General features: G+C 56.2%; 45 protein-coding genes (1 of these 45 only partly in view). 23 read left to right on the top strand and 22 right to left on the bottom strand.

Features of this window, described 5'->3' with window-relative positions; all coding sequences use genetic code 11:
* Together H573_RS0114320 and H573_RS18445 are read left to right on the top strand one after the other, a co-directional pair.
* A partial coding sequence (locus tag H573_RS0114320) for an IS3 family transposase (RefSeq protein ID WP_027874861.1) occupies positions 1–297 on the top strand: 297 nt, incomplete at its 5' end.
* Between the two features lie 145 nt (positions 298–442).
* Positions 443–1,225, top strand: coding sequence for an alpha/beta hydrolase family protein (locus H573_RS18445; RefSeq protein WP_205618946.1), 783 nt, complete (start codon positions 443–445; stop codon positions 1,223–1,225).
* Between the two features lie 175 nt (positions 1,226–1,400).
* Here the strand turns inward: H573_RS18445 and H573_RS19395 are convergent, their stop codons facing one another.
* Positions 1,401–1,532 (bottom strand): type II toxin-antitoxin system YoeB family toxin, encoded by a 132-nt coding sequence (locus tag H573_RS19395; protein WP_084498100.1) that lies wholly within the window; start codon positions 1,530–1,532, stop codon positions 1,401–1,403.
* Between the two features lie 111 nt (positions 1,533–1,643).
* A complete protein-coding gene (gene pyk, locus H573_RS0114310) occupies positions 1,644–3,077 on the bottom strand; it encodes a pyruvate kinase (RefSeq protein WP_027874860.1) in 1,434 nt (477 codons plus the stop codon).
* A 256-nt stretch (positions 3,078–3,333) separates the two neighbouring features.
* Between pyk and H573_RS0114305 the strand changes: the two genes are divergently transcribed.
* The 7 genes from H573_RS0114305 to H573_RS0114275 all read left to right on the top strand — a co-directional run bounded on the left by H573_RS0114305 (position 3,334) and on the right by H573_RS0114275 (position 11,758).
* Entirely contained in the window at positions 3,334–4,080 is a 747-nt protein-coding gene (locus tag H573_RS0114305; RefSeq protein ID WP_027874859.1) for a FadR/GntR family transcriptional regulator, read from the top strand.
* An 11-nt stretch (positions 4,081–4,091) separates the two neighbouring features.
* Positions 4,092–4,784 (top strand): sterol desaturase family protein, encoded by a 693-nt coding sequence (locus H573_RS0114300; RefSeq protein ID WP_051171338.1) that lies wholly within the window; start codon positions 4,092–4,094, stop codon positions 4,782–4,784.
* Positions 4,785–4,844: 60 nt separating this feature from the next.
* Positions 4,845–7,409: a TonB-dependent receptor gene (locus tag H573_RS0114295; protein WP_027874857.1), complete on the top strand. Its 2,565-nt coding sequence runs from the start codon at positions 4,845–4,847 to the stop codon at positions 7,407–7,409.
* Positions 7,381–8,142: an START domain-containing protein gene (locus H573_RS0114290; protein ID WP_084498097.1), complete on the top strand. Its 762-nt coding sequence runs from the start codon at positions 7,381–7,383 to the stop codon at positions 8,140–8,142. The genes H573_RS0114295 and H573_RS0114290 overlap by 29 nt, the downstream gene beginning before the upstream one ends.
* The gene (locus H573_RS18440; protein WP_051171337.1) at positions 8,142–8,741 is read left to right on the top strand and encodes a YqaA family protein; all 600 of its coding nucleotides are present in this window, start codon (positions 8,142–8,144) and stop codon (positions 8,739–8,741) included. Before H573_RS0114290 ends, H573_RS18440 begins: the two co-directional genes overlap by 1 nt.
* Before the next feature lie 196 nt (positions 8,742–8,937).
* Positions 8,938–9,471 (top strand): (2Fe-2S)-binding protein, encoded by a 534-nt coding sequence (locus H573_RS0114280; protein WP_027874855.1) that lies wholly within the window; start codon positions 8,938–8,940, stop codon positions 9,469–9,471.
* A 1-nt stretch (position 9,472) separates the two neighbouring features.
* Positions 9,473–11,758, top strand: coding sequence for a xanthine dehydrogenase family protein molybdopterin-binding subunit (locus H573_RS0114275; RefSeq protein ID WP_027874854.1), 2,286 nt, complete (start codon positions 9,473–9,475; stop codon positions 11,756–11,758).
* A gap of 84 nt (positions 11,759–11,842) precedes the next feature.
* Here H573_RS0114275 and H573_RS0114270 read toward each other — a convergent pair whose 3' ends face one another.
* A complete protein-coding gene (locus tag H573_RS0114270; RefSeq protein ID WP_036256911.1) occupies positions 11,843–12,088 on the bottom strand; it encodes a DUF5062 family protein in 246 nt (81 codons plus the stop codon).
* Between the two features lie 190 nt (positions 12,089–12,278).
* Here H573_RS0114270 and H573_RS0114265 point away from each other — a divergent pair, with 190 nt between their 5' ends.
* Positions 12,279–13,286: a 2-hydroxyacid dehydrogenase gene (locus H573_RS0114265; protein WP_027874852.1), complete on the top strand. Its 1,008-nt coding sequence runs from the start codon at positions 12,279–12,281 to the stop codon at positions 13,284–13,286.
* 20 nt (positions 13,287–13,306) lie between these two features.
* Here H573_RS0114265 and H573_RS18435 read toward each other — a convergent pair whose 3' ends face one another.
* The 5 genes from H573_RS18435 to H573_RS0114240 form a co-directional block, all read right to left on the bottom strand.
* Complete coding sequence (locus H573_RS18435; protein ID WP_036256955.1) at positions 13,307–15,064, bottom strand: SulP family inorganic anion transporter; 1,758 nt, start codon at positions 15,062–15,064, stop codon at positions 13,307–13,309.
* A gap of 81 nt (positions 15,065–15,145) precedes the next feature.
* Positions 15,146–16,837, bottom strand: coding sequence for a bifunctional protein tyrosine phosphatase family protein/NAD(P)/FAD-dependent oxidoreductase (locus H573_RS0114255; RefSeq protein ID WP_027874851.1), 1,692 nt, complete (start codon positions 16,835–16,837; stop codon positions 15,146–15,148).
* 14 nt (positions 16,838–16,851) lie between these two features.
* The gene (locus H573_RS0114250) at positions 16,852–17,742 is read right to left on the bottom strand and encodes an MBL fold metallo-hydrolase (RefSeq protein WP_051171335.1); all 891 of its coding nucleotides are present in this window, start codon (positions 17,740–17,742) and stop codon (positions 16,852–16,854) included.
* A gap of 401 nt (positions 17,743–18,143) precedes the next feature.
* Entirely contained in the window at positions 18,144–19,136 is a 993-nt protein-coding gene (locus tag H573_RS0114245; RefSeq protein WP_027874849.1) for a cytochrome d ubiquinol oxidase subunit II, read from the bottom strand.
* Entirely contained in the window at positions 19,136–20,509 is a 1,374-nt protein-coding gene (locus H573_RS0114240) for a cytochrome ubiquinol oxidase subunit I (protein WP_027874848.1), read from the bottom strand. Before H573_RS0114240 ends, H573_RS0114245 begins: the two co-directional genes overlap by 1 nt.
* Before the next feature lie 146 nt (positions 20,510–20,655).
* On the opposite strand from H573_RS0114240, the gene H573_RS0114235 reads away from it, so the two are divergent.
* Positions 20,656–22,038, top strand: a complete 1,383-nt coding sequence (locus H573_RS0114235; RefSeq protein WP_234701877.1) for a sigma-54 interaction domain-containing protein — start codon at positions 20,656–20,658, stop codon at positions 22,036–22,038.
* Positions 22,039–22,059: 21 nt separating this feature from the next.
* Here the strand turns inward: H573_RS0114235 and H573_RS0114230 are convergent, their stop codons facing one another.
* The 4 genes from H573_RS0114230 to H573_RS0114215 all read right to left on the bottom strand — a co-directional run bounded on the left by H573_RS0114230 (position 22,060) and on the right by H573_RS0114215 (position 26,767).
* Positions 22,060–23,235, bottom strand: coding sequence for a hydroxymethylglutaryl-CoA reductase (locus H573_RS0114230; protein ID WP_027874846.1), 1,176 nt, complete (start codon positions 23,233–23,235; stop codon positions 22,060–22,062).
* A complete protein-coding gene (locus tag H573_RS0114225; RefSeq protein WP_027874845.1) occupies positions 23,232–24,518 on the bottom strand; it encodes a dicarboxylate/amino acid:cation symporter in 1,287 nt (428 codons plus the stop codon). Before H573_RS0114225 ends, H573_RS0114230 begins: the two co-directional genes overlap by 4 nt.
* A gap of 80 nt (positions 24,519–24,598) precedes the next feature.
* Positions 24,599–25,228 carry a class I SAM-dependent methyltransferase gene (locus H573_RS0114220; protein ID WP_027874844.1) on the bottom strand — a complete coding sequence of 210 codons (630 nt, stop codon included), beginning with the start codon at positions 25,226–25,228 and terminating at the stop codon, positions 24,599–24,601.
* Positions 25,229–25,393: 165 nt separating this feature from the next.
* The gene (locus H573_RS0114215) at positions 25,394–26,767 is read right to left on the bottom strand and encodes an FAD-dependent oxidoreductase (RefSeq protein ID WP_027874843.1); all 1,374 of its coding nucleotides are present in this window, start codon (positions 26,765–26,767) and stop codon (positions 25,394–25,396) included.
* Between the two features lie 187 nt (positions 26,768–26,954).
* On the opposite strand from H573_RS0114215, the gene H573_RS18430 reads away from it, so the two are divergent.
* The 3 genes from H573_RS18430 to H573_RS0114200 all read left to right on the top strand — a co-directional run bounded on the left by H573_RS18430 (position 26,955) and on the right by H573_RS0114200 (position 29,662).
* Positions 26,955–27,518, top strand: coding sequence for a chorismate--pyruvate lyase family protein (locus H573_RS18430; protein ID WP_161624277.1), 564 nt, complete (start codon positions 26,955–26,957; stop codon positions 27,516–27,518).
* A 63-nt stretch (positions 27,519–27,581) separates the two neighbouring features.
* The gene (ubiA, locus tag H573_RS0114205) at positions 27,582–28,463 is read left to right on the top strand and encodes a 4-hydroxybenzoate octaprenyltransferase (RefSeq protein WP_027874842.1); all 882 of its coding nucleotides are present in this window, start codon (positions 27,582–27,584) and stop codon (positions 28,461–28,463) included.
* Between the two features lie 56 nt (positions 28,464–28,519).
* Positions 28,520–29,662 carry a GNAT family N-acetyltransferase gene (locus H573_RS0114200; RefSeq protein WP_036256909.1) on the top strand — a complete coding sequence of 381 codons (1,143 nt, stop codon included), beginning with the start codon at positions 28,520–28,522 and terminating at the stop codon, positions 29,660–29,662.
* A gap of 6 nt (positions 29,663–29,668) precedes the next feature.
* Here the strand turns inward: H573_RS0114200 and H573_RS0114195 are convergent, their stop codons facing one another.
* On the bottom strand, positions 29,669–30,052 hold the full coding sequence (locus H573_RS0114195; protein WP_027874840.1) for a hypothetical protein: 384 nt from the start codon (positions 30,050–30,052) through the stop codon (positions 29,669–29,671).
* A 38-nt stretch (positions 30,053–30,090) separates the two neighbouring features.
* The gene (gene trhP / locus H573_RS0114190; RefSeq protein WP_027874839.1) at positions 30,091–31,404 is read right to left on the bottom strand and encodes a prephenate-dependent tRNA uridine(34) hydroxylase TrhP; all 1,314 of its coding nucleotides are present in this window, start codon (positions 31,402–31,404) and stop codon (positions 30,091–30,093) included.
* A gap of 217 nt (positions 31,405–31,621) precedes the next feature.
* Between trhP and H573_RS19675 the strand changes: the two genes are divergently transcribed.
* Complete coding sequence (locus H573_RS19675) at positions 31,622–33,097, top strand: OmpA family protein (protein WP_051171332.1); 1,476 nt, start codon at positions 31,622–31,624, stop codon at positions 33,095–33,097.
* A 72-nt stretch (positions 33,098–33,169) separates the two neighbouring features.
* On the opposite strand, the gene H573_RS0114180 is transcribed toward H573_RS19675, so the two are convergent.
* Positions 33,170–33,760 carry a DUF938 domain-containing protein gene (locus tag H573_RS0114180; protein ID WP_027874838.1) on the bottom strand — a complete coding sequence of 197 codons (591 nt, stop codon included), beginning with the start codon at positions 33,758–33,760 and terminating at the stop codon, positions 33,170–33,172.
* A 99-nt stretch (positions 33,761–33,859) separates the two neighbouring features.
* Between H573_RS0114180 and H573_RS0114175 the strand changes: the two genes are divergently transcribed.
* Positions 33,860–34,318 carry an EVE domain-containing protein gene (locus H573_RS0114175; protein WP_027874837.1) on the top strand — a complete coding sequence of 153 codons (459 nt, stop codon included), beginning with the start codon at positions 33,860–33,862 and terminating at the stop codon, positions 34,316–34,318.
* A 3-nt stretch (positions 34,319–34,321) separates the two neighbouring features.
* On the opposite strand, the gene yaaA is transcribed toward H573_RS0114175, so the two are convergent.
* Both yaaA and H573_RS0114165 read right to left on the bottom strand, forming a co-directional pair.
* Positions 34,322–35,095, bottom strand: a complete 774-nt coding sequence (gene yaaA / locus H573_RS0114170) for a peroxide stress protein YaaA (protein ID WP_027874836.1) — start codon at positions 35,093–35,095, stop codon at positions 34,322–34,324.
* Positions 35,096–35,113: 18 nt separating this feature from the next.
* Positions 35,114–35,611, bottom strand: a complete 498-nt coding sequence (locus H573_RS0114165) for a DUF4265 domain-containing protein (protein ID WP_027874835.1) — start codon at positions 35,609–35,611, stop codon at positions 35,114–35,116.
* Between the two features lie 125 nt (positions 35,612–35,736).
* Here H573_RS0114165 and H573_RS0114160 point away from each other — a divergent pair, with 125 nt between their 5' ends.
* The 4 genes from H573_RS0114160 to H573_RS0114145 all read left to right on the top strand — a co-directional run bounded on the left by H573_RS0114160 (position 35,737) and on the right by H573_RS0114145 (position 38,991).
* Entirely contained in the window at positions 35,737–36,261 is a 525-nt protein-coding gene (locus tag H573_RS0114160; RefSeq protein WP_051171331.1) for a TRAP transporter small permease subunit, read from the top strand.
* Positions 36,254–37,621 carry a TRAP transporter large permease gene (locus tag H573_RS0114155; protein WP_027874833.1) on the top strand — a complete coding sequence of 456 codons (1,368 nt, stop codon included), beginning with the start codon at positions 36,254–36,256 and terminating at the stop codon, positions 37,619–37,621. The genes H573_RS0114160 and H573_RS0114155 overlap by 8 nt, the downstream gene beginning before the upstream one ends.
* 78 nt (positions 37,622–37,699) lie before the next feature.
* A complete protein-coding gene (locus tag H573_RS0114150) occupies positions 37,700–38,089 on the top strand; it encodes an acyl-CoA thioesterase (RefSeq protein ID WP_027874832.1) in 390 nt (129 codons plus the stop codon).
* Positions 38,090–38,130: 41 nt separating this feature from the next.
* Positions 38,131–38,991, top strand: coding sequence for an SDR family oxidoreductase (locus H573_RS0114145; protein WP_027874831.1), 861 nt, complete (start codon positions 38,131–38,133; stop codon positions 38,989–38,991).
* Positions 38,992–39,007: 16 nt separating this feature from the next.
* Here H573_RS0114145 and H573_RS18420 read toward each other — a convergent pair whose 3' ends face one another.
* The 4 genes from H573_RS18420 to H573_RS18415 are packed head-to-tail and all read right to left on the bottom strand — an operon-like array spanning position 39,008 to position 42,647.
* Complete coding sequence (locus H573_RS18420; protein ID WP_036256906.1) at positions 39,008–39,913, bottom strand: hydroxymethylglutaryl-CoA lyase; 906 nt, start codon at positions 39,911–39,913, stop codon at positions 39,008–39,010.
* Positions 39,914–39,927: 14 nt separating this feature from the next.
* The gene (locus H573_RS0114135) at positions 39,928–41,127 is read right to left on the bottom strand and encodes a CaiB/BaiF CoA transferase family protein (protein WP_027874830.1); all 1,200 of its coding nucleotides are present in this window, start codon (positions 41,125–41,127) and stop codon (positions 39,928–39,930) included.
* Positions 41,128–41,157: 30 nt separating this feature from the next.
* On the bottom strand, positions 41,158–41,919 hold the full coding sequence (locus H573_RS0114130) for an SDR family oxidoreductase (protein WP_027874829.1): 762 nt from the start codon (positions 41,917–41,919) through the stop codon (positions 41,158–41,160).
* Positions 41,916–42,647 carry a glutathione S-transferase family protein gene (locus H573_RS18415; protein WP_084498096.1) on the bottom strand — a complete coding sequence of 244 codons (732 nt, stop codon included), beginning with the start codon at positions 42,645–42,647 and terminating at the stop codon, positions 41,916–41,918. Before H573_RS18415 ends, H573_RS0114130 begins: the two co-directional genes overlap by 4 nt.
* 221 nt (positions 42,648–42,868) lie before the next feature.
* Here H573_RS18415 and H573_RS18410 point away from each other — a divergent pair, with 221 nt between their 5' ends.
* Together H573_RS18410 and H573_RS0114115 are read left to right on the top strand one after the other, a co-directional pair.
* The gene (locus H573_RS18410; RefSeq protein WP_084498095.1) at positions 42,869–45,256 is read left to right on the top strand and encodes a TonB-dependent receptor; all 2,388 of its coding nucleotides are present in this window, start codon (positions 42,869–42,871) and stop codon (positions 45,254–45,256) included.
* Positions 45,257–45,337: 81 nt separating this feature from the next.
* Positions 45,338–46,477, top strand: coding sequence for a zinc-binding dehydrogenase (locus H573_RS0114115; protein ID WP_027874828.1), 1,140 nt, complete (start codon positions 45,338–45,340; stop codon positions 46,475–46,477).
* Positions 46,478–46,528: 51 nt separating this feature from the next.
* On the opposite strand, the gene H573_RS0114110 is transcribed toward H573_RS0114115, so the two are convergent.
* Positions 46,529–47,701 (bottom strand): alpha/beta fold hydrolase, encoded by a 1,173-nt coding sequence (locus H573_RS0114110; RefSeq protein ID WP_027874827.1) that lies wholly within the window; start codon positions 47,699–47,701, stop codon positions 46,529–46,531.
* A 145-nt stretch (positions 47,702–47,846) separates the two neighbouring features.
* On the opposite strand from H573_RS0114110, the gene H573_RS0114105 reads away from it, so the two are divergent.
* On the top strand, positions 47,847–48,251 hold the 5' portion of the coding sequence (locus H573_RS0114105; RefSeq protein WP_051171329.1) for a MarR family winged helix-turn-helix transcriptional regulator. The gene runs 54 nt beyond the window's last position; 405 of the gene's 459 nt are visible here — the first part of the coding sequence; the start codon lies at positions 47,847–47,849; its stop codon lies beyond the right edge, outside the window.

Here is a 48,251-nt window from a genome sequence, read left to right as displayed (position 1 = left end):
CAATACACAAGCCATGACTGGAGCGAGTTTCTCAGAGAGCATGGCTTGGAGGGGAGCATGAGCCGCCGAGGCAACTGCCACGACAACGCGGTTGCGGAAAGCTTCTTCCAGTTACTAAAGCGAGAACGAATAAAGCGCAAAATATACGCGACACGAGATGCAGCAAGGAGCGATATATTTGATTACATCGAGATGTTCTACAACACAAAACGACAGCATGGTTCCAACAGTGGGCTGTCGCCTGTAGATTATGAGCGTCAGTATTTAAAAGAGGCTGAAAAGCGTCTAGTGAACTAGTGGCGATTCAAAGTTGTGAAAGTCCTCAGGCTCTGGAGCCACTACGAATAACGCATGGGTCTCCGTTTTTGCTGCACTATTTCTATACCGCTTCGCGGATAAACAAATGCGGAAATACGCCGTGTTGCTCAAAGTGATGTAAAAGATGACGTTTCGATTTATCTGTGCAGTGTTAGTGTTTCTGACTCATGCCGCGTATGCAGAAAGCATTCGCGACTATGTAATGGGTCGAGAAGATGGTTCGACCATCCATTATTACATTCTGCAACCTTCCACCGCGTCAGCGAGCGATACCTTATTGCTGATCCTCCAAGGTTCTGATTGCAACAGTGTTCTGCAGGTGGAGGCAATATTTTCCGACTACCGAAACGTATGGCCGGAAGCGGATGTTCTGCTGATTGAAAAATACGGTATTGATAAGACGCTGAATTTTAGCGCGGATGTGGAGCGTAGCGATTGCCCTTCCCAGCATTTGAAAAATGATAGCCCGCAACAGCGCGTGGCTGACATTGAGGCGGTTCTCGCTACCGTAAGGCAGCGTGGTCGATACCCGAACCTGATTGTGCTCGGTGGTAGCGAGGGTGCTGCGGTCGCAAACATGGTGGCGGCAAAGGTTGATGAGGTAAGTGCTACGGTGGCGTTCAACGGTGGCGGGCGCTGGTTTATTGATGATGTGATTCACAGCATCGCGGCAAGTGCGGAAGATAGCGCCGATGTCGAAGAGGCGATTAACAGCTTTAGAGGGTTTTCGCGTCATATCCTGAATAGTCCGCCATCTGACCTTGTGGTGAGTGGCCATGGTTACAAGTGGTGGAACGAGATGCTGTCTCTGGATCAGCTGACGCTTCTCGATGAGGTCGATACCCCTTTGCTGATCGTTCAGGGGGGAGGGATTTATCGGTATCGCCTAAGAAGGTGGATGAGTTAGTGGCTGCTCTCAGCAAGGTTGGAAAAAATAATATTGAATATCGAAAGTACGAGGAGCTGGATCATCGCCTCGGCGATCCTCACGGAGTCAGTCAGCGAGGTGCTGTGGTGCAGGATATCCATCACTGGTTACGGTCTAACTTTCGGGAGAAAGGCCACAGAGATTAACTGCTGAGTTAATAGTGGTAGCGGAGCTGGGTAATTACGGGCGAGCCCTGTTGAATTTTATAAACTATTCGGTGCTCATCGTTATTCCTTCGAGAGCAATATCCTGATAAAGCATGTTCGAGCGCCTTGGGCTTTCCTATGCCTTCCCTGCAAAAATTAAGCTCACTACATCAATTCCTTTTCCTGCCTTTTGTCATCCTTTAGTTCGGCAGCCGCCTCAGTCAGCCGCCGGGTATTTTGGGGCCTTCTAATTACGCATGATCAATTTCATAGCGCGCTACCAAATCGCCGAGCTGACGGATTTGAATGGCCTCGATGCCGTGGCTGGAAAGGGCATCTGAGATCACCACCACTTTATCGGTTTCGCTGAATTCGTCGCGGCTCATCATTATGTGGGCGGCGTTGGCGAGTGTTTTCTCTGGGTCGGAGCTGAAGTTGATGCGGTAGCTAAGCACGTTGCGGTTTAACACCAGCTTGCGTCGGGTGCGACTGTCGTTAGTAAACGCGCAGATGATGGAGCTTTGGGGGTGGCAGTTGGTGACCAGGCTGGCCATCAGCCCGCGCCGTGTCGGCACAACAATCGCCTTGGCTTGAATGGACTCAGCCAGCTTCACCGCGGCGGCGGCAATTTCCTGCTTGTCGTTGTCCATGATCAGTTCATCGCTAAAGCGAAGACCGCGATTCTTCTCAATGGAGCGGGCAATGCGGTCCAACACTTCCACGCATTTCACCGGGTATTTGCCCACGGTGGTTTCCCCCGACAGCATAATGGCGTCGGCCTCTTCGTACACGGCGTTGGCGACATCGGTGACTTCGGCGCGGGTGGGCATGGGGTTTTCGATCATCGACTCCAGCATGTGAGTGGCAACAATCACGCGGCGGCCGTATTTCGCGCACTGGGAAATAATTTGCCGCTGCACAATGGGCAGTTCCTCAAAGGGAATTTCCACACCCAGGTCGCCTCGGGCGACCATCACACCGGCGGCTTCTTGAATAATGGCGTCGAGGTTTTTAACGCCTTCCTGGTCTTCGATTTTGGCGATAATTTTTATCTTATCGACCTTGTCGCCCAGCAGGGTTTTCAACTCCCGTATGTCGTCGGCGCTGCGCACGAATGACAGGGCGATGAAGTCCACCTCTTGCTCCATGGCAAACAAAATGTCGCGGCGGTCTTTCTCGGTAATGGCGGGCAGGTTAACGCGAATACCGGGCAGGTTAACGTGGCGCTTGCTCTTTAATACGCCGCCGTCGATCACCCGGCACTGCATGGTGCGCTGTTCCTTGCTGAGCACTTCCAGGTTGATCAGGCCGTTGTCGACGGTGATTTTGTCGCCAATATTCACGTCGTTGATCAGGTCTTCGTAATTGATCTGGATCGAGCTGGCCTCGACATCGGCCTCGCCCCGCGCGACCACCGAAATCACATCGCCGGTTTTCAGGCTGAGTTCGTTATTGATATCGCCGGTGCGAATCTCCGGCCCCTGTGTGTCGATCAGCACCGCGACCGGGTGGTGGAGTTTGCGGTTGAGGGTCTTGATGGACTTAATAATTTGCGCGCAGCTGTCGTGTTCACCGTGGGACATATTCAGGCGCACGATATTCATCCCGGCGTCGGCCAGTTTGTGCAGTGACTCGTAGTCGCTGGTTGCTGGCCCAATGGTGCAGATGATCTTCGTTTTGCGCATAGCTTGCCTGCTGTTTGATTGTCTATGCAGTGATTATGGCAAAAAACGCCGTGGGCGAAAGGCTACTTTAGGCGTGTTTATTGATGGATGTGTCGGTTTTCTCGAATCGCGATCAGTGCCTGAACCGTGTCGGGGTGGTGGCGAGTGTCTTGATCGTAAGGTAGCAGCTCGGGTTTGCACTTTTGCGCATAAATGGCAATTTGCGCAATAACAGGTCCACTGGTAGGATAAGTTACCTCAAGGGAGAGCGGCAGCTATGTTCAAGGCTATTCAGAAGCGGTCTGTATCGGATGAAGTGTTCGACCAATTGCGTAATCGCATCGTTTATCAGGAGCTGAAAGCCGGTGAGGAATTGCCCTCGGAGCGGCTGCTGTCTGAAATGCTGGGGGTGAGCCGCAATGCCGTTCGCGAAGCGATCAAGCGCCTGCAACAGGCCCGCTTGGTTGAGGTGAAGCACGGCGGCATGACAACGGTGCTGGACTACCGCAGGGAGGCCAGTGCCGACTTGCTCCCCAGTTTGTTGTTTGACCAGGACGGGCAAATTCAGGTCGATGCGGCGCGCAGCATTGTGCGGATGCGCCAGGTCCTGTCTCCGGCGATTGCCGCCGATGCAGCAGTGAATGGCGGCGCAGCCACCGCTGATCGTTTGGATGCCTTGGTCGATGACATGGTGGCGGCAGTGGCTCCCGTCGACTTGCAGCGCCTCGCCTTTGAATTTTGGGAGGTGCTGGTTGATGGCAGCGGCAATATCGCCTACCGCCTGGCCTTCAACTCGCTGCGCAAAACCTACGAGCCGCTATGGGAGCTATTGACCCAGATGCTGGATCGAGACCTTCGCAAATTGGAGTCATTCCGTACTCTCGCGATGCTGGTGCGTGAGGGGAAGCGTGACGAGGCGGCAGAGTGCGCACGAGACTATATCGATGGCAGCAGTGACGCCATTAACCAGTTTCTAAATCTGTACGAGCAACACACGCAAAATCAATTAAATAATAATGCGTAGAGGACAGTCCCATGACGAGCAGCGTTCAATCATCTGGCGGCGTGACCCAACCGGCTAACCCGGCAACGGCCAGCGACTTTTTTAAAGCCTTTTATGGCCATATGAGCCCGATAATTCTAACGACTCTGGCGCTGGGCTTTACCGGCTTTCGGGTTTACCTCGGCAACTGGAGCTATGCGGACCTAATCGCACCGCTGTGCATTCTCGCTTTCTGGCCGATACAGGAATGGCTGATTCACGCTTACATTCTGCATTCCAAGCCGCGTAAAATTTTTGGCAAAACGATCGACCTCAGCGTGGGCCGCTCCCACCGTGCCCACCATGTGAATCCCTCGGACCTCAGTGATATCACCATCAATAAAGAGGTGTTCCCCACCGTGGTGCCGGTGCTGATTGCGCTTGCCTATCTGTTGTTGCCGAGCACCGAACTGGCAACCGGTGCCCTGGCCATGTTTTTTACTTTGGCGCTGCACTATGAGTTTTGTCACTTCATGGGCCATACCACTTGGTGCATGCCAGTGAATTACTACCGTCGCCGCCAGCGCATGCACCGCCTGCATCACTACCGCGACGAAAAGTTATGGTGGGGTGTTTCAACCGGGCTGGGCGATTGGCTGTTGGGGACGGCGCCTGATCTGAAAGCCGTAGATAAGTCGCCAACGGTACACAATGTTCACGGGCTGCTCTCGGACGAACAGCGCTGAACACGATTGTTTCGAGCGTCAAAAGTATAAGTACAATAATAAGCAGTAGGGGAAGCGTAAATGTTAGTCGACACGCAAGGGTGTTTCAGCGCGCTCAATCACTTTCTATTCAAACGGAGCAGACCCTGCGTACAACCGCTGCTTCTGGCGAGCGCGCTGGCGGTTCCTGCTTTGGGTTTGGCTGCGCCGACCGCTAACGCTGAGGTTGGCGCCGAGGAGCAACCGGCTAAGCGACAGCGCAATGCCCTTGAAGAAGTTGTCGTTACGGCGCAGAAGCGAGAGGAAGACATCCAGTCTGTACCGCTATCTGTTACCGCGATTAGTGGCGATGATATTGTCGACAAAAACATGGCCGATATGAATGAAGTGGCCGTGTACGTGCCCAACCTGGATGTACTGGCAACACCCTCATTTCCCAGTATTTATATGCGCGGTTTGGGGTCGAGCTATAACCGGGGTTTTGAACAATCTGTAGCATTGCTGATCGACGATGTTTACTACGGTCGCGCTTCATATATTAATCAGGCCACCATGGACCTGGCGGCGATTGAAGTGCTGCGCGGCCCGCAGGGCACACTGTTTGGTAAAAACGCCTCGGCCGGCGCGATACATTTTCGCACGGCTATGCCCGAGCCTGAATTTGGTTTTAAGGGCGATGTGCTACTGGGCGACCTGGACCAGCAGCGCGTTCGATTGATGGCCACAGGGCCTGTAACGGATTCGCTCAGGTGGCGAGTCGCGCTGATGAGCCAGCTCCGCGATGGCAGTGTTTACAACACCACGGCAGAGATCGATGAAGAGAATATCGATACCCAAAATGCGCGCTTGCGCGTTGTATGGGATGCCTCCGAGGACTTGACCATTGGCCTGACGCTGAACGCGGCACTTATTCGCCAGCACGGTGAGGGCAGTCAGCTTATTCGCGCGCGCGACCGCCATCTGGCAGCCATGCAGGTGTTTGACCCGGAGACCTCAGCAGACCCCTTCGACGAGCGAACAGCGAAAGATACGCAGGGTCGTGTAGTGCGCGATGCCTATGATGTCACGCTGAAAGCCGACAGGAGTTTCGGCAATGACTATCTGCTTACCAGTATTACCAACTACACCTGGCTGGATGAAGAGGTGAGGTTGGATGCCGACTTTTCGCCGATTCCTTTTCTGATCCTCGATAACAACGAAGTGCTGGAGCAGTACAGTCAGGAATTTCGCATCACCTCACCACCGGGCGAGGTTGAATTTGTCGGTGGAGTGTTTTTCATGAAGTCGGACTTACAGGCCGACTACAACATCCAACAATTTCTGCTGCTGAACGAGTTGCTGCAGGTTACCGGGGAAGGCGAGCGCATGGCATGCTTGCAATCGCCTGACCCGGAAGCTTGCCAGGATCAGGTGCTCAATGATGCCAACAGTGGCCAGTTGGCAGGTCAATTGATCCAGGCGCGACAAACATTGGCCGGTGGCCCGTCACCTATCGAAACGGCGTTAACGCGCTTCGATCAGGTCACTGACAGCGCGGCTTTGTTCGGGCAGGTCACCTGGCATTTCACCGAGCGCTGGTCGGCCACCTTTGGTGGGCGTTTAAATTATGAAAACAAAACCCTCGATACCCGCCACCGGCTGGTTAATAACGTCACCGGCGGTGAGGGGAATGCCGTTATTTCTGGCGCGGCGTGCAACCAGCTGCTGCCCGTGGATTTGCCTGGGCTTGGCGGCATCCCGTCGCCAGCGGGTTATTGCCTCGGCCCGAACCCTCAAGGGGCGACTATCTTCCCAGTGATTATTGCGGGGGATACACAGTTTGAAGCCGAGCGTGAACGCGAAACCTTTAACTTCATTCCCAAATTCTCTGTGAAGTATGACTTCGCTGATGCGGCAATGGCGTATTTCACGGCTGCCAAGGGGTATAAGTCTGGTGGCTTCACCGGTCAGCCAAGCAACGACATAAACCTGGAGTTTGACGACGAAACCGCGCTGACCTACGAGCTGGGCGCTAAAACCGAATGGTTGGGCGGCGCGGCGCGTTTGAATGCGTCGCTGTTTTATACCGACTTTCGCGACCTTCAGGTCTCGACCTTCAACGGCGTGGCCTATGTGGTGGAAAACGCGGCATCAGCAACGATCTACGGTTTGGAATACGAGGGCATGTTGATGACGCCCTACGGCATCCTGCTCGGCCTGAATGGCGCCTTCACGGAGTCGGAATATTCTGAATTTAGTCAGGCCGCCTGCACGGCTGAAAATACCAACCCACCGCCGTGTGACCTCACCGGCCGACGCCTGCGGTTGGTGCCGGAAATCAAGTCCACCCTTACGGCGGGCTGGCAGGGGCAGCCCTTCAACTGGCCCTTCCTGACGCTGGCAGGCATTACCGCGAGCTACTCATCCGAGGTGGCCTTGGCCACTGACCTCGACCCCATTGATACGCGAATATCTGGTACCACCTACGGTGTGCGGCTTGGCCTCAAGTCGATGAACGACACTTGGCATATTAGCTTTTTCGGCGACAACGTTACCGGCCGTGAATCGCTGGCGGCCGCTCAGGACACACCGGGTTTCCGGGGCACTCACTTTGGTGGGGCATATGTAGATACAACCTATGAAGTTGAACTTGGCTACCGTTTCTAAACGCCGCGTGCAGTCCTGCGGAGCGGCTCGTCAGCTGCTTCGTTGCGCCGCAATAGTGACTTTCTTCGTCCCGCTCAGTTTGTGGGGTGGGGAAACCATGACGGTGTGGCGGGTTGATAAGTACGAGGACGGTATCAAAGTCTCCAGTCGCGAGATTCACGGCTCGGCAACGCGAGAGGTAAAAGCCGAAGTTGAAATTAATGCGCCCTTCGACAAAGCCTTCGCCCTGTTACTTGACGCCAGTCAGCGGCCGCGCTGGGATAAGGTGTGCGCCGAGGCATCGGTATATAAAAAACTGTCGGAAAGCGAAGACATTATCTATGTGGTTAATGACTTGCCCTGGCCGGTTAGCGACAGAGACATGCTGCTGCGCCGACAGTGGTCGGTTGCCCCCGATGGTTCACAGGCGCGCATTCGTTCGCTCTCAGATAACACCATACGTTTAAAAGTTGATGGCCGCGTGCGCGTGGAAAAAGCCGAGGGAACATGGACCTTGGTACGCACAGGTTCTTCCAGCGTTAGCCTAAGCACGGTCATCCACGCCGAACCGGGTGGGCCGATCCCAGGCTGGCTTATAAATGCACTTTCGGTAAATGGGCCCTACAACGCCTTGCACAGTCTTCGCCAAATTCTTGAGTCTGAAAATCAGGCATTGGCGGCAAGTAGCGATCATTATAAAAATCGAAAATCGCAGCATAGTTATCATGTTGGCCGGCCAGAAGAGGCGGAGTGATGAGGGGCACACAAAAGCCATTTCCGCTCGATCAGCGCGGTGAACTTTATACTCTGATTACTGTGAATGTGCTGAAAGCCTTGATGGTGATGGCGGTACTCGTTGGGCTGCTTTGGTTAGTAAGGCCGTATCTCGCGGTATGTCAGGAAGGCCTGTGGATTTTTATTGAACAGCGCTTGCCGCCGGCCTATGTCTTCCCGCTGTTTTATGTTTCTGAATCCATTCTGGGTATGTTGCCGCCCGATCTGTTTATGCTGTGGGCAAAGTCCCGCTTTCCGGAAATACCCTACCTAATGGTGAGCATACTCGCGGCTATCTCTTACCTGGGTGGTATTACGGCGTACGGCATTGGCAGTCGCCTTGAACATATTCCCTCTGTGCACCGCTACTTGTTTGACCGCCATGCTGAGCACGTCGAGTTTATGAAAAAATGGGGCGGTGTCTTCATCGTCATCGCTGCGCTATTGCCTATTCCGTTTGCTCTAGCGAGCACCATTGCCGGGATGATCGAGTACCCCTTCCGAACTTTCCTATTGATCAGCTTAACCCGCTTTTTGCGTTTCTACGCCTACGCCCTGGTGCTGTTCAACATCCTTTAAGCGCTGAGTTCGCATCGCCCTTTTGCAGACGTGGCGAACCTGCCACCACCGAGAGTCTATTCGCCCCGCAATGGGGTGGCACGCAATGGCTGAGCCTGTGGTATCCCGAGAATGAGTCCGTCTGTGCTGAGTTGGGTAGATCTGTCAGATGTAGCTACACTGGGAGGCAGGTTTTGCTACGACACGGGTGAAATGGATGACGACTTTTACATTGAACGGCAAGAAGATGTCCTCAGATGCGCCGGGAGATACTCCCTTACTTTGGGTTATTCGCGACGAGTTTGGGCTAAAAGGGACCAAGTTTGGTTGTGGTATCGCGATGTGTGGCGCCTGCACGGTGCACATGAACGGCAACCCTATGCGTTCGTGCTCGCTGCCGCTAAGTGCGGTAAACAATGCAGATATTCGTACCATTGAGGGCTTGGAGGGTAGCCACCCCTTGCAGCAGGCTTGGGTGGAAGAGCAGGTGCCGCAATGTGGTTACTGCCAGTCTGGTCAGATCATGCAGGCGGCGGCGCTATTAGCGAACAAGGCGAACCCCTCAGACGAGGAGATTGTGCAGCATATGTCGGGCAATCTCTGTCGGTGCATGTCATATGTGCGCATTAAGCGGGCGATAAAAAAGGTTGCCCAGAGCAGTGATAGCACTATTCAAATTTACGACCCTAAGCGCAACACCGTGGTGGGCAGCGCGGCGGCTCAAGCGTCTGAAAAGCAGGGGGTAAGTTGAGATGTCACGAATAAAAAATGCCAAAAGCGCGGGTGTGAATCGCCGTCAGTTTCTCATTGGATCGGCGGGGGCGGGTGTAATGCTGGCCTTTGCGCCACTCTTGCCCGCGTGCAGTGCGGATTCGGCGTCCGAGCGCCTGAATAAAAAGCGTTTTAACCCCACTATCTGGTTTGAGATCGACCAAAGTGGCGCCATTTTAGTGAATGTAACCCGTGCGGAGATGGGGCAGCACGTGGGCACAGCGCTGGCGCGTATCGTGGCCGATGAACTGGGCGCCGATTGGAATAGGGTGAGCTTTAATCACGTGGATACCGACCCCAAGTGGGGGTATATGGTGACGGGCGGCTCCTGGTCGGTATTTCAGTCGTATGTGCCGATGTCGCAAGCCGGTGCTGCGGGTAGAGAGGCGCTGATTGAAGCGGCTGCCGAGCTGCTTGGCGTGGCAGCGAAAGACTGCCGCACGGAAAACAGCCAAGTGATTTGTGGCAGCCAGCGTTTGGATTTTGCCGATATTGTGAAGCGCGGCAAGATTGATAAAACCTACAGCGAAGACCAGCTCGCCAAATTCTCTCCGAAAAAACCTGACAACCGCCAGTTAATTGCCAAGCCGAGTCGGGCCTTGGATATCCCGGTGAAAACGACCGGTGAGGCGCAGTATGGTATCGACGTTGAGTTGGAAGGAATGATCTACGCGCGCCCCCTCATTCCGCCAACCCGCTACGGTTCGACGGTGTTGAATGTTGATGACAGCGGCGCGAAAGCCGTGAAGGGGTATTTGGGCTACGAGGTGCTCAGTGATCCCAGTGATATTTTGCAGGGCTGGGTCTCTGTGTTGGCCGACAGCTACTACGGCGCGGTTAAAGCTGCCGATGCGATCAAAGTGGAATACCGCGCGGGGGAAACGGCCAATGTCAGCGAAGAGGATCTTATCGCTGAAGGTGAGAAGTTAGTCGCCGATAAAACAGCGGGTGGCTTGTTTGTCGATCATGGAGATATCGACGCGGCGGCGCAGCGCTCGGAAAAATCCATTGAAGGCAGCTATCGAACCGCATCGGCACTGCATTTTGCATTAGAGCCCGTCAATGCTGCGGTGGACTTTAAAGATGGCGTTTGCCACGTGTATACGGGCAACCAATGGCAGTCATTGTTCTTGCCGGTGGTGGCTAAGGCAGTCGGCCTCGGCGAAGACAACGTGGTGATCCATCAGCACTATCTCGGTGGTGGTTTTGGCCGGAGGTTAGCGGGCGATTATATGGTGCCTGCCGCGCTTACTGCTAAGGCGACCGGTAAGCCGGTTAAGTTAGTATTTACCCGTGAGGATGACTCTCGCTTTGACTGCATTCGCTCACCGTCTGTGCAGCACTTTACGGCCTATTGGGGTGGCGAGGGTGATCTGCTGGGCATCGAGCACGCCGCCGCGGCAGGCTGGCCAACACTCACCATGGCGCCCGGGTTCATGCCCGATAGCGTCGATAAGAAAACCAAAGTCGATAGTTTTTCTATCAGCGGCGCCGATCATTGGTACAGTCTCGACCATCACCGCGTGCGGGCCATCAATAACCCCTTGGCACAAAAGACCTTTGTACCGGGATGGCTGCGTGCCGTGGGGCCGGGCTGGATAGGCTGGGGGGTTGAGTCTTTTATGGATGAGGTCGCCCACGCCCAGGGCGAAGATCCCGCTGAATTCCGGCTGAGCTTGCTCGACGCTAAGGGCAAGAATGCCGGCAACGCGCCGGAGGCGGTCGGTGGCGCTAAGCGGCTGGCCAATGTCTTGCGCGAAACTACTCGCAAGGCGGGCTGGGGTCGGAAGCTACCGGCCAACGAGGGCCTGGGTGTGGCCGTTGCCGCCGGGCAGGAGCGCACCATGCCCACATGGAGCGCCTGCGTGGCCCACGTTAAAGTGGACCCCGAATCGGGGCAGGTTACGGTGCTTAAGCTCACCAGTGTTATGGACTGCGGAACCGTGGTGCACCCCGACGGCGCCCTGGCGCAAACTGAAGGTGCCATGTTGTGGGGCCTGAGTTTGGCCTTGCATGAGGGCACGGCAATTAAAGATGGCCAGGTCGCTGACAACAACCTCAATAGCTATCAACCCTTGCGTATGAAGGATGTTCCAGACATGGATATCAGCTTTGTACAAAACACGGAGTTTCCCACTGGGCTCGGCGAGCCGGGTTTGATTGCGGTGGCTCCGGCAATTGGCAATGCCATTTTTAACGCGGTGGGTGCGCGCTTGCGGAACTTGCCAATTCGTCCCGCGGATGTCAAAGCGGCGATGCAGGCATAGCTGGCTGCGCGGCGGGACAGTCTGGCCGCCGCGCGCCCGTTTTGTAACGGTATTTGTCGCCATGGCGGGCAAATCGCATCCGGCTCAGGCCTTTTTATCCAGCGATTTTGCCCACAGTGCCAAGCGGTGGCGAATGCTTTGCTGGGATACTTGTAGCTCGGGCATGGGTTGGATGAGTTTGTCGCGCACTAACAGGCGGTAGATAAATTCCAGTCGTTCGTTGCTAGAGTCGCCGTCTTCAAACTGGGCGGCGCCGCGCTTCTCTGCGTAGGCGCTGCCAATATTGATGGCCTTTCTTACCCACTCTTTCTCGTTATCGATTTTTTTCATTGGTCGTTTCCCCGCGCGCAAAGTGAAAGCGCTGCACTCAAGGTACAGCAGAAACGCCAGGCATTGCGACAGGAATACAGAAATAAGGCACCACTCATTCGCCACAAGGGGTTTTCCCCATCCGCCGAGCCGCTTGCTACACTCAATGGGGTGGGGAGACGTTGACTTAAGGCCGCGCTGAGGAGATGAAATGCGAGTCGCGATATTTGGTGCTAAGGATTACGACCGCGAGTTTCTCGGTCAGGCCAATGCACCCCACGGGCATACACTGGCGTTTTTCGATGCCCACCTGGGTGCGGCAACAGCGAGTTTGGCCAAGGGCTTTGATGCGGTCTGCGCCTTTGTAAACGATGAGTTGGGCGATGACTGTTTGGCGGAGCTGGCTGCGCTGGGCATTCATACGGTGGCGCTGCGTTGCGCGGGCTTTAACAATGTCGATCTCGATGCCGCAGCGGCCCACGGCATTACCGTAGTCCGTGTGCCCAGGTACTCGCCGGAAGGTGTAGCGGAGCACGCGGTGGCCTTAATTCTGGCGCTTAACCGTAAAATTTATCGTTCATACAACCGCGTTCGCGAGGGTAATTTTTCATTGGAAGGGTTGCTGGGCTTTAACCTGCACGGTAAGACGGTGGGGGTGATTGGTACCGGCAATATTGGCGAAGCCTTTTGCACGATTATGCGCGGCTTTGGTTGTACGGTGATTGCCGCCGACCCTTTTCCCAATGAGCGCTGTATTCGCCTTGGCGTGGAATACACCGAGCTGGACGAGCTGCTAACGCGCGCGGATATTATCAGCCTCCACTGCCCGCTCACCCCTGACACTCATCACCTGATAGATGAAAACGCGATTGCCAAAATGAAACCGGGTGTGATGCTGGTTAATACCAGCCGCGGCGCACTGGTGGATACCGTTGCGGTGATCGCCGCGCTCAAGACGATGAAAATCGGCTATCTGGGACTGGATGTGTACGAAGAAGAGGGCGATATGTTTTTCGAGGATCTGTCGGGCAAGATTATTACCGACGATGTGTTCTCGCGCCTGCTGACCTTCCCCAATGTACTCATTACCGGCCATCAGGGCTTTTTTAGTGCCGAGGCGCTGGCGAGCATTGCCGCCACCACACTGCAAAACCTCAGCGATGTGGAGCAGGGAAAGGCCTGCAACAATGAAATTTCAGCCGCGCAGCTACGGGGCTGAATTACCTTTTCCCTGAGGACTTAGATATCCCAGTTTTCGGTGTTATCGGCCTTGTGTTGGTTCATTTCTTCAACAATGCCGGTAACGGCCAGGTGCTGCGACAACCACACTTTGCCGGTAAGTTGCTTGAGGAAGTGGGTCTTACACAGCACATCCATCACCGGCCCTTTCAGCTCAGATAAGTGCAGAGCAATATTGCGCTCGCCCAAACGCTCGTTGATCGCTTCCAGTGCCTCCAGTGCGCTGAGGTCTACCTCGTTCACGGCGGTGCACATCAGCACCACGTGGCGGGTGTGTGGGTAGTCCTCCAGCAGGGCGTAGATGCGATCTTCAATAAAGCTGGCATTGGCAAAATACAGGCTTTCGTCAATGCGCAGCGACAGGATCTCGTCGTGGGTAATCACCGAGTGGCGGTTGATGTTGCGGTAGTGCTCGGTGCCCGGCACCTCACCGACCACGGCCATATGGGGCTTGGAGGTTTTGTATAGGTGCAGGGCTAACGAGGCGAATACCCCGCAGGCAACGCCGCTTTCAACACCGGCCACTAAGGTGACGAACAGGGTGCTGGCAACGGCGATAAAGTCGGAATAGCCGTAGTCCCAGGTCTTTTTCAAAATCGATAAATCGACCAGTGACAGAACGGCAACGATGATGGTTGCCGCCAGCGTCGCCTTGGGAAGGTAAGCCAGATACGGCGTGAAGAAGATTGCCGCCAGCCCGATGCCGATGGCGGTAAACATACCCGCTGCGGGGGTTTCTGCGCCGGCATCGAAATTCACCACCGAGCGTGCAAAGCCGCCGGTAACGGGGTAGCCGCCCGATACCGACGAAGCGATATTGGCAGCGCCGAGGCCGATGAGTTCTTGGTTGGGGCTGATCTTCTGGCGCTTTTTCGCAGCCAGGGTGTGGCCCACCGACACTGACTCCACAAAGCCAATGACCGAGATGAAAATCGCCGAGATCAGCAGTTCCTGCCAGGCCTCGTGGTGCAGTGGTGGCAGGCGCAGGGCGGGTAGGCCGCTGGGCACATCGCCGACCAGTGCCACGTTCTTTGCGCCGAGGTCGAAGGCGACAGCGGCAACACTGGTCATCACCACGCCAACTACGGGGCCTGCTTTACTGACCATGGCGGCGGCAAAGGGCGACAGACCGGCTTTTTCCAGCAGTGGTTGCAGGCCTTTGCGCACCCAGAATAAAAAGATCAGCACCGGCAAACCGACCGCTAAGGTGTAGAGGTTGGTATGGCTGGCGTGCTCGGCAAGACTGAGCAAAATTTCATAGAGGTTGTGGCCGTGGGCGTGCACACCCAGCAGGTGGCGAAGCTGACTGACGGCGATAATAATGCCCGAGGCAGTAATAAAACCGGCGATCACTGGGTGGGACAGAAAGTTGGCGAGAAAACCCATTCGCAGCACACCCATCAGCAGCAGGAACGCCCCGGAGAACAGCGCCAGCAGTACGGCAGCATCGAGGTAGCCCATGCTGCCGACCTCGGCAATGCGGCCGACGGCGCTGGCCGTCATCAGCGATACCACGGCCACCGGGCCCACCGACAAACTGCGGCTGCTGCCTAACAAGCCGTAGGCGATGAGCGGCAGCATACTGGCGTAGAGACCAACCTCGGGAGGCAAGCCAGCGAGCAGGGCGTAAGCCAGTGACTGCGGGATAAGCATGATCGTCACGATGACGGCCGCCAGCAGGTCGGAGGCGAGCTGCCCGCGGTTGTATTGCTTTCCCCATTCCAGGATGGGTAAGTATTGGCTGAGTACGCCTTTCAAAATGCTGTCCTCTCCAGTTGCCGCTGCGGTGTTGCACATAAACGAAAAAACAGCGCCGCATTTGCGGCGCGAAAGGGTGGGTTATTTTTTCGCTGGTGCGTCTTCACCAATGGTGGGCTTAACCAGCCATTCGTGTCCCTTGAGCATGCCCTGCCAGTATATGGGCGGCAGAATTTTCTCTTTCAGCAACCACGCCAGACGAGATGGCTTGGTGCCGTCGAGCATCATTTTGGGGAAGCTGGGCAGCAGCTTGCCGCCGTAGCCAAATTCCGCCAGTACGATCTTGCCGCGCTCTACGGTAAGCGGGCAGGAGCCGTAGCCATTGTAGTGGGCAATGTCGCTGCTGCGACCGCTGATATCGGCCGCGATGTTATTGGCGACAATGGGTGCCTGCATGCGCGCCGCCGCTGCGGTTTTAGCGTTAGGGGCGTTCATTACATCGCCCAGTGCCCAGATATTGGCGTACTTCTTGTGCTGTAGGGTGGCCTGATCGACGTCGACCCAACCAGCGCCATCGACCAGCGGGCTGTTGCGGATGAAATCGGGGGCGACTTGCGGCGGTACCACGTGGATCATGTCGAATTCTCGGCTGACCTCCACGTCGTTACCCTGTTCGTCTTTGGTGGCGAACCAGGCAGTTTTTGCCGGGCCGTCAATGCGGGTTAGGGTGTGGCCAAAGTTGAGTTTGGCCTGGTATTTGTCGACGTATTTCATCAGTGCCGGCACGTAGTCGGCAACGCCGAACAGCACGGCACCAGCGTTGTAGAACTCCACGTCGATATTGTTTAACCGCCCCTGACGGTGCCAGTGGTCGCAGGACAAATACATGGCTTTTTGCGGAGCGCCTGCGCACTTAATCGGCATCGGCGGTTGGGTAAATATTGCACGGCCGCTGCGAACCTTGTTTACCAGCTCCCAGGTGTAAGGCGCCAGGTCATAGCGGTAGTTTGAGGTGACGCCGTTTTTGCCCAGGGTCTCGCTCAGGCCGGGAATGGCGTCCCAATTCAATTTGATACCGGCGGCAACCACCAGGCGCTGATAGTTCAGTAAGCGGCAGCCTTCAAGGACCACGGTGTTGTTGTCGGGGTCGAAGGCGGCGACGGCGGCCTTGATCCATTCGACCCCCTTGGGAATGAGTGAGGCCATGCTGCGCCGGGTTTGCTCCGGGGTGAATACCCCGCCGCCGACCAGGGTCCAGCCGGGTTGGTAGTAGTGGTTTTCTGCGGGGTCGATAATGGCAACGGAGATCCCTTTGCAGCGTTTGACCAAACTGGCGGCCGTGGAGATACCGGCGGCACCGCCACCGACAATCAGCACATCGTAGCTGGCAATGCCCTCGGCGGTATTGTCGCCATTGCGGGCGGCGGCGATACGGGCGGCCACGCCGCTCATGTCGTAACCGGCCTTGGCGGCAGCATCGACGATGTCTGTCAGGCTCATCTCTTCACCGCGGCTTAGCGCCCACAGGGTGGTGGAGCGCATGCCACTGCGGCAATAGGCATGGACCGGCGCGCTTTGGCCGCTGAGCAACTCGCCAAAGCTGGCAGCATCTTCGTCGCTGACTTTGCCACTGACTACCGGCAGGTAGTGACAGCTCATGCCCAGCTCGCTGGCTTTGGCTTCGATCTCTTTAAAGCCGGGTTGATCGCCGCCCTCGCCGTCGGGGCGGTTGCAGATCAGCGTTTTCACACCTTTTTCCGCCAGTGCCGGCAGGTCGTTAACAGTGAGCTGGCCGGATACCGTCAGCCCTGAATCTATTTGCTTGTATTCCATGCCTTGCCCAACCCTTAAAGTACGTTCAATGGTAATTTCAGATACACCGTGCCGTTGTCGTCAGCGCCGGGTAGGTGGCCTGCCCGCATGTTGACCTGCAGCGAAGGTAGAATTAGCCGAGGCATTCCCAGCGTGGCATCCCTTGCTTCGCGCATGGCAACAAATTGAGCCTCGCTAGTGCCGACATGGACATGGATGTTGGACTGCTTCTCCGCGCCGACGGTGGTTTCGTATTCGACTTCGCGGCCGCCGGGCATATAGTCGTGGCACATAAACAGGCGGGTTTCATCGGGCAGCGACAGCACGCGCTGGATCGATTGATACAACACAGCGGCATCACCACCGGGGAAGTCAGCGCGGGCGGTGCCGCCGTCAGGCATAAACAGGGTGTCACCAACAAATGCCGCGTCGCCCATTATGTGGGTCATGCAGGCCGGGGTATGGCCGGGGGTGTGAATAGCGCGGCACAGCATATTGCCCACATGGTATTCGTCGCCGTCGTTAAATAGCTTGTCGAACTGCGAGCCGTCGCGGGCGAACTCTGTACCGGCGTTAAAGATTTTGCCGAAGGTTTCCTGCACCACGGTAATGTTGGCGCCGATGCCGATCTGACCGCCGAGGGCTTCTTGAATATAGGGCGCAGCTGACAGGTGGTCGGCGTGTACGTGGGTTTCGATAATCCATTCGAGGCTCAGTTTGTTGTCGCGAATATACTGAATGATTTTGTCGGCACCCACCAATGACAGGCGGCCGGCGGCGTAGTCGATCTCCATTACCGAGTCCACGACCGCGCAGGCGTTGCTGCTGGGGTCTTTCACCACATAGGAAAAGGTGTTGGTGGGTTCGTCGAAGAAGGCGATAACTTCGGGTTTGTGGTCGAAATCGATGGAGATATTGTCGAGCATGATGCAATCCTCTTACTGTTGTCGCGAGCGGTATCGGTCCCTGATGCGTACAGCGATAACGCGGCCTCGGTTATGCGTAATTGGAATAACTATATTCCGTATGATTGTAGTAACAGGATTCGTGCCAAAACACGGTAAAAACGAATATTTAGCGTAAGCTGTTGTAATTGCTGGAAATTAAATTTCATTCGCGTTTGCTTGGACTGCCTTAGCAAATAAAACCTCTTTGCTTTTGCCAGATCTGGCAGAAACTTCGCCACATTTGGCAGAGTCGTGTTCTGTGGCGCCGGGAGGTGGGCAGCAGAAGCGGGTGACAGACGACGCCGGTGTAAAAAGCACTGGGCATAAAAAAGGCGGGCCCGCTTGCGCGCGGCCCGCCAATGAGCAGTGGCTGTTGCTGCTCAGTCGTAGGAGAGGTGGGTCGCCTTACCATGGAAGATGCGGTAGACGAAAATGGTGTAGCCAATAATGATTGGCAGAGTAATGGCGACCCCGACCAGGGTGAATTTCAAGGAGCTAAGCGAGGCGGCAGCGTCCCAGATCGTCATTTGGCCAATGATAATATTGGGGAATAGGCTGTAGCCGAGCCCAAGGCTGGCGAATACACAGATGGCCACGGTGCTGGCATAGAGCTTCCAGCCGTGGCCGCGGTAGATGCTGTTGTCGCTGTTAAGCAGGGCAACAATCGCGGCAAACGCAGCGAGAGACAGCACCGGGATGGGCGCCAGAATCAGGAAGTTGGGCCAGCTGAACCACTTCTCCGCAATTGCGTCGCTGACCAGCGGTGTGGCAATAGACACCAACAACAGGCCCAGGCCCATTGGCCATACTGACTTGCGCGCCCAGCCAATGGCTTTGGTGAGCAGCTCGCCTTCGGTTTTCATCAGCAGCCAGCCACAGCCCAGTGTCAGGTAGAGCGCGGGCAGGGTTAGCGCGATGAGGGCCGAGAACAACAGGCTGGTGGTATTGGATTGCAGGCCGGTGACGTAGGCGCCGAGCATCCAGCCCTGAGCCATCGACGCGACCAGCGAGCCCAGGAAGAAGGCGCGGTTCCACAGTGCCTTGCGGTGGTCACCCGCTTTGACGCGCAGGTCAAAGGCCACGCCGCGCAGGATTAAGCCCATCAGCATGATCGTTACCGGCAGATACAGCTCGGTGAGCACGATGCCGTGGGCCATGGGGAAGGCGATCAGTAGAATCCCCACGCCGAGTACTATCCAGGTCTCGTTGGCGTCCCAGAAGGGGCCAATGGAGGCGACCATAATGTCTTTTTCGGCGTCGTTGGCCAGCGGCATAAGCATGCCAACACCGAGGTCGTAGCCGTCGAGAATAACGTAGATCAGCAGGGACAAGCCCATTGCCGCCATATAAATAATCGGTAGCCAGTATTCCATTACGATTCTCCCCCTTTCGCGGTGTTATCGCCGGTGTTGGCTGACGCCGTGCCAGCCGGGTTTAAGATCAACGAGGCAGCGGGCTTGGCCGACAAATTGCGCAGCGCGCCGATGTAAGAAGCCAGTAAGAACAGGTATAGAAGGATATAGCCGAACAAGGTGCCGCTAACGGTGGCAGCGCTGTGGTCGGCGACAACGTCCTGGACTTTTAGTACGCCGTCGACGATCCAGGGCTGGCGGCCAATCTCGGTAACGTACCAGCCGGCCAGCACCGCGACCCAACCGGAGAAGGTCATCGCTGAGAGCGCCGCGAGTACGGGTTTACTGGCCTGCCGGCCGCTTCGCAGTGCCCAGGCGGCCCACCACGCGACCAGTACCATTAGTCCGCCGATGGCGAGCATCACACGGAAAGACCAGAACACGATCGCAACCGGTGGGTGCTCGCCAACAAACTCATTCAGGCCCTTAACTTCGCCCTTGAGTTCGTGGGTAAGTACCAGGCTTGCGGCGTAGGGAATTTCCAGCGCGAATTTATTGCTGCGGCTCTCTTCGTCGGGAAGGGCGACAACAGTGAAGGGGGCGCCTTCCTCAGTTTCCCAAATGGCTTCCATGGCGGCGACTTTTGCCGGCTGGTGTTCAAGGGTGTTGAGGCCGTGCAGATCGCCGATGAAAATTTGCAGCGGGGCCAGCACCGCGGCAACCATCACGCCGGTGCGCATAATCTTCCAGGTGGCGGGGCCGTCGACATTCTTCAGCGCCCGCCAGGCGCTGACGCCAGCAACGAGGAAGGCGCTGGTCAGTACAGAGGCGATTACCATATGGAAGAAGCGGTAGGGGAAAGAGGGGTTGAAGATCACTTCCCACCAGCTTTCCACCATCACCACGCCGTCTTCCAGGTAGTAGCCGGTGGGGGTTTGCATCCACGAGTTCAGGCTGAGAATCCAGAACGCCGAGAGCGTCGTGCCGAACGCCACCAGAAAGGTACTGATCAGGTGCATGCGATTGGATACGCGGTCTTTACCGAACAGCATAATGCCCAGGAATGACGCCTCCAGAAAAAAGGCGCTCAGTACCTCATAGCCCAGCAGAGGCCCGGCGACATTGCCGGCTTTTTCCATGAAACCGGGCCAGTTGGTGCCGAATTGGAAGCTCATGGTAATGCCCGAGACCACGCCCATGGCGAAGGTCAGGGCAAAGATCTTCACCCAGAAGTAATAGGCATATTCCCAGGCCTTGTCGCCGGTTTGGGTATAGCGCACCCGGAAAAACAGCAGCAACCAGCCCAAGCCAATGGAAATGGCGGGAAACAGGATATGAAAGCTGATATTGGTGGCGAACTGTATGCGCGCCAGCACAAGGGGGTCGATATCCATAAGCTCCTCTCTATATAGCTAAACGGAATTCCAATATTCCGGTTTGTACTACGATGCACAGCAATGTGTGTGCCAGTGCGTTTAAATCTATTAAGGCATTGATTTAATTGAATAAAAATTAAGGTTGGCGGATTGCGGCGGGTAGTGTGAATCGCAGCGCGCTAGGTTTTGTGCCAGTATTGGCAGACTACCTGTCATTTCTGGCAAAGACGATGCGACAAATTGGCACAGACCTCGACCTCGATTTTCGGTCCCTGCTCGATGGCTTAGAGCACCCGGCCATTCTATTGACGCCCGATTACCAGATTGTGGCGAGCAACCAGCGTTATCAAGACAGTTTTGGTGATGTGCCGGCAGGTGATCATTGTTTTCGGGTGTCTCACGGCTACGACAAACCCTGCGACCAAGCGGGCGAGAGCTGCCCCCTTCAGGCCTGCACTCAAAGTGGTGAGCGCGAGCGTGTGCTGCATATCCACAATACCCCCCGTGGTCGCGAGCATATCGATGTCGAGATGCTACCCATTAAAGGCCGTAATGGAGAGTTGCGCTACTTTATTGAAATGCTCAAGCCGGTGCGCAGCGCCAGTGCGGAGATCAGCAGCGATCATATGGTGGGTCGCAGCGCAGCGTTTAACACCATGTTGGAGCTGATTAATCTGGTTGCGCCTCACGACACCTCGGTGTTGTTGCTCGGTGAATCTGGCACGGGCAAGGAGCTGGCCGCTCAAGCGATCCACAGCACCGGTGGGCGCTGCGACAAGGCGATGGTCGCCGTTGAATGTGCGGGCCTGACCGATACCCTGTTTGAAAGTGAGCTGTTTGGTCATGTGAAGGGCGCGTTTACCGGCGCGGTCAGCAATAAACCGGGCCTGCTTGAGTCCGCCCGTGGCGGCACCCTGTTTCTGGACGAAATCGGCGATGTACCGCTGGGTATGCAGGTAAAATTGCTGCGCCTGCTGGAAACCGGCAGTTATCGCGCGGTGGGCAGCCCCCAGCCTCAGCTGGCCGACTTCCGCTTGATCTGTGCCACCAACAAAGACCTGCCAGCGATGATCGCCGGGGGACAGTTCCGCGAAGACCTCTACTACCGGATTAATACTTTTCCCATCCACCTGCCACCGCTGCGCGAGCGCCGCGCCGACCTTGCGTTGATCTCCCGCTCGATCTTGAAAAAGCTCAGCCCAAATGGCGGTTATCGCCTCACTGATTCTGCGGTAAAGCGACTGCAGGACTACGATTTTCCGGGCAATATCCGCGAGTTGAAAAACATTCTGGAGCGCGCCACCATCTTCGCCCATTCCAGTATTATCGATCTCGCAGTGCTGGAGCGTTGCTTTGGGCAAGAGGGGCGCCAGGCAGAGCCCGCGCCAAGTCCCGCTGCGCCTCACAACGGCCCCTGGCTGGACTTAAAGGCGCAAGAGCAACGGTATCTCAAGTCGCTGCTGCAGCACTGCAATGGCGACAAGGAAAAAGCCGCCGATATTGCCGGTATTAGCCTGCGGTCGCTGTATCGGCGGCTGGAGGAGTAGTCGGCTCGCTGTGGGTCAGTATTAAGGGCGATTTCGACCGAGCTGATCGTGGCTGGATACCCATTCATCGGAAACCACGGCAGCTGCCAGCGATAGGTCTCCGGCAAGGACCGTTGCCGCGATAATTTCCGCGAGCTTGTGGGCTTTGCCCTCACCGTAACAGCCCATCATTTCCAGGCACTCGCGCTGGGTTGCCAAGCCTGTGCCGCCGCCATAGCTGGCGCAGATAATCGAGGGTAGGGTCACGGAATAATACAGGTCGCCATCGTCGGTAAGATCCATAAAGGCGATACCGGCGTGGGACTCAACGACATTGGCTTCGTCTTGTCCGGTGGCGATAAACATCGCGGCAATACCGTTTGCTGAGTGGGGTCCGTTGTAGGCTGAGCCCGCCAATAAGCTTCCAACAATGGTGCGTTGGCGCAGGCGCACCATGCGTTCGGGTTCGGCGCGCATCAGGCTCTGCAACAGTTCTTTTTTGATGACGGCTTCAGCGACGACCTTTTTTCCACGGCTGTGCAGTAAGTTCATGTGAGAATGTTTTTTATCGGTTTCTATGCCGCCCGATAGCGAGAAATTCTGGATGCCTGCGAAGTTCGCAAGTATCCATTGGCAGGCTTTATGTGTCGCTTTGCCCGTCATATTTTGGCCAGCGGCATCACCGGTAAGGAAGTTAAAACGGGTAAACAGTTTATTGGCGATTACCCAGCTTTGAATATTTTCCAGTGTGCCAACGCGTGTTGTGCTTTCCGCCTCAGCTTTAATGTCCTCAAAATTGGCCTCGAGCCACTGCGCCAGTGCCCGTGCCTCTCGGGCAGATGTCAGTTCAAATAATGGTGCCCGCTGCATAGCTTCGTCGACGACAGTGACGGTGCACCCACCCGATTCAGTGACCAGCCTCATGCCCCGGCTATAGGAGGCGATCAGGGTGCCCTCGGTGGTGGCCATGGGGATGTAAAAGTCGCCCTGAGCGTGCTCACCGTTGATGCGATAGGGACCAGCGACGCCCAGTGGCATTTGTACAACGCCGATAAAGTTCTCGGCATTTCCCTCAAGGCTTGCTGGGTCGAGAGAGTAATGACGGGTGTTCGTCAGTGACGCGCCAGTTTGTTCTTCAATGAAGCTGCGGCGTTGTTGCGCGGCCTGTTCCGAGTAGTCATTCCCTTTAAGGCGCGGGATGCGCTTGCGTTGGTTCATCGGCGGCTGCTCGGATCAATGGCGATGGCTGTTTGTTCGCCTTCGCTACGGGCGATTACCACGGCGGCGCAGGAGTCGCTAAATACATTCACAGCGGTGCGCATCATGTCCAGAATCCGGTCGGTTACCAGCAGTAGGCCGATGCCCTCCAGTGGCAGGCCAATGGTGCCAAGGATGACGGAGATGGCCACCAGGCTGGCGGCGGGAATGCCGGCCACGCCGATCGAGGTTAGCAGGGCGACCATTACCACGGTGAACTGCTGGGCGAAGCTCAAGTCCAGGCCGTAGACCTGGGCGATAAACATGGCGGCTACGCACTCATACAAGGCGGTACCATCCATATTTACGGTTGCGCCTAACGGCAACACGAAGCCGCTGGTGCGTTTGGATACGCCGGATTTGTCCTGCACGCACTCCATCGTAAGCGGCAAGGTCGCGGAGCTGGAGGCCGTGGAAAAGGCGGTGAGCATTGCCGGTGCCATGGCCTGGTAGTGTTTGACTGGCCGCACTTTGCCCAGGTAGCGAAGCACCAATGGCATGGCGACAAAGGCGTGGAGTGCCAGCGCCAGCGCGGCGGCAAAAAAGAACTTGAGCATGGGTGCGAAGGCGTCGAAGCCGGTGCCCGCAACGGTTTTTGCCACCAGACCAAAGACGCCAATGGGGGCAAATTTCATTACCCACATGGTCATGCTGGTCATAATATCCATCAGCCCCTGCCAGAAGTTCAGCTGAACTTCCGCGTGCTCGGAGTCGCTGCGGGCGAGGAAAAAGCCGTACAGCAAACTGAAAAAAATCAGCCCAAGCATCTGGCCATTGGCGGCAGCGGCGACCACATTGGGGGGAATCATCCGCTCAAACACTTGCACAATATCGGCGGCGCTGCGGCCTTCGACCTTGGCGAGGGTGGCGTTGAGCTCGGCGTTGTTGCTACTCAAACTGGCGGCGAGGGCTTCAGTGTCGCCGACGCCGGGCTGGATAATATTGACGACAGTGAGGCCGATGAGTATCGCCACCAGGCTGGAGGCGGCGTAAAACAGCAGGGTTTTGCCGCCCAAGCGTTCCAGGTTGTCGCCGCCAATACCGGCCATGCCGCTGATAATCGAGGCGCTGACCAGAGGCACGATTAACATCTTCAGGGCGTTTAAAAACAGCGTGCCGAGAAAGGCGTATACCGCGAGTAATTTAATGCCGGCAATCTCGGCATCGGCGCCGCCGAGTAGACCAGCGACCACAGCGAGGGAGATGGCAATAGCAATTTGCCAGTGCAAAGCGAGTTTGGGCATAGCGCGTCCGAATTTTTTATTGGTTGGAACCAGAAATTGACAGGTCTATGCCGCACTCTAGCGTGCCGATGCCTTAGAGGCTAGTCCGCAACAATTTTGTGGGCACTGCCACTGTAGACATAACCGGCGATGCGCGGGGCTTTTTCAAGATAGCGCCGCTCGAGTTGGTCGATGGCGAACTGGCCTTCTTTCAGTAGGTCGGCAATGGGGCGGTTTAAATGACAGCCACCGGCAAAGCGCTTCCACACTGGGGTAATTCTGTTTTGCCAGCGCGCTACCGCAGGTTCTTCTGACAGACCGTGCTCGCAAAACAGCAGTTGGCCGTTCGGTTTGAGCACGCGGTGCATTTGCGCCAGTGCACTGCGCCAGTCGGGAATGGTGCATAGGGTGAAGGTTAACAGCACGGTGTCGACACTGTTGTCGGCCAGCGGGATTTTCTCGCCCGGCAGATCGAGCCAGCGCACGTCCAAGGCGCTGGCGGCCAGGTTCTTTTGCGCTTTGCGGCGCATTCCCTCTGAGGGTTCCAGGCCCCAGATATAGTCCACCTTGCTGGCATCGTAGAGGGGGAGATTAATGCCACTACCCATACCTACTTCCAGCACCGCGCCTTGGCATTGGGGGACGACGTCGCGGCGCGCCTCCATAACAGCAGGCATGGAGCAGGCTCTGTCGATCACAGCGGGTAGCACGTAGGTATCGTAAAGGCTCATGGCGGTCTCGTTATTATCGTTTTGCGATGGCGAAGGGTGATTTTGCCAAGGTATTTCAGCGCAGCGGCAGTGCGCTGGCAATGTCCAAAGCGGACAGCGGCGTGCTTTGCTGCAGACACAAAAAACCCCGCCGTAGCGGGGTTTGTTATGCACAGCCGCTAGGGCTTAGGGCATGATGGCGGGCAGTTCTTTCTGCAGCGCCATTTTCTGCTTGGTGCCTTCGCCGGTCAGTGCAAAGCCCAGCAGGTCGCCGGTGGCGGTGTCGACAAACTTGGCGACAACATTGTTGCCGTCTTGCTCGATTTGCCATTCGCCTTTCGCGTCGCGAGGAGCGGGAGACACGCACACTGGGCACGCAGGTGTTTTGATGGTGACAGGCATCGCCGGATAGCTAACTTCTGTCGGCTCGCCGGTGAGGGTTTTGGCCAGGGCGCGAGCCTGAGCCATCAGCGGTGCGACGTATACCAACACGTGACCAGCGACTTCTGCGCAGTCACCCATGGCGTAGACATTGGGTGCATTGGTTTCCAGCAGGCGGTTTGTTACCACGCCGCGATTCACTTCAATGCCCGCAGACTTGGCCAGCTCGACTTGTGGGCGAACACCCACGGCCGACAGTACCAGGTCGCAGCTGATGGTCTCGCCATTATTCAGCGTCACTTCCACACCGTTGTCGGCTTTGTTCACTTCGGTGACCAATGGGCCAAAGTGGAATTTGGCGCCTTTGTCTTCCAGCGCGCTTTGCACAGCTTTACCGGCAGCTTCTGGCAGCAGGGTGGGCAGGCAGTAACCCAGTGGGTCAACCGTTTCTACTTCGAAGCCACCGTTGATCAGGTCGTTGGTGAACTCACAGCCAATCAGGCCGCCACCGATAATGCAGACCTTCTTCACATTGTTGGCGTCGACGGCTTTGCGGAAGTCGTCGTAGTCCAGCAGGTCGTTGACCGAATACACGTAGTCCTGACCGTTGCCGCCAATGGGGGGGCGAATCACGTCGGCACCCAGTGCCAGTACCAGCTTCTTGTAGTGCACCTTGGTTTCGGTGTCGCCGGTGGAGATGGTCTGCGCCGCTGTGTCGATCGCCGTGACCTTGGTCATGGTCCAAACACTGGCGTTGAGGTCTTCGCCCATGCCGCCGGCGTCTTTCTGCGCCAGTGCATCGGCATCTTGTTTCTTGGTGTAGCCGGTGGACAGCATGGGCTTGGAGTAGGCGCGGCCGTCGTCAGCAGTGATCATAATGACTGGGGTTTCTTTGTCTTGCTTGCGCAGTTCGCGCACCAGACCATAGCCCGCCAAGCCGGTGCCGATGACCACGATGGGGGCATCCTGGCTGGCAGTAGAGGGTTCGTCGTGGTGAGGCAGGCTGCTGGGCTCAGACTGTTCGATCATTTCGAAGTCTTCTTTGCCTACGCCGCAGTCCGGGCACAGCCAGTCATCGGGGATATCTTCCCAGCGAGTACCGGGCTCAATACCAGAATCCGGATCACCGGTTTCTTCGTCGTATACCCATCCGCAAACAATACATTCCCACTTACTCATACTCTTTCGTCCTGCCGTCATCGGTTTGTCTTATGCGGCCACCTTTATCGACACTCTGTGCCTTATGGTTACGGCGGCGGCTGGCTTGCAAGTCGGCGGCGATTCACGCATTCTGCCGCACTCAGCGAATTGGCTGTCTGTGTATCAACAGCCAGTATTCAGTGATCTAGCCACTGGAAGCCCGACATTGTACGCCCTTCGATTAAACCGATGCTACCGCCAAGAGCCCAACTGGCGGCCAGCTAATCAATTTGTAGGAGTTCCAGCGCTTCAGGATGACGCGCCCTGGCTGCTGGACACCGGCTCATTGACCGCCCATTTGCGTCGGCAGTCGGCGGGAAATTTCCGTGTGCAGGTGCTCAGCCAGCACTGGGGATTACCGCGCTTGTCTGAGCGCAGACTACTGGGCATGGGCGATCGCGACTGGGGTTTAATTCGCGAAGTACTGTTGTGCTGCCACGACGAACCCTGGGTTTATGCCCGCAGTGTGATGCCGGCGCGCAGTTTAACGGGGCACCTGCGTCGCCTGCGCGGCCTGGACAGTCGGCCGTTAGGGCACCTCCTGTTCACCGACCGCTCGATGCGTCGCATTCCCTACGAGATCTGCCGATTGCCAGCAGCGCAGCTACCTTTGGAAGGCTTGCCTGATCAAGAGGCGGCCTTGTGGGGTCGCCGTTCCTGCTTTGTTTTCGATCAGCGGCCGATTATGGTCAGCGAGATTTTTCTTCCCGAGTTTCAGCCGTGGTGTTAGCGCTCTGTTGATAGCGGCGGGACGCGTTATACTCTGCGCCTACGTTCAAAGATGAGTCACGGAATGAAGGTGCAGTTCCCACAATTTTGCCAGCAGCTTCCCCACTATTTGGCGCTGATGCGTGTCGATCGCCCCATTGGTACCTATCTTGTGCTGTGGCCAACACTCTGGGCACTGTGGCTGGCGGCCGAGGGCCTGCCCGATTGGCATTTGCTGCTGATTTTTGTGTTGGGCACCTTTTTAATGCGCTCGGCGGGCTGTGTGATTAACGACTATGCCGACCGCCACATCGACGCCCACGTAAAACGTACCGAGGCGCGGCCCTTTGCCACGGGCAGCGTGACGGAAAAAGAGGCGCTGACCGTCTTTGCGGTATTGTGCGGCGCGGCCTTTATTCTGGTGTTGTTCACCAATATCCAAACCATTTTGCTGTCGTTTGCGGCGGTGGCGCTGGCGGCGTGTTATCCCTTTATGAAGCGCTACACGCATTTGCCCCAGGTGGTGTTGGGCGCGGCGTTTGCCTGGGGTATACCCATGGCATTTTCAGCGCAGCGCGGTGAATTGCCGGCGAGTTTGTGGTTGATCTACATTGCCGTGCTGATGTGGACGGTGGCCTACGATACGTTCTACGCAATGGTTGACCGCGATGACGACCTGAAAATTGGCGTGAAGTCGACGGCAATACTCTTCGGCGACGACGACAAGGCGATCACCGCCATGCTGCAAGTCTCGGTGATTATCGTGATGTTGATGGTCGGCAAGCAATTTGCCATGAGCTTTATTTACTACGCCGGCTTGATGGCTGCCAGCGGTCTGTTTATCTACCAGCAAAAGCTTATTAAATACCGGGAGCGTGACAAGTGCTTCCAGGCCTTCCTGAATAATCACTACGTCGGCATGGCGATCTTTGTTGGCATTGCGCTGCACTATGCACTGCCGGCATAACATCGCGCGGCTTTGCTAGCGCGTATGCACAGCTGATGGTTTGTTGGATATAAAGCATGCTGGAATTGCAGTTTATCGACAGCATTCACCGCGTTGCCGCCGAGGAGTGGGATGCGGTCGCTGGTGACGACTACCCGTTTTTGCAGCACACCTTTCTGGCCGCGTTGGAAGACAGTGGCGCAACCACCGCTGAGACCGGCTGGCTACCTCAGCACTTGGTTATTCGCGAGGGTGGCGTGTTGTGCGGCCTATTGCCGCTGTATATCAAGTCACACAGCTACGGCGAGTATGTGTTCGATTGGGCCTGGGCCGATGCCTATCGCCGCCACGGCCTTGAATACTACCCCAAGCTGTTGTCGGCCATTCCCTTCACCCCGGCAACGGGGCCGCGCCTGTGCTTGCGCGACGACCTGAAGGCTGACGCGCTCTACACCGTGGTGGTCGAGCAATTGCAGCGCCGCGCCGAACAGCTGAGCGCCTCGTCAGCCCATATTCTATTCCCCGATGTTAACGACGCCGAGCGCTGGCAACGCGCTGGCTTACTGCAGCGCGTTGGCCCGCAGTACCACTGGTTTAATCGGGGTTATCAGTGCTTCGACGACTTTCTGGCGACCTTCAGTTCGCGCAAGCGAAAAAACCTGCGCAAGGAGCGTCGTACAGTGACCGAACAGGGCCTGCGCCTGGAGCGCCTGCCGGGCAGTGATGTGAGCGAGTCGCAGTGGCGCTTTTTCTTCCACTGTTATCAGATGACCTACGCCAAACGCAGCGGTCACGGCGGCTATTTATCGGAAGCCTTCTTTCAGGCCATTGCTCAGTCAATGGCAGACCGGCTGCTGTTGGTATTGGCCTACGAGGGCGATGTGCCAGTGGCGGCAGCTTTGAATTTTCAGGGCGCGGATACCTTGTTCGGGCGTTATTGGGGCTGTATTCGCGAATACGATTTCCTGCATTTTGAAGCCTGCTATTACCAGGGCATCGAGCATTGCATCGAACAGGGCTTAAGTAAGTTTGACCCGGGCGCTCAGGGCGAGCACAAAATTCAGCGCGGCTTCGAGCCTATCACCACTTACTCCCAGCACTGGTTGGCCGATGCCAGTTTTAGCGATGCGGTGGCGCGCTTTCTTCACACCGAGCAGCGCCATATTGCTGAATATCTGCAAGAGGCTGCGCAGGCGCTACCCTTCAAGCAGGGTGAATAGCGGGGCCTATTGTTGGGCCTTCTTTAGCGTGCGCTCAACCAGCAATAGGCAGACAATCGGTATCAGGTAGCTGCAGCTGATTTCCACCAGCATCAATACCTCGGTGGCGCTCCATTGGGAGTCGCTGCCGTACCAAAATATGGCGACGGGTAAGATCACAAAGGTGAGGGTCGGCAGCAGCCGCCACAGGGTGTACGCCAGTCGGCTGGCGTCTTGGCGATCGGCGCGGCGGTAGCAGTAAAAGGTGAGTAGTACACCCACTGCGCCGAGGGCCATGGCGCTATAGTTACCCAGTAGGCTCGCCAGAATATGAATGGCGGCGCCGAAGATGAGGCTTAGCAGGCTTATATTAATTAAGCCGCGCAAGCTGCGCAGTTTACGTCGCTCCATGGGCTACTCCTTTGCGGCTTTTTCTCAGCGTAGCAGGCTCAACCGCCGGCGTGAATATCCTTTACGATCAGCCCGTAACGCAGTGCCTGTTCGTCGAGTTGGGCATCAAGCGGAATGCGCATGCGATGGCCGGAACCGGGAGCAACGTCCGCCGCCTTGCCGTTTTTGTCGAGCAGGGTGTCTAGGGTGAAGCGTTTATTGCCCTGGGGCGTCATCAGTTGCACGGTATCGCCAACGGCGAAGCGGTTTTTCACGTCAACGACGATATCGCTACCGCTAACATCCACCACTTCGGCAACAAACTGTTGCTGCTGGACGTTGCTGCTGCCCATCTCATAATTCTGATATTCCTTGGGGGGGTGGCGCCGGTAAAAGCCTTCTGTGTAGCCGCGGTTGGCCAGGGTTTCCAGTTCGTCCATCAGTCCCATGTCGAATTCGCGGCCCGCGGCGGCGTCGTCGATAGCGCGGCGGTAAACCTGAGCGGTGCGTGCCACGTAATAGTGCGACTTGGTGCGTCCCTCAATCTTTAGTGAGTGAATCCCCATTTCCTGCAGGCGCTGCACATGTTGCACGGCGCGCAGGTCTTTGGAGTTCATAATATAGGTGCCATGCTCGTCTTCGTAGGCAGGCATATACTCGCCGGGGCGCTGCGCTTGCTGCAGCAGCACCGGTTCAACCTGCGGTTGTGGCTCGTAGTTTTGCACAGCGATCAAATCGCCCGTGGCGTCTTCCTTTGCTTCGTGGGCTTGATACTGCCAGCGGCAGGCATTGGTGCAGGCGCCCTGGTTCGGGTCGCGATGGTTCATATACCCCGACAGCAGGCAGCGCCCCGAGTAGGCGATACACAACGCGCCGTGAACAAACACCTCCAGTTCCATTTCCGGCACACGCTGGCGGATCTCTTCAATTTCGTTCAGGGAAAGTTCGCGCGACAGAATCACCCGGCGAATGCCATTGCGGTGCCAAAATTTCACGCTCGCCCAATTCACCGCGTTCGCCTGAACCGAAAGATGGATGGGCAGGTCCGGCCAGCGCTCCTGCACAAGCATCATTAAGCCGGGGTCGGCCATAATCAGTGCGTCGGGGCCGAGCTCCACCACGGGCTCCAAGTCGCGCAGATAGCTGCGAATCTTGTCGTTGTGCGGCGAAATATTAGACGCCAGATAAAACTGCTTGCCCTGGCTGTGGGCCTCGTTAATGCCGGTGGCGAGGGTTTCCAGGTCTTTGAATTCATTATTGCGTACGCGTAGGCTATAGCGAGGTTGGCCGGCGTAGACGGCATCGGCACCGTAGGCAAATGCGTAACGCATGTTGCGAAGGCTGCCGGCAGGAGAGAGCAGTTCAGGCGTCATAATCAAAACCCGTATAAAAAACGCGGCTATAGTAACGTATATCAGCGTCCGGGGGTGGTAGCGAGAGTGAACAATTCTTCTGCAAAGCGACAAACTTAGTGGAAAAATACCAAGTGAGTGACTCTTTTCGCTAAACGTGAGTCGTAATATCGGTTAGTATCAGGGGCATCAAGCCTTTGTTGAATGTAAATTTATAACTAATAACTGGGGGATTGCTATGAGCAAACAATGGATTACTGCCCTGACGGCGGGCGTACTGCTCGCGTCTGCAGGCGCTGTCAGCGCCGAAGAAGAGAAAGGTTTTTACATCGGCGGCAAAGCCGCTTACACCGAAGTATTTGACGCCGATGGCAAGCTGACAACAGAAGCTGCTGCACCCGGCGACCCACTCACACAACTGTTGACCGACCTCGGTCTATTGCCGCCGCCGGTAGGGGCTTCGATCGAAGTGGATACCGAGTACGACGACGACTGGGGCTACGGTGTTAACTTCGGTTATAAAACCGCCGGTGCTCTGCGCCTGGAACTGGAATACAGTGAAGGCGAGAACGACGTCACTAATTCTGACTCTGCTCTGGAAGTAAAGTCTCTGCTGGGTAATGTCTGGTACGACTTCCGTGCTGGCGAGCGTCTGCGCCCCTATGTGGGTTTCGGCTTGGGTATGGCCAACATGGAGCTCAACGGCAGCGACGATGATGTTGCCATTGGTCAGCTGGGTGCCGGTGTTAACTACCACCTGACGCCACGCCTGGTTATGGATGCCGGTTATCGCTACGCGGTATCTGAAGATCCCGAGTTTGCCAGCAGCGGCTCAACGTTTGAAACCGAGTATGAAGCACAGAGCTTGATGATTGGTCTGCGCTACAACTTCTTCGACGCTCAATACGGCGCCAAAGACGGTGACGGCGATGGTGTTGTTGATGAAACCGATCAGTGCCCAGGTACACCACGCGGTGTTCAAGTAGACAGCGTAGGTTGCCCGCTGGATGGCGACAACGACGGTGTTGCTGACTACCTCGATAAGTGCCCCAATACACCTGCGGGTGACGAAGTGGACGCACAGGGTTGTTCACTGGATAGCGACGGCGACGGCGTTGCCGATCGCGATGACGCGTGCCCCAACACACCTGCTGGTCAGGAAGTCATGTCTAACGGTTGTGGCGAAGAGCAATCGGTTGTTCTGCGTGGCGTTAACTTCGAGCTTAACAGTGCACAACTGACTGTGAATGCTGAAACCATCCTCGATGGCGTTGCGGCTACCCTGAACAGCTCGCCTGGCTTCAACGTTGAGCTGCAAGGCCACACTGACAGCACAGGTAGCGACAGCTACAACATGAACCTGTCTCAGAATCGTGCTAAGTCAGTGAAAAACTACTTGGTTGATAAGGGCGTTGAAAGCAACCGCCTGACCGCTCGCGGTTACGGTGAAGAGCAGCCCATCGCCAGCAACGACACCAAAGCGGGTCGTGCGGAGAACCGCCGCGTTGAGCTGAAAGTGTTGGGTGACGAAGAAATGGTGGTAGAGCCCGCTTACGTACCTACCGCTGAAGAGCCTATGGTTGAAGAAGCGGCTGCGGAAGCGCCCGCTGAAGAAGCCATGGACGAAGAACTCTACGACTACGACCCTTCTGCGGATGTAGAAGAAGAGGAATATGACTACGACTATGATTACGATGCAGAGGAAGAGCTGTAAGGCTTACCTTAGCAAGTAATCGGAAGTAATCAGAAAGCCGCGACTCAGGTCGTGGCTTTTTTTTGCCCGAAATTAGCGCTTCCAGATTAGCAGGCGGTTATTGGCTGGCATTTCACAGTCGCGGTGAAGCGCAAAGCCTGCCTTCGCGGCCAAACCATTCACCGCCTCGGCATCGCGGATGCCACTCATCGGATCGCGGCTTTTTAACCACTGATCAAATTCGGCGTTGCTGGGCGAGGTGAATTGCCCCTGATAATTGAAAGGGCCGTAGATAAAAAGCCATTGTAGTTCGGCGCCGTGTTCAGCAATGCGGGCGAACAGTCGCTCTACCGAGGCCCAACTCATAATGTGTAGGGTATTGGCTGAGTAGAGTGCCTGAAACTCGCCGCTGGGCCAGGGCGAGGTATTCACCTCAAAGGGCTGCGGCGGCGGAAGATTGTCGAGCTTGGCCTCGTCCAGCCACTGTTGTATGCCGGGCAGGTATTCCACTTGGTCACAACATTGCCACTGCAATTGAGGGTGAAGGCGGGCGACGTGCACGGCGTGCTGCCCAGTGCCGCTGCCAATCTCCACCACGCTTTTTAGAGTGTTAAGAATGGGCTGCAAGGTGCTAAAGATCGGCTGTTTATTGTTTTCGCAGGCTTGGGAGTAGGGTTTTTGCATTGCGGGTACCTAGCTGGACTTTCCAGGGAGGATGGACGGCCATAGCGACCGGCCGCTACACTTTTTGTTGGTGCACAGTGTCAGTGCAGAGGAGGAGTGATGCAATACTGGTTGGTAAAATCCGAGCCGGATGCTTTTGGCATTGATGATTTGGCGGCCTGCAAAAATGCCACCGAGCACTGGGATGGGGTGCGCAATTACCAGGCGCGCAACATCATGCGCGACAACATGCAGGTGGGCGATCAGGTATTTTTCTATCACTCTGCCTGTAAAACGCCGGGCATTGTCGGCATTGCCGAGGTCGTGCGGGAGGGTTATCCCGACCACACTGCGCGCGACCCCGAGTCCAAATACTATGATCCCAAGGCCAGCGACGAGGATCCGCGCTGGTATATGGTGGACATTCAGCTGCACCGCAAGCTGGGGCGCCTGATTCCCTTGAGCGAACTAAAAAGCCATCCGGCGCTAAGCGACATGGCGCTGCTGAAGAAGGGTAATCGCCTGTCGGTGATGCCGATAGAAGAGCGTCACTGGCAGACGATACTCAGCCTGGAATAGGACTTAGGCGACCTCGTCGCGAAGGAACACCCACTCCGTGGCAGTGGACTGCTCAGGGCAGTAATAGTAGCCGTCGGTGTCGAATTGCTTCAGTTTCTCGGCATCGGTAATGCGCTGCTTAATCACATAGGCGCTCATCAAACCTCGGGCCTTTTTGGCGTAGAAGCTGATAATTTTGTACTTGCCGTTTTTGTAGTCTTTAAACACCGGGGTGATAACGTCGGCGTTCAGCAGCTTGGGTTTCACGGCGCTGAAGTACTCGTTCGACGCTAGGTTAAGCAGCAGCGGGCCGGCATCGCTAAATTGGGTATTGATGGCATCGGTGATGCGCTCACCCCAAAATTCGTAGAGGTTTTTGCCGCCGCTGTTGGCGAACTTTGTGCCCATTTCCAGCCGATAGGGCTGAATCAAATCCAGCGGCCGCAGCAGACCATATAAGCCGGAAAGAATGCGCAGGTGCTGCTGGGCAAAGGCGAAATCGTCGTCGCTGAAGTCGTCGGCATTGAGCCCTGTGTAGACGTCGCCGCGAAAGGCCAACACTGCCTGCTTGGCGTTGTCGGGGGTAAACGGCGTTTGCCAGTCGGCAAAGCGCTGGTAGTTGAGCGTTCCGAGTTTGTCGCTGATCTTCATCAGCGCGGAAATATCCTGGGGCGCCAGTTCGCGTAGCTCATCGATAAGCTGCTGTGAAGCGTCCAGAAAATCCGGCTCGCTGCGCTGTTGAGTGTGAGCGGGGGTGTCAAAGTCCAGCGTCTTTGCCGGTGAAATCAGTATCAACATGCTTGGCTCCTTTCGCCGCTACGCTTTTAACAGGTCTTGCCACCAATTCAGTGGCTCGCCTTGGTCGTCGTAGACATTGCCATACAGCCAGCGTGCCTCGCCGGTCTTTACATTGGCATCGAGTAATTTTTCAATCGCCTGAAACCCTACGCCAAAATGAATGCTGTAGACCAAGGCGCGTTCGCTGCTGATGTCCAAGTGGCCGCCCAGTTTTTCGATCTCGCCGGTCAGTTGCTGTTCCAGCGCGTCGTTGGGCTCGCGCATAAATACGCGCAGACAAAGGTTGCCGCCGCGCTCAACCACTTTAAAGCGACCGCGCGATTCATTATTCAGTTCCAGGGTGTCCAGTGCCGCCACGCCGCGTACAAACAGCGGTGACTTTAATAAGCGGTACTGACCCTCGGTTTCGCAGGGGCTTGCCAGGCACTGTTCAAACACAGGCTGCTGATTGGTCGGATGAATACCGGCGAACAGTTCCAGTCGGGTTTCTTTGTCGGCGAGTGGGTGATGGCTCATAGCAGTGATGGATTTACCCTAAAAGGCGCAATGATAGCGTGTTTGCCGGTCATTCGCATGGCGAGAGGGGGCTGCTGCGACTATAATATTGCCCCACTTGGGTCGACATGCAATTAATTACAATAATGAGAGCGACACTACGTTTCATCGACGCCTTCACCGAGGCGACTGGCCGCGTACTGGCCTGGTGCATTCCCATCATGATGCTGGTTACCGCCGCGGTGGTGGTTATGCGTTACGGCTTTGGCTATGGCCTGACGGCCATGCAGGAGTCGGTCAGTTATCTGCACGGCTCGGTATTTATGCTCGGCGCCGCCTATGCCCTGAAACACGGCGCCCATGTGCGGGTGGATATTTTTTATCAGCGCTTTTCTCCGCGCCAGCGCGCGTGGATCGACAGCCTGGGTACGCTGATATTTTTGTTGCCGCTGTGCGGGCTTATTTTGCTCAGCAGTTGGGATTTCAGTGCCAAGGCCTGGGAAATTCGCGAGGCCTCGGTTGAGCCCGGCGGCATTCCCGCCGTGTTTCTACTCAAGAGTTTGATACCGCTAATGGCGGTCAATCTTGCTCTGCAGGGCCTTGCTGAACTGCTGCGCAATGCTTTGGTGCTGATAGAGGGCGATGGCGCGGAGGTGAACCGTGCTGATTGAGTTGTTGCCACTGCTAATGTTCATCACCATTTGCTTGGTGCTCATGCTGGGCTACCCAGTCGCCTTTAGTCTGGCCGGGGTGGCGATGATTTTTGCCGGCCTGGGTATCAGCCTTGGCCACTTCGACCCCAGTTTCCTCGCCGCGTTACCCAACCGAATATTTGGCACCATTAACAACATCACCTTATTGGCGGTGCCGCTGTTTGTATTAATGGGTGTGCTGCTGGAAAAGAGCCAGCTCGCCGAGGAATTGCTCAGCAATATGGCGGCACTGTTTGGCCGCCGCCGCGGTGGCTTGGGTATCTCAGTGATTGTTGTCGGTATGTTGCTGGCGGCCAGCACAGGTATTGTGGGGGCTACTGTGGTGACCATGGGCCTGCTCTCGTTGCCGTCAATGCTCAAGCGCGGCTACGACCCGGCACTGGCCACTGGCACCATCTGCGCCACTGGAACATTGGGGCAGATCATTCCGCCTTCTATCGCCTTGGTATTACTTGGCGACACACTCTCCAGTGCTTATCAGCAAGCGCAGTTGGACCTTGGCGTATTCAGCCCCAAAACCCTGTCGGTGGGCGATCTGTTTATCGGCGCGCTGATTCCCGGTTTGCTGCTGGTGAGTTTGTACATTCTATATATGGGCGGCATGGCGATTCTTCGCCCGGAAAAAGCACCGCCCGCCAGTGACCTGCAAGCGCCGCCAATGGGCCAGTTGCTGCGCGGCTTTGTTCCGCCAGTGCTGTTGATCGTTACGGTATTGGGCTCCATTCTCGCCGGGGCCGCCACGCCTACCGAAGCGGCGGGCGTAGGTGCCTTGGGTGCAGCGTTGTTGGCGCTGCTACGCGGCCGCCTCTCGCTGGCGCGTTTGGCCGAAGTGTCTCGGGAAACCATGAAGGTCACCTGTATGGTATTTATGATCCTGATTGGCGCCGCTGTGTTTTCCTTGGTGTTTCGGGGCTTCGGTGGCGACGAGCTGATTCACGGCGCCTTTACGGCAATGCCCGGTGGCGTGGTGGCGGCCACCGCGCTGGTGATGTTGGTGATCTTCCTGCTGGGCTTTATCCTCGACTTTATTGAAATCACTTTTGTGGTGGTACCAATCGTCGGGCCGATTCTGCTGGCGATGGGCGTAGACCCAATATGGCTGGGCATTATGATCGCGCTCAACCTGCAAACCTCTTTCCTTACGCCGCCGTTTGGCTTTTCGCTGTTTTACTTGCGCGGCGTGGCACCGGCCTCAGTGGCAACCTCGGACATTTATCGCGGCGTGGCGCCCTATATCGTGCTGCAAATAACGGTGTTGGCGATATTGGCGCTGTGGCCGGGTTTGGCCACCTGGCTACCGGCGCTGGTGCGCGGCTAGAAATTAGATTGACAATACTAGACGTCATCCGTTAACTGGGCGCTCAATGAATAATTCAAACAGTAGGAATACAAACCAATGCGTGACATAGATGATGTGCCCCGCCCCAACGGCGAGTTAGCCATGCAGGTGATTGCTATGCCTGCAGACACTAATGCCGACGGAGACATATACGGTGGCTGGCTAATGTCGCAAATGGATCTTGCAGCCGGTATTACTGCCGGGCGACGCGCTGGTGGCAGGGTCGCCACAGTAGCCGTTGCGAGTATGGCGTTTCTGTCGCCGGTAAATGTTGGCGCGGTGGTGAGCTGTTATACCGATGTGCTTGAAGTTGGGCGCAGCTCTATTCGTATCAATGTGGAAGTCTGGATCACCGAATACGACGACGAAGAGCCGATAAAAGTGACCGAGGGCGAATTTGTATTTGTCGCCATCGACGACAACGGCCGCACGCGTAGTGTCGACTAAGTTACACCCAAACCAAAACCAATAGTGCAAGGACAATAATAATGAGCATGACGGGAAAAGTGTGTTTGATTACCGGCGCGACCAACGGCATTGGCCGCGCGACCGCCAAGGCGCTGGTAGAGCAGGGTGCCGAGCTGTTTATTCTCTGCCGCAATGAAGAAAAGGGCCAGGCGCTACTGGACGAACTGCGCAGTTTGCGACCCGACGCTGAGTTGAGCCTGTTAATTGCCAACCTCGGTAAAATGGCCGATATTCGCCGCGCCGCGAAACAGTTTCTCGATACTGGTAAACCGCTTCACCTGTTATTGAACAACGCCGGTGTGGTGAACACCGAGCGCAAGCTCAGCGCCGACGGTATAGAAGAAACCTTCGCTGTAAATCACCTTGCCTACTTTCTGCTGACTGAGTTGCTTCGAGAGCGCATCGTCGCCAGTGCGCCAGCGCGCATTGTGTCGGTGGCGTCGGAGGCCCATGCCTTCTGCAAAGGCGTGCAGTTTGACGACCTGGAGTTTGCCCGCCAGAAATACAAAACCTTCAAAGTGTACGGCCACTCTAAACTCTGCAACATTCTGTGGACCCGCCATCTGGCCAAGCAGCTCGAAGGTACTGGCGTAACGGTAAACTGCGTGCATCCGGGGGCGGTCAGCACCGGCCTCGGCCAGCAGGACAATGTCATCATCGGGAAAATATTAGGGGTGGTGTTAAAACCGTTTTTCCGCAGCCCCGACAAGGGCGCCGAAACCTCCATTTATGTGGCGACCTCGCCCAGCTTGGAAGGGGTTACCGGCGAGTACTTTGCCGACTGCAAACCCAAGCGCATTAAGCCCTGGGGCAAAGACGATGCAGCGGCGGAAAAGCTGTGGTCCTTCAGTGAGGCCTACACCAAAACCACCGTTAGCTGATGGCGTGAACAGGCGCTTAGAGAGCGCCTTTTTCTATCTGCCGTTCAATCCACTGCGTGGACTTGGCCAAGCCAACGCCCGGTAACCATTGCCGGGTCAGTCTCGACGCCGCAGCCAAACCCGCCAAGGAAATTCCCGTGTCGTAGCCTTGCTGATTCAGCATCAGCACCAGGTCTTCCGTGGCAATATTTCCCGAGGCCCCCGGTGCAAAGGGACAACCCCCCAAGCCTGCGATGGACGCGTCAAAGCGGCGCACACCGCTTTCGAGTGCAGCATAGGCATTGGCGATGCCCATGCCTCGGGTGTCGTGAAAGTGGCAGGCGATGACATCGCTATCAAATTCACGACATAATTTGCTGGTTAGATTTGCAGATTGCTGCGGCGTTGCCGCGCCAATGGTATCGGCCAATACAATTTCTTTTGCCCCTACGGCAATTAATACTTCGGCTTGTTGCAGAATAATGTCTTCATTAATTGCCCCTTCAAAAGGGCATTCCCACGCGGTGGCGATATAGCAACTGGCATGCACGCCGTCGCGGTGGGCGCTGGCAAGTACCGTATTGGCAAAACGGAAGGCCTGCTCGTTGCTCATGCCAATGTTTTTTTGGTTCATGGTCTCGCTGCTGGCCACCACAATAGCGATGTGGCGTGCGCCGGCTGCGGTGGCCAGGTCGTAGCCCTTCTCATTCGGAATCAGTACCGAAAATTCACCTGCGGTATTTGCCAGGGCGCTTACCACGTGGTCGCTGCCCGCCATGGCGGGAACGGCGCGCGGCGATACAAAGGCGCCCACTTCAATCTGTGTCAGCCCTGCTGACAGCAAGGCCTGAATGAGTTGCAGGCGCTGCTCGGGGTCTAGAACCTGCTTTTGATTTTGCAAACCGTCGCGGGGGCCAACATCTCTTACCCATACTTTTTCCATAGCGGTTTCTCCTGTCAGGCGATGACGCCCTTGCTGCGCAGGCGGTCTATCTCGTCGTCGGGCATGGCTAGCATATCGCTGAGAATGTGTTGGGTGTCTTGGCCAAGCAGCGGGGCGGGGGTGTAGGCGCTCTCTTCGCTGCGCGACAATTTAATCGGGCAGCCAGGGCCTTTGGTGGTTTGACCGTTGGGGTGGGCAAGGTCGACCACCATATTTCTGTGCAGCACTTGTTCGTCGTTCAAGGCCTGGGAAAAGGTATTCACCGGCGCGGCAGGTATGCGTTGCGCGTTCAGTTTTTCCATCCAGTATGCGGTGCTCTGGGTGCGAAAAATATCGGCCAGGGTGGTATCGATAAAGGTCTTGTCGGCAAGGCGTCCGGGCTGGGTATCGTATTCGGGTTTTTCCAGTGCCTCGCAGTGCAAAAGGCCTTTTAAGTTGTGCCAAAAATTATCGGTAATCACGCAAATGACCAAGTGGCCATCGGCGGTGGGGTAGCTGTTGTATGGCACATGCACAAAGTGACTGTTGCCAATGGGTTGGGGGGTGTTCCCCGACATAAAGTGCATGGTCGCCATGTAGTTAAGCAGGGAGATTTGCGCATCCAGCATGGAAATGTCCACGTGCTGGCCACGGCCCGATTGATAGCGTTCAATCACCGCCGACAATATTCCCATCACGCCAAACATACCGCCGCCAAGGTCGCCAATCGGAATGCCGGCACGCATTGGCTGCGACGCATCTTCGCCGGTAATCGACATGCCACCGCCGTAGGCCTGGGCAACCTGGTCAAAGGCGGGCCGCTTGGCACCCGGCCCTTGTTCGCCAAAGCCGGTAATGGAGCAGCTGATAATACGCGGGTTGATCTCGGCGAGCCGCGGGTAATCGATCTTGAGTTTTTCCGGCACGCCGGCGGCATAATTATTCACAACGATATCGGCCTGCTCAACCAGCGAATAAAACAGCGCCAGGCCGTCCTCACTTTTCAGATCAATGGCGATACTTTTTTTATTGCGATTCAGCGTAATAAAGTAGGCGCCCATGCCGTCAATGGAGTGCTCGGGGTCGGTGGCCAACAACTTGCGCGTGCCTTCGCCAGCAATCGGCTCCACCTTGATCATTTCCGCACCCATGTCGCCCAATATCATCGTGCAATAAGGGCCTGACAACATATGGGTCAGGTCCAATACCCGCAATCCGGAAAGCGCGTTGTTCATAACATACCTACTGTATTCACGGTCGAGTTGTTAGCGACTGGCGACAATACCACCGTCGAGTACCAAGGTGCTGCCGGTCATATAATTCGACGCGGCCGATGCCAGAAAAATTGCCGTACCCGCAATATCGTCGGCGCTGCCCATACGTTGCAGCGGGATACTTTGCAGTAGCGATTGGTCATCCAGTGGTGCCGTCATATCGCTGGGGAAATAGCCCGGTGCGATGGCGTTCACATTAATATGAGCGTCGGCCAGGTCGGCCGCAAGTTGACGGGTCAGCTGGATTACCGCAGCTTTACTGGCGCCGTAGGAATAGGTTTTTAGCGTCGAGTGAACCATGCCATACACCGAGGCAATGTTAATAATGCGGGCGGGCTTATCTTCGGCGGCGGCATTCCTGAGCAGCGGCAGCAATTGTTGGCTGAGGAAGAAGACCGACTTCACATTCAAATTCATCACCTTGTTCCAGCCCGACTCGGGAAAGCTGTCGATATCGGCGCCCCAACTGGCCCCTGCATTATTAATTAAAATATCCAGCCTGGGGGTGAGGGATTTGATGGCGGTGACGAGCGCTTCCACACCTTGCTGGGTGGATAGATCCGCTTCTATCGCGGTGCAGTCGCCCAGCGTTTGCAAGTGTGCACACCGCGCGTGAAGTTCTGCCGGCTTTCGCGCGCTGATTATCACCTTGGCGCCGGCGTTAACAAAGCCCTCTGCCAGCATGGCGCCAATGCCGCGAGAGCCGCCGCTAATGAATACGGTTTTGCCGCTTACCGAGAATAAATCTGTCACGCTTGCAGCCCCCGTTCGCGTTCCTTGTATTGCTCCTCGCCAAAAGAGTAAGACCAGGTCTTATCGTCCAGCTCCATATAAAAGTTTGGCGGCAGGTCATACACCCAGCCATTGATTACATCCTTGCCGCGCTGAAAGGCAGGGCGCGCTGCCAGCTCATTAAACCAGCGATGGATGCCGGGAAAACTCTGCTCCGGGTGAATACCAATCAGTGGCAGGGCGCGCAGCCACGGCCACAGGGCGATATCGGCTATGGAGAATTGATCTCCGGCGATATAGCGTTGCTGACCAAGTTGCGATTCAATCACCCGGCACTGGCGAAGGCTTTCCTGCAGGTAGCGCTGTTTGGAATAGGGCTGCTCTTCACGGGCGTAACGCACAAAGTGGTGGGCTTGACCCTGCAGCGGTCCGACGCCGGCCATTTGAAACATCAGCCATTGCAGCTCGGCGTAGCGCTGGGTGGGCTGGCGAGATAGCAGCTGGCCGCTTTTCTCCGCCAGGTAAATCAGAATCGCGCCGCTTTCAAACACCGTGATCGGCCCGTCTTCGGCATCGTTATCGACAATCACTGGCAACTTGTTGTTGGGGTTTAAGGCCAATAGCTCAGGGCTAAACTGGTCGCCCTGGCTAATATCGTAGGGAATAACGCGGTAGTTCAAGCCCAGCTCTTCCAGCGCAATAGAAATCTTGTGGCCGTTGGGGGTAGGCACCGTATGTAAGTCGATCATCGCAGCTCTCGGTTTGTTATTATGTCAATAATATTGACATTGTGCCGAGGCGATTGTCTACCCCCAAGATTTTTCTAATTCTCATATTGGCGAGTTGACGCGCCGCAAGAAAGCCGCTAATAATGTAAACTTAGTTGACATTAATTTGGGTCGTGTAAGGCGCTTCACTGCACCGGATGGCTCAAACGCAACAACAATAATAATAGAAAAGATGGGTGCCTATGTTTATCAACAGCAGTACATCGTTACGTCCTCACTGCGTGGCCATCGCACTAATACTGACGGCTCACAATGCGTTTTCCGCGCCGGTAAAAGAGCGCAGGGTGTTGGAGGAGGTCATCGTCAGCGCGCAGAAAGTCGAGCAATCGTCTCAGGATGTGCCCATTTCGCTCACCGCCGTGAGCGGCGAATTTATGAAAGAAGTGGGCGCGGTTAACCTGCAAGACCTCGCCCCCTATATGCCCAATGTGCGCTTTTCCTCCGATACCGATCCGGCACTTACCCAGGTAAATATTCGCGGATTTGGTTCCAACCCGCTGAACGCCGCTTTCGAAAGCTCGGTGGGTTTCGTGCAGGACGAGGTGTTTTACAACCGCCCCTCGTACTTTAGCGAAGCCATGTTTGATATTGCCCGAATTGAAGTCCTGCGCGGGCCGCAGGGTACCCTGTTTGGGAAAAACACCGTGGCGGGCGTATTCAATGTCAGCTCGGCTGACCCCACCGACGACTTCTCCGGAAAACTGCAATGGCAGGAAAACGATGCCGATGAACGCTACCTGGAAGCGGCAGTAGCCGGTGGCGTGGGCGACCATCTTTCGCTGCGCGTTTCGGCGATGGATCGCGACAAAGAGGGCGACTTGTATAACCAATTTTTGCAGCGCCGCGACGATCAACACGAACAAAATGCCCAGCGCTTGAAAATCTTTTTCGACCCCAGCGATTCGCTGCATATGGAGCTGAATGCCTACCAATCGGAAACTATGGCCAATTACTGGGGACTGCAAATATTCAAACTGGACGACGACACCCGCACTTTTCTTGAAAACTACGACCCGAATATTGAAGACAACCCCTACGACTTTCGCAGCTCTTACAATGTGCCGGGCTTTATCGAAAAAACATCCGACAGCCTGTCACTGCTAAGTGAATGGCAACTGGGCGACGTTGCCGGGCTACAGAACAGCGCGTTTACTCTGATTGTTGCCGACAGCGAGCTATACATCGACAGCCTTGTCGACCTCGATGCCTCTCCTGCCGACCTTGCCAAACTGGCGGTGACCTCTGACTACAATCAGCAGTCGCTGGAGCTTCGGTTTACTGCCAGCAGCGAGAGCCTGTTCGGATTGGGTGAAGGCGTTAATCTGGTTGCTGGTATCTACGCACTGCATTCAGAATTTGAGCAGCACACTCAAATTACCGCAGGCGACGACCTGCTGGCCTACCTCACCACCGACGATGCCCTGCAACTGATTAGTGGCAACCCCAATGGGGGGTCAGGTGGTTTGCTAGGTAGTTTGAACTTGGCAGGGCTGGGGCTGATTTCCGGCTTAGGCGCCACCGTGATTGATGACGATAGCTACCTGCTGGACTACTTTCTGGATGTGGAAGCCTACGCGGCCTTTGCCCAATTCAGCTGGTACATCACCGATAAGTGGGTGCTTACTCCGGGACTGCGCTACAGCCGCGAAACCAAAACTGCCGACGCCTCGGGTGCCTCGCGCTGCCGCACTGGCAACCTGGGGCTGCCGTGTTTGATGGGCACCGCGCTAAGCGCCGAGGAATATCAGGAGGAAGGTATCGAGCGCGAAGAGAGTGACCTGTCGCCCAAGCTGTCGCTTCAGTACTATTTGAACGAAGACACCAATATCTTTATCAGCTACGCCCGCGGTTACAAAAGTGGTGGCTTTAATGCATCGTCCTTCGGTGGTGAAGACCTCAATTTCGAGCCCGAAAAAGCTGTCACCGTCGAGGCCGGTTTAAAAGGCAGCTTTTTGGACAACACCCTGCGTTTTAACCTCGCCGTGTACCAAACCCAGTTTGAAAACCTGCAAGTACTGGCCTTCAACGGTGCCTTCTTCGATGTAAAAAACGCCGCTACCGCCACCTCTGACGGCCTCGAAATGGACGTTATGTGGATCACGCCAATGCCGTTTCTGCGGCTTGCCGGTTCTGTAGGCCTGTTGGATGCGCGCTACGACAGTTACCCCGCCGCGCCAGCGCCGATTAATGAAGGTGTCGACGCCCAGCAAGACCTTGGCGGTCGACGCATCTCCTTCGCCCCAAAAGAAACCGCCAGCTTTACCCCAACGTTGGAGTTCCCGGTCTTCGGCCTGGCCATGAGTACCAGCGTCGATATTCTCTACCAAGGCGATCAATACACCGACGGCGACCTGGATAAAAACACCTTTTCGCCGGGCTACACCACCGTGTCGGCGCGGGTGAGCCTGGCATCGTTGGATTCCGGCTGGGCAATTACCGTTGGCGGCAGCAACCTCACCGACGAAGAAGTGCTGGGGCAAGTGCTCGATACCGTGTTTTTCCCCGGCACTTACAACACCCGGCAGAAGTCGATGCGGAAAATTTTTGCTTCGCTGAATTATCAGTGGTGAGCGAACGGGTTTTCCGCACAGGTGAGTTTGGGGGGCGGAAAGTGCTAGGCTAGCTGTCCAATAATCAGAAGGGCATTTGCTATGCACGACACGCTTCCCGATACCGGCCTGCAACTGCGCTCGCTGGTCACCGACGACGGTTACCTCAAGCTGATACTGAAATCCTCACCGATCCCCGAGCCGGGCGACGATGAGGTGGTGGTGCGCATTGAGGCGACCCCCATCAATCCCTCGGATCAGGCCACACTGATTGCCCCCGCCGATGTCAGCACCGGCAAAACCACGGGCAGTGGTGCCGATACCGTGTACACCGCCAAACTGCGCCCTGGCCTGGAGGGGCGCGTTAAACCGCGAATTGGCAAGCCGCTGGCAGCGGGGAATGAAGGGGCGGGCACCGTGGTCAAGGCCGGTGCGAGCACCGCCGCCCAGGCACTGCTGGGCAAAACCGTGGCGGTGATGGACGGCGCGCTTTACTGCCAGTACCGCAAAGTGAATGTGATGCAGTGTCTGCCATTGAATGAGGGTACCTCGGCCCGCGACGGCGCGTCCTGCTTTGTGAATCCCCTGACGGCACTGGGTATGGTTGAGACGATGCGCCGTGAAGGTTTCAAGGCGCTGATCCACACGGCAGCGGCGTCCAATCTCGGGCAGATGCTTAACCGTGTCTGCCAGAAAGACGGCATTGAACTGATTAATATTGTGCGCAAGCCCGAGCAGGTTGAATTGCTGAAATCCCAGGGCGCCAAATACGTCTGCAATTCCAGCGACGACAGCTTTATGAGCGATCTGACCCGGGCGATTGAAGAGACGGGTGCCTACCTGGCGTTTGATGCCACCGGCGGTGGTGAGCTGGGTAGCCGTATTCTCACCTGCATGGAAAAAGCGGCGCTGAAAGATGTTGCCCTGCCGGGGCCGTATGGCTCCGATACCTTCAAACAGCTCTACATCTACGGCAGCCTGGATTTGTCGCCGACGATTATCCATCGCAACTTCGGTTTTAGTTGGGGCATTAACGCTTGGCTGCTGACACCGTTTATTGCCAAGGTCGGGCCAGAGCGCGCCGGCGAATTACGCCAGCGCGTGGCCGATGAGCTACACACCACCTTTGCCAGCCACTACAGCGATGAAGTGTCGCTGCTGGATGTATTGCAGGCCGACGTGGTTGCAGAGTACAGCCAGCAGGCCACCGGCAAGAAATACCTCATTAATCCCAGCCGGTAAGCGCCTTCGCGTGCCGGGCGACCAAGCCCGGCACGTCCTTCCTTACAGCACTCAGTCCGCAAAGCCCTTTTTCTGCAACCACGCATCGCAGCGCGATATGGCGTCGTCGAGTTTATCGGGTTGGCCGAAGTAGTAGTGCGTCGCGCCCTCCACTTCGTACAGTTCTTTGTCGTCGTGGGCAATGGCGTTGTACAAGCGGTGAGTGTGGCTGGGGGTGCAGGCATCGTCGGCGGTATTGCCAATGACGAGAATTGGCACGCTGATTTTCGCTGCGCAGGCTTGGCCGTCGGCATTGGAGTCGTCGTAGCTCCACTGTGACAACCAGCTTCGCAGGGTACAGAATCGAGCCAGCCCAACGGGGCCATTGTTCACGACTTTGGGGTCGCCGAGGTAGCACCAATTTTCCTGTCGGTCATTGGGGTCGACGCTGGGGTCCAGCCAGCGCGGGTCGGCCATGGTGCCGTGTACCACAAAGCCAAATTCGTCGTTGGGTCGGTCGCTGTCTTTCAGGTATTGCAGCTTGTCTTTTACCCAGGCGGTAATCTTTCTGTTGCGGGCAATTTGCGCGGCGCGATAGCGGCTGAGGAACTCCTCGCTATAGGGCGGCTGATTGGGGTTGGCCGGGTCGTAGAGGTCCAGGCCTGGGTCTTTGTTGTCCGGGTTGGCTTCATCGAGAATTGAGGCGTCCATCCATTCGGTAAGGGTATGAGCGCGGCTGACGTGGGCGGCAAGAATCATCACGCCGTCGGCGGGAATCAGCCCTTGGATGGTGAGGTCTACCGAGTCGCCCGCGGGGGTGTGGGTAATGGTCGGGTTTTCCGCCTGGCTTTGATAAAACAGCGACAGTGAGCCGCCGCCACTCCACGCCGCAAGAATCACTTTGTCGTAACCCAGCTCTTCTTTGGCATGGCGGATGCAGTTGCCCATATCGATGGCGACTTTTTCCATAATCAGTGCGCTGTCGTTACCGGAGTAGCGGCTTTGGCAGTAAATGACCGGGTAACCAGCCTTGGCCATGGCGACCACCATTGGTAGGTATTCGCCGCCGCCAACGGGGTGCATAAACAGAATGACGTTGTTGCAGCGCGGCTGTTTGGGCTTGAGATGGTGGGATTTAAGGGCGCCAAAATCCAGAGGGCCGCCGTAGGTTTCCTTAAACGGGCTTTTATCCTGATAGAAAATTAAATAGGGAATACGCTCGTAGCTTCTCGTCGATTCGCTCATTATATTTATCCTATTGGCGAGGCTGTGCTCTGATTTATTGTCAATATAGTTTACAAAAAAATAAACGCTATGGCATGCTGGTAGGGTGTTTTTTTTTCAGTTTGCCCTACAATCGCTGGCACCACAGAGAAAGTGAAATGAACTTATGAAGAAATTGGTTGAGCAGGATCAGGGCTATTTGATCGGCACACTTGCCTACGCCCTGTACTGGGTGGACGAAAGCTTGCAGGCGAGTTTGGCTGCGGCCGGTTGGGAGCGGATGAACCGCACCCGTTCGATGATTATGTTGAGCGTAACCGCAGGCATTAACCGCCCTGCTGATATGGCGCGCAACCTTGGTGTGAGCCGTCAGGCGATCCACCAGTTGCTGCAGGGTTTAAAGGACGAAAATATTTTGGAGCTTGTGCCCGACCCCAAAGACAAGCGCGCAAAAATGGTGAAGTTCAGCGCCGAGGCGGATGATATTCGCCGCGATGCCCAGGCAATTTTATTGGGTATTGAGGAGGAGCTTCGCAAGCGAATCGGCAAAACCGCCTTCAATGGTTTGAAG

The organism is Neomelitea salexigens DSM 19753 (genome assembly GCF_000422345.1).
Lineage (GTDB): Bacteria > Pseudomonadota > Gammaproteobacteria > Pseudomonadales > Spongiibacteraceae > Spongiibacter > Spongiibacter marinus_A.
Note: the sequence above shows the minus strand (reverse complement) of the source record. Positions and strands in the feature narration are given on the sequence as shown.

Bases quoted from the DNA above. Each gene is read 5' to 3' on its own strand.
- H573_RS18445 (WP_205618946.1), top strand. From the start codon at position 443: ATGACGTTTCGATTTATCTGTGCAGTGTTAGTGTTTCTGACTCATGCC.
- pyk (WP_027874860.1), bottom strand. From the start codon at position 3,077: ATGCGCAAAACGAAGATCATCTGCACCATTGGGCCAGCAACCAGCGAC.
- H573_RS0114305 (WP_027874859.1), top strand. From the start codon at position 3,334: ATGTTCAAGGCTATTCAGAAGCGGTCTGTATCGGATGAAGTGTTCGAC.
- H573_RS0114300 (WP_051171338.1), top strand. From the start codon at position 4,092: ATGACGAGCAGCGTTCAATCATCTGGCGGCGTGACCCAACCGGCTAAC.
- H573_RS0114295 (WP_027874857.1), top strand. From the start codon at position 4,845: ATGTTAGTCGACACGCAAGGGTGTTTCAGCGCGCTCAATCACTTTCTA.
- H573_RS0114290 (WP_084498097.1), top strand. From the start codon at position 7,381: ATGAAGTTGAACTTGGCTACCGTTTCTAAACGCCGCGTGCAGTCCTGC.
- H573_RS18440 (WP_051171337.1), top strand. From the start codon at position 8,142: ATGAGGGGCACACAAAAGCCATTTCCGCTCGATCAGCGCGGTGAACTT.
- H573_RS0114280 (WP_027874855.1), top strand. From the start codon at position 8,938: ATGACGACTTTTACATTGAACGGCAAGAAGATGTCCTCAGATGCGCCG.
- H573_RS0114275 (WP_027874854.1), top strand. From the start codon at position 9,473: ATGTCACGAATAAAAAATGCCAAAAGCGCGGGTGTGAATCGCCGTCAG.
- H573_RS0114270 (WP_036256911.1), bottom strand. From the start codon at position 12,088: ATGAAAAAAATCGATAACGAGAAAGAGTGGGTAAGAAAGGCCATCAAT.
- H573_RS0114265 (WP_027874852.1), top strand. From the start codon at position 12,279: ATGCGAGTCGCGATATTTGGTGCTAAGGATTACGACCGCGAGTTTCTC.
- H573_RS0114255 (WP_027874851.1), bottom strand. From the start codon at position 16,837: ATGGAATACAAGCAAATAGATTCAGGGCTGACGGTATCCGGCCAGCTC.
- H573_RS0114250 (WP_051171335.1), bottom strand. From the start codon at position 17,742: ATGCTCGACAATATCTCCATCGATTTCGACCACAAACCCGAAGTTATC.
- H573_RS0114245 (WP_027874849.1), bottom strand. From the start codon at position 19,136: ATGGAATACTGGCTACCGATTATTTATATGGCGGCAATGGGCTTGTCC.
- H573_RS0114240 (WP_027874848.1), bottom strand. From the start codon at position 20,509: ATGGATATCGACCCCCTTGTGCTGGCGCGCATACAGTTCGCCACCAAT.
- H573_RS0114230 (WP_027874846.1), bottom strand. From the start codon at position 23,235: ATGAACCAACGCAAGCGCATCCCGCGCCTTAAAGGGAATGACTACTCG.
- H573_RS0114225 (WP_027874845.1), bottom strand. From the start codon at position 24,518: ATGCCCAAACTCGCTTTGCACTGGCAAATTGCTATTGCCATCTCCCTC.
- H573_RS0114220 (WP_027874844.1), bottom strand. From the start codon at position 25,228: ATGAGCCTTTACGATACCTACGTGCTACCCGCTGTGATCGACAGAGCC.
- H573_RS0114215 (WP_027874843.1), bottom strand. From the start codon at position 26,767: ATGAGTAAGTGGGAATGTATTGTTTGCGGATGGGTATACGACGAAGAA.
- ubiA (WP_027874842.1), top strand. From the start codon at position 27,582: ATGAAGGTGCAGTTCCCACAATTTTGCCAGCAGCTTCCCCACTATTTG.
- H573_RS0114200 (WP_036256909.1), top strand. From the start codon at position 28,520: ATGCTGGAATTGCAGTTTATCGACAGCATTCACCGCGTTGCCGCCGAG.
- H573_RS0114195 (WP_027874840.1), bottom strand. From the start codon at position 30,052: ATGGAGCGACGTAAACTGCGCAGCTTGCGCGGCTTAATTAATATAAGC.
- trhP (WP_027874839.1), bottom strand. From the start codon at position 31,404: ATGACGCCTGAACTGCTCTCTCCTGCCGGCAGCCTTCGCAACATGCGT.
- H573_RS19675 (WP_051171332.1), top strand. From the start codon at position 31,622: ATGAGCAAACAATGGATTACTGCCCTGACGGCGGGCGTACTGCTCGCG.
- H573_RS0114180 (WP_027874838.1), bottom strand. From the start codon at position 33,760: ATGCAAAAACCCTACTCCCAAGCCTGCGAAAACAATAAACAGCCGATC.
- H573_RS0114175 (WP_027874837.1), top strand. From the start codon at position 33,860: ATGCAATACTGGTTGGTAAAATCCGAGCCGGATGCTTTTGGCATTGAT.
- yaaA (WP_027874836.1), bottom strand. From the start codon at position 35,095: ATGTTGATACTGATTTCACCGGCAAAGACGCTGGACTTTGACACCCCC.
- H573_RS0114165 (WP_027874835.1), bottom strand. From the start codon at position 35,611: ATGAGCCATCACCCACTCGCCGACAAAGAAACCCGACTGGAACTGTTC.
- H573_RS0114160 (WP_051171331.1), top strand. From the start codon at position 35,737: ATGAGAGCGACACTACGTTTCATCGACGCCTTCACCGAGGCGACTGGC.
- H573_RS0114150 (WP_027874832.1), top strand. From the start codon at position 37,700: ATGCGTGACATAGATGATGTGCCCCGCCCCAACGGCGAGTTAGCCATG.
- H573_RS0114145 (WP_027874831.1), top strand. From the start codon at position 38,131: ATGAGCATGACGGGAAAAGTGTGTTTGATTACCGGCGCGACCAACGGC.
- H573_RS18420 (WP_036256906.1), bottom strand. From the start codon at position 39,913: ATGGAAAAAGTATGGGTAAGAGATGTTGGCCCCCGCGACGGTTTGCAA.
- H573_RS0114135 (WP_027874830.1), bottom strand. From the start codon at position 41,127: ATGAACAACGCGCTTTCCGGATTGCGGGTATTGGACCTGACCCATATG.
- H573_RS18415 (WP_084498096.1), bottom strand. From the start codon at position 42,647: ATGATCGACTTACATACGGTGCCTACCCCCAACGGCCACAAGATTTCT.
- H573_RS18410 (WP_084498095.1), top strand. From the start codon at position 42,869: ATGTTTATCAACAGCAGTACATCGTTACGTCCTCACTGCGTGGCCATC.
- H573_RS0114115 (WP_027874828.1), top strand. From the start codon at position 45,338: ATGCACGACACGCTTCCCGATACCGGCCTGCAACTGCGCTCGCTGGTC.
- H573_RS0114110 (WP_027874827.1), bottom strand. From the start codon at position 47,701: ATGAGCGAATCGACGAGAAGCTACGAGCGTATTCCCTATTTAATTTTC.